The organism is Pseudomonas sp. DP-17, from assembly GCF_022380625.1.
In the GTDB taxonomy this organism is placed as follows: Bacteria; Pseudomonadota; Gammaproteobacteria; order Pseudomonadales; family Pseudomonadaceae; genus Pseudomonas; species Pseudomonas nitroreducens_A.
In genome coordinates this window covers 229,010-283,223 of record NZ_JAKSXG010000013.1, presented here as the reverse complement: position 1 = coordinate 283,223, position 54,214 = coordinate 229,010, and the positions used below count along the sequence as shown (strand labels likewise).

Sequence of the window (54,214 nt, the reverse complement as noted above, 5' to 3'; positions counted from 1 at the left end):
AAATTCGTTCTCGCCTTGCCTGGCTCTAGCTCGCTCCCTCCGTAGCGAATTTTGCAATTCAGGCCGGTCTTGGTCGGCCCCGATCCAGGGGCCGGCTCTGACAAAGAGCCACACCCGCGGCCGGGTTTCCCTCAGGGAAGCCCGGCCGCTGTGCATTGCGCATCGGGCACCCCTCGCGCCTGGCGTGCGCTCCGGATGGAACGGGAGAAAGACAATGCGTTGGGGACCGTATTTCGCTGTGTGTGCTGCCGTCATCAGCATCGGTCTGGCCCTGGGCCTGACCATGCCGCTGGTTTCGCTACGCCTGGAAGGCTGGGGTTACGGCAACTTCGCCATCGGTGTCATGGCGTCCACGCCGGCCGTGGGCGTGCTGCTGGGTGCGATGATTGCCGGGCGCCTCGCCTCGCGGGTCGGCACGCCGCTGCTGATGCGCCTGTGCCTGCTTTCCGGGGCCTTCTCGGTCGGCCTGCTGGCGCTGCTGCAGAGCTACCCGGTCTGGCTGTTCCTGCGCCTGCTGATCGGCGTGCAACTGACCGTGGTGTTCATCCTCGGTGAAAGCTGGATCAACCAGTTGGCTGTCGAGAAATGGCGCGGTCGCCTGGTCGCCCTGTATGGCACCGGCTACGCACTGAGCCAGCTATCCGGCCCGGTGCTGCTGACCTTCATCGGCACCGCCGACAACCGTGGCTTCTGGTTCAGCGTCTGCCTGCTGGTGGGCGGCTCCCTGCTGCTGCTCGGCCGTACCGGCGCCCCCAAGGTCGACCCGAACAGCGCCAACGGGCGCGGGCTTTTCACCTTCTGCGGCCAACTCCCAGCCATCGCCTGGGCGGTGGTGCTGTTCGCCGGCTTCGAGGCGATGATCCTCACCTTGCTGCCGGTCTACGGCATCCAGCAGGGCTTCACCCAGGCGGTGGCGCTGGCGATGGTGAGCACCGTGGTGGTCGGCGATGCGCTGCTGCAACTGCCCATCGGCTGGCTGGCCGACCGCATCTCGCGGCAGATGCTGTTCAAGGGCTGCGGCATCGTCCTGTGCGCGAGCAGCCTGGCCATGCCGCTGTTGCTGCAGCACATCGCCATCTGGCCGGTGCTGGTGCTGTTTGGCGCGAGCGCGGGCGGGCTGTTCACCCTGTCGCTGATCCTCATCGGCGAGCGTTACCGGGATGACGCGCTGGTCCGTGCCAACGCGCACATCGCCCAGCTCTGGGGCATCGGTTGCCTGATCGGGCCGCTGGCGACCGGCGCGGCCAGCCAGTGGATCAGCGGCCATGCGCTGCCGCTGGTGATGGCGCTGGGGGCGGCGGGCTTTGTGATTCTGGTGAGCCTGCGCGGGCTGCCGCCGGTAATGCGCTCGACCGACGCCGCGCTGCAGCAGGAGCGCTCCTAGAGCATCTTCTCCAGGCCGATGGCGCCGGCGATCCACGCGTTGAGCCGGCGCCAGGCGTTGCCCGGCTCCCGCTTGAGCGTCACCAGCTTGCCGCCGCGCTCCTCGATCCAGACCAGTTTCGGCGGGTCGCTGTTCGGCGCGATCTTCACCTGGTAGCTGACCCTCGGCGACATACTCGCCAGCGCCAGGCGGCGCACCTGCTCGGCGAGTTCCGGGCTGTCGACGATGATGCCGACCTCGGTGTTCCACAGCACCGAGCGCGGGTCGAAGTTCAGCGAGCCGACGAACACCTGCTGCTGGTCGAACACCGCCGCCTTGCTGTGCAGGCTGGCGCTGCTCGAACCGCGCACCATCCATGGCGCCCCGGACAGGCGCTGGTCCGGATCGGCGCGCAGCTCGTAGAGCTTCACCCCGTGGTCCAGCAGTTCCAGCCGATAGGGCGCATAGCCGGCGTGCACGGCGGGCACATCGGTCGCCTCCAGCGAGTTGGTCAACAGGCGCACGCTGACGCCGCTGTCGGCGCGCTGGGTCAGGTACTCGACGCCGGCGCTGGTCGGCACGAAATAGGCCGAGACCAGGATCAATTCCTTCGAAACTCCGTCGAACAGCGGTTGCAACTGGGTGCTCAGCAGTTGCTCGGAACCCCGCTCGCCCTTGTCCAGAACCTTCAGCGGGGTGTCCCACACTGCCTTGCCTGGCGCCCAGACCAGATTGTCCAGCCAGTTCTGCAGGTGCGGGCGGTCGCTACTGCGGTTCAGTCGGGCGATGTAGCTGGAGCTCTCCACTCGCTCCTTCGCCAGGTAGTGGTCCAGTCTGCGGCGCATGTGGTTGAGCTCGTCAGGGGCCGGCTCGCTCCACAGGTAGTCCTCGATCGGCCGGCTGATGCGGCTGTTCCAGTACTGGTCGAAGCTCTGCCCCAGCGCTTGCGCTACCGGCCCGACGCCCATCAGGTCGAGGTCGCTGAAGTTCATCTCGGCCTTGGCGTCGAAGTATTCGTCGCCCAGGTTGCGGCCGCCGACTATGGCGACGCTGTTGTCCGCCAGCAGCAGCTTGTTGTGCATCCGCCGGTGCTGCTCGGAGAGGTTGAACAGCCGCCCGAGGTTGCGCGTGATGCCGGTGCTGCGGCCCAGGTGCAGGGGGTTGAACAGACGTACCTGGATGTTCGGGTGGGCGGCGAGAGCGCCCAGTTCGTAGTCCCAGCCATCGCTGCTGGTGTCGTCGATCAGGATGCGCACGCGCACGCCGCGGTCCGCTGCGTGCAGCAACTCGCGGATCAGGGCGCGGGTGGTGAGGCCGTCGTGGACGATGTAGTACTGAATGTCCAGGCTGCGCTGGGCCTTGCGGATCAGCTCGGCGCGGGCGAGGAAGGCGTCGACGCTGGAGGCCAGCAGGTGGAAACCGGACTGCCCGGGATGGGCGGCCGCCTGTTTGCTGATCTGGTTGTCCAGCCGGGTGCCCTGCACCGGCAGCACGTGTGAAGGCTCTGGCGGCGGCGCGCTGGCGCAGCCAGCCAGGGTGAGCAGGATCAGCAGGAACAGGCGTGGAAGCAAAAAGAAGTCTCCGACAAGCCCGCCGATGGCGGGCTGCGGAAGATTCTAGCCGCTGGATCGCGCAGGCGGTCAGCCGCCGAGTGTTTCCTTGAAGCGGTACCAGGCCATCCCCAAGGCCAGCAGTGGCGAGCGCAGCAGCTTGCCGCCGGGGAAGGTGACGTGCGGCACCCGGGCGAACAGCTCGAAGCCGCTGCCCTGCTGGCCGGCGATAGCCTCGGCGAGCAGCCTGCCGGCCAGGTGCGTTGCGTTCACCCCATGGCCGGCATAGGCCTGGGCGAAGTACACGTTGGGCTGGTCGGGCAGGCGACCGATCTGTGGCAGGCGGTTGGCGCCGATGCCGATCATGCCGCCCCACTGGTAGTCGATGCGCACGTTCGCCAGGTGCGGGAACACCTTGAGCATCTTCGGCCGCATGTACGCGGCGATATCCGCCGGGTCGCGTCCGGAGTAGTGGCAGGCGCCGCCGAACAGCAGGCGGTTGTCGGCGGAGAGCCGGTAGTAGTCCAGTGCCACACGCTGGTCGCATACGGCCATGTTCTGCGGCAGCAGGGCGTGGGCCTGTTCGGCTGACAGCGGTTCGGTGGCGATCACGTAGCTACCGGCGGGCAGTACCTTGCCATCGAGATAGGGATTCAGCCGGTTCTGGTAGGCGTTGCAGGCGATCACCAGGGTCTTGGCGCGCACGCTGCCCCGGGCGGTGCGCACGCGCACTTCGCTGCCGTAATCGATGCTGATGACGGCAGAGTTCTCGAACAGCCTGACGCCCAGGCTCTGCGCTGCGGCGGCCTCGCCCAGGGCGAGGTTGAGTGGGTGCAGGTGGCCCGAACCCATGTCAACCATGCCACCGACGTACAGGTCGGAGCCGACGATGGAGCGCATGTCCTCTTTCGGAACCATGCGCAGCTCGTGGCGGTAGCCGAGGCTTTTCAGCTCGTCGAAGTCTTCCTGGAAGCCTTCGACGTCCGACGGCTTGTTGGCCAGGTCGCAGTAGCCCCAGGTCAGGTCGCAATCGATGGCGTACTGCTCGACGCGGCGGCGGACGATCTCCACCGCCTCCAGGCCCATCAGCTTCATGGCGTGCACACCGTCGGCGCCCACCACCGGCTCGAACTGCTCCAGGCCATGGCCGACACCGCGGATCAGTTGCCCGCCGTTGCGCCCGCTGGCACCCCAGCCGATCTGGTGGGCTTCCAGCAGGATCACCGAGAGCCCGCGCTCGGCCAGTTCGATGGCCGTGTTCAGCCCGGAGAAACCGCCACCGATGACGCACACGTCGGCCTTTTCCTCGCCGGCCAGGGGCGGTACTTCGAGGCGGCGGTTGACGCTCGCGGCGTAGTAGGACGGGGCGTGGCGGTCGGTGTGCACCGGCTGGCGAACGCGGGCGTTCATGTGCGATATCCTGATTATTGTGTTGTTAAAATTTTACGCAGGATAAACGCCGACTTCCCGTGCAGCCAATAGCCACACGGGAAAAAACGCCGGAAGTCGTAAACAGATCTCTTGAGATTGCCGCGAACGGCGGGGAATCAGCCCGCTTTTCAGTCAGGTATGGGCAGCGTGAGGCTTTCCTTCACCTCTTCCATCACGATATAGCTCTTGGATTCGCGCACGTGGGGCAGTTTGAGCAGGATGTCGCCCAGCAGCTTGCGGTAGGAGGCCATCTCGGAGATGCGCGCCTTCACCAGGTAATCGAAGTGGCCCGACACCAGGTGGCATTCCAGCACATGGGGCAGCTTGAGCACCGAGCGGCGGAAGTCCTCGAAGGTATCGCCGGACTTGTAGTCCAGGCTGATCTCGACGAACACCAGCAGGCTGGCCTTGAGGTACTGCGGGTTCAGCCGGGCGTTGTAGCCCATGATGATTCCCTCGCGCTCCAGCCGGCGCACGCGCTCGGTGCACGGCGTGGTGGAGAGGCCGACGCGCTCGCCCAGTTCGGTGAAGGAGATGCGGCCTTCCTCCTGCAGGATGCGCAGGATGTTGCGGTCGATCTTGTCCAGTTCGCGGCGGCTTTGATGCTGGGTTCTCATGGGAAGGACTCTGAAGTCGAGCGATGAGCTTTGGGGGAATGTCGGCAATATAGTCGGTTGTGCAGGGAATATCACTGGCATCCCTTGAACTTCCCGCGCCGGACGGCCAGCCTGTAAGCCGAGGCTGCGTTCCTGTCGGGCGAAGCCGGCCGTTTTCCACCGAGGTTTTTGCATGTCGCTGCCCCGTCCGCGCACCGTTCTCCTGCTGCTGTTGCTGCTCCTGGCAATGGCGGTCGGCGCGGCGTGGCTGGCGATGCCGCGCCTGCTCGCCAATGCCGGGATCAGTGTCGAGCGGTGGCAGGGGCTGGGCGTTTCCCGCCAGGGCCTGACCCTGCAGCGGCTGGCCCTGCAGCACCAGACGCCGGAAGGCGCACGCCTGGCGGTCCAGCTGCAGGACCTGCGCGTCGGCTGGCCCGAACATGAAGACGGCCGCTGGCGCTTCAAGGAGCTGGCCGCCGGCAGCATCGACGTGCGCCAGTGGCCGGGGCAGGACGCGCCGGAGGAAGACGCCGCACCACCGGACATCGCCCAGCTCAACCGTTGGCTGACGCTGCTGCCCGGACGGCTGGCGCTGGAGCATGTCGTCGTCGAATTGCCCTGCGCTCGCGAACAACGCTGCACCCTCAACGGCAGTGCCCACTGGCAGCAGATCCAGGGCGGCGCCGCGGCGCTGGGCGGCGAACTGCGCCAGGGTGGCCAGCAGCTGGCGTTCAACGGCCTGCTGCAGCCCGGCGAGGGCCAGTGGCGCCTGCAACTGGACAGCTACCTGGACAACGAACAGCTGCTTTCCCTGGATTCCAGCTGGGCGCCCGCCAGCCGCCAGCTCAATGGCAGCCTCGCCACTCCCGCCGTTCCGCCGGTTCAGGCGGTGCGCAACTGGCTGGGCATGTGGCTGCCGACGCCGAACCTGCCGTTGCCGATCCCCGAGGCCGGGCGCCTGCGCCTGAGCTGGGACACGCAACTGGCCGGCGACGCCGCCTGGCCGGACTGGCCGGGCCTGCGCGATGGCCGTGGCAGCGTCGATCTTTCTCTGCAACTGCCGCAACCCTGGCCGCTGCCGGGCGCGGGCAGCCTGCAGGGCGATCTGCGGCTGATTGCCAGTGCGACCGATAAAGGCTGGCGCCCCTCGGTGGTCAGCGGTGACCTGCGACTTTCCGATCTGTACGGCGATTGGTTGCAGGCACTGCCGGTCGGCCTGCGCCCGGCGCGACTGACGTTGCATCTGGAGCCCGGGATAGAAGAAGAGGCTGGCAGCGTGCGCGCCGACCTGCGCGCCGTGGGGGCCGCCGACCTGCGCTTGCGCTCCCGTGTGGCCCTGCGGGAGGCGACCCCGCTGGCGTTGCAACTGAATGACTCGCGGCTGGAGGGCAAGATTCCGCATCTGGAACTGGCCGGCCTGCGCGGTGATAACGGCCGCGTCGACCTGAGCTTCGACGCTCGGTTGGATCAGCAATCGGCGAGTTTCAACCTGGCCGATGGTGGGCAACTGCAGGTCGGCACGCTGATCGGCCCGCAGTCGCTCAAGGCCAGCAAGCTCGTCGCTACTCTGGGTAAAGGTACGCTGAGCGTGGGATACGCCAGCGATACGCCTGCCACCCTGCAACTGGACGCCCCGCTGAAGCTGGCCGTGGGCGAGCTGCGCCAGCCCCACGTCAAGCCGCTGTCCTGGAGCGCCATGGGTACGCTCGCCGCGAGCCTCGACGCCCAGCAGTTCAAGGGCCGTCTGTTGAACAGCGGCGGGCTGAATGCCGAGGTCGACCTGAATAGCTCGGCGAAGCAGGGTGTCGTGCTGCTCGCGCGGCAGGCGGAGTTTTTCCTGCGCACCGGCAACCCGGTGGAAAAGTCCCTTGCCGACTGGCCGGGCCTGCTCAGCCTGAACAACGGCAAGGCCAGCTTCGACCTGAACTGGCGCCTGCCGCCGGGCGCGGCGCCGCAGAGCCTCGAGCTGAACCTGCGCGGCAGCGGACTGGAGGGCGTCTATGACCGCAGTGAGGTCCATGGCCTCGACCTGCAGGCGAAGTTCGCCCTCAAAGGGGCGCAGATGGAGCTGCAGTTGCCGCAGGTAAAAATCGCCTCGCTCAACCCCGGCGTGACCCTCGGCCCGCTGTCCCTGCAGGGCAGTTACAAGGCTTCGCTGAACGCGCCATTGGCTGGGCGGATCGATTGGCAGCAGGCGGAGCTGGGGATGTTCAAAGGCCGTGCCTGGCTGCCGGCGGGAGCCGTGGACCTTTCCGCCCTGGGCCAGGGTCTGATCCTGAAGCTGGATGGGCTGGCGCTGGAGGCGATCCTGGCGGCGTATCCGGCGGAAGGGTTGTCCGGCAGCGGGATCATCGATGGCAACCTTCCGCTGGGCCTGCACGAGGGCAAGCTGGTCATTCGCAGTGGCGAAGTGGCTGCGCGCGAGCCGGGCGTGCTGCAGTTCCGCTCGGAGAAGATTCGCTCGCTGGGGCAGAGCAATCCGGCCATGCAACTGGTGGCCACCGCCATCGACGATTTCCGCTACGACAAGCTCAGCAGCCGCGTGGATTATGATGAATCCGGCAAGCTGCTCCTTGCCATGAGCCTGAGCGGGAGCAATCCCGCGCTGGAGCAGGGCCGGCCGATCAACCTCAACGTCAATCTGGAGGAGAACGTGCCCAAGCTGCTCACCAGCCTGCAACTGAGCGACCGGGTCAGCGACACCATCCGCAAGCGCGTGCAGGACCGCCTGCGCAACGACCCGGCCGCCGCGCCATGACCGCAAGGAGAACCCCGATGCGCCTCCGCGCCTTACTTCCTTTCCTGCTCCTGGCGGGCCTCGCCCAGGGCTGCACGCCCACCGTGCAGCTGGCAGCGCCCAAGGAGCCGATCAACATCAACCTCAACGTGAAGATCGAGCACGAGATCTATATCAAGGTCGACAAGGCGCTCGACGGCATCATCAACGAGAACAGCGGCCTGTTCTGAGAAGGAGCCTTTTCATGAGATTGCACCGCAAACTGGGCGTCGCATTGCTCGCCCTCAGCCTGAGCCTGCCGGTCATGGCGATGAGCCTGGAGCAGGCCATGTCCGCCCTGGGTGGCGCCAAGTCCCAGGGCCTGGTGGGCGAGCAGGCCGACGGCTACCTGGGCGTCGTGAAGAACGGCGGTGACGCCGCCGAAGTTGCCGCGCAGATCAATGCCGCGCGCCGCGCCGAATACCAGAAGGTCGCCAGCCAGAGTGGCGCCACCCTCAAGGACGTGGAAGCCCTGGCCGGCAAGAAGGCCATCGAGCGCACGCCATCGGGGCAGTACGTACAGGTCAACGGCCAGTGGGTGCGCAAGTAAGCACGCCAAGGGGATTTCCCTGCTCGCCGCCGCTGCCGGCGGCGAGTCCGGGGTGCTGCGGCGGAAGCAGGTAATTCCCGTCGGGAAATGCTCCGGCGCGAGAAGTTCTGGGTAATCCCGTTCTGTTCGCTATTTCCTCTGGTTCTGGTGAAATTTTCGCCAGATCCTCGACCATCCGGTCTCGGGTGAAAATGCGCTGATTCTGGTGGATGTCCCTCCGTGAAAGCGACTTTCGCCAGGAATTTTCGTCAAAACACAGATCGCAATCAGTGAATATCGCTGAGCCTGACTTCCTATACTGCGCGCATCTACGTTCAGAATAAGAAACGTCCGCGCCCTGGCGCGACGTAGGAGGCAAAGATGCGCGTTCTGGTGCTTGGCAGCGGTGTGATCGGTACCGCCAGTGCTTACTATCTCGCCCGTGCCGGCTTCGAAGTGGTCGTCGTCGACCGCCAGCCCGGCCCGGCCCTGGAAACCAGCTTCGCCAACGCCGGGCAGGTCTCCCCTGGCTACGCCTCGCCCTGGGCCGCCCCGGGCATCCCGCTCAAGGCCATGAAATGGCTGATGCAGACCCACGCGCCCCTGGCCATCAAGCTGACCGGCGATCCCAGCCAGTACAGCTGGATGTGGCAGATGCTGCGCAACTGCAACGCCAAGAGCTATGCGGTGAACAAAGAGCGCATGGTGCGCCTGTCCGAGTACAGCCGTGACTGCCTCGACGAATTGCGCGCCGAGACCGGCATCACCTACGAAGGCCGCTCCCTGGGCACCACGCAGCTGTTCCGCACCCAGGCCCAGCTGGACTCCGCCGCCAAGGACATCGCCGTCCTGGAAAGCACCGGCGTTCCCTATGAAGTGCTGGACCGCGCCGGCATCGCCCGTGTCGAGCCGGCCCTGGCCAAGGTCGCCGACAAGCTGGTCGGCGCCCTGCGCCTGCCGAACGACCAGACCGGCGACTGCCAGATGTTCACCACCAAGCTGGCCGAAATGGCCAAGGCTCTGGGCGTGGAATTCCGCTTCGGCCAGGACATCCAGCGCCTGGACTTCGCCGGCGACCGCATCAACGGTGTCTGGGTCGATGGCCAGCTGGTCACCGCCGACCGCTACGTACTGGCGCTGGGCAGCTACTCGCCGCAGATGCTCAAGCCGCTGGGCATCGACGCCCCGGTCTACCCGCTCAAGGGCTACTCGCTGACCGTGCCGATCACCAACCCGGACATGGCGCCGACCTCGACCATCCTCGACGAGACCTACAAGGTCGCGATCACCCGCTTCGACCAGCGCATCCGCGTCGGCGGCATGGCGGAAATCGCCGGCTTCGACCTGTCGCTGAACCCGCGTCGCCGCGCCACCCTGGAAATGATCACCACCGACCTCTACCCGGAAGGCGGCGACGTCAGCCAGGCGGAGTTCTGGACCGGCCTGCGCCCGGCCACCCCGGACGGCACCCCGATCGTCGGCGCCACTCGCTATCGCAACCTGTTCCTCAACACCGGCCACGGTACCCTGGGCTGGACCATGGCTTGCGGCTCGGGCCGCTACCTGGCCGACCTGATGGCCAAGAAACGCCCGCAGATCAGCACCGAAGGCCTGGACATCTCCCGCTACGGTTCCACTTCGGAGGCACAGAATGGCCATCCAGCGCCTGCACACTAATCAGCGCATGAGCCAGGTCGTCATCCACAACGGCACGGCGCACCTCGCCGGCCAGGTGGCGGACGACCTCACCGCCAATGTCGAGCAACAGACCCGTGAAGTCCTTGCCAGCGTCGAGCGTCTGCTCGACGAGGCTGGCACCGACAAGTCGCGGATCCTCTCGGCAACCATCTACCTCAAGGACGTCGCCGCCGACTTCGCCGGCATGAACGGCGTCTGGGACCAGTGGGTCCCGCAGGGCTGCGCCCCGGCCCGCGCCACCGTCCAGGCGGCGCTGTGCTACCCGGAGATCCTCGTCGAGGTCTCCATCGTCGCCGCACTGCCCTGATCGTTTTGCGTGGCCCGGCCGGAGCGCCGGGTTTTTTTCGTCTGTCGTTTCTGTTCCATCACCATAAGAGAGCCTCGCCATGCGTCCCGCCCGTGCCCTGATCGACCTCGCCGCCCTGCGCCACAACTATCGCCTGGCCCGTGAAGTCACCGGCGCCCGAGCGCTGGCGGTGGTCAAGGCTGATGCCTACGGCCATGGTGCGGTGGTCTGCGCTCGTGCACTGGAAGGTGAGGCCGACGGTTTCGCCGTGGCCTGCATCGAGGAAGCGCTGGAACTGCGCGAAGCCGGTATCCGCGCACCGATCCTGCTGCTCGAAGGTTTCTTCGAAGCCAGCGAGCTGGAGCTGATCGACGCCCATGACTTCTGGTGTGTGGTGCATTCGGCCTGGCAGCTGGAGGCCATCGAGCAAGCGCGCCCGAGCAAGCCGCTGACCGTCTGGCTGAAGATGGACTCGGGCATGCACCGCGTTGGCTTCTTCCCGCAGGACTACGCTGCCGCGCTGGCGCGTCTGAAGGCGCTGCCGCACGTAGCCAAGGTCGTGCTGATGAGCCACTTCTCCCGCGCCGACGAGCTGGATTGTCCGCGCACCGAAGAGCAGGTCGCTGCCTTCCAGGCCGTGCGCGAAGCCGAGGGCCAGGGGCATGAGATCAGCCTGCGCAACTCCCCCGGCATCCTCGGCTGGTCCGACGTGCCCAGCGACTGGGTGCGCCCCGGCATCATGCTCTACGGCGCCACCCCCTTCGAACAGGCGCACCCGCTGGCCGATCAGCTGCGTCCGGTGATGACCCTGGAGTCCCAGGTCATCAGCCTCCGCGAACTGCCGGCCGGCGAGCCGGTGGGCTATGGCGCGCGCTTCATCGCCGACCGCCCGGTGCGCGTCGGCGTGGTCGCCATGGGTTACGCCGACGGCTATCCGCGCCACGCGCCGGATGGCACGCCGGTGTTCGTCGACGGCAAGCCCAGCCGCATCATCGGGCGCGTTTCCATGGACATGCTCACGGTGGACCTGACCGACCTGCCGGCTGCCGGCCTGGGCAGCCGCGTCGAGCTCTGGGGCCCGAACGTGCCGGCCAGCGACCTCGCCGCCCGCTGCGGCAGCATCCCCTACCAGCTGTTCTGCAACCTCAAGCGCGTCCCGCGGGTCTATAGCGGCGAATGACGGATACCGCCCGTAAAGTTTGCGCAGGATCGACGGGCGATCTGTTGTAAATACTGAACGGTGTTGCCATGATACGTGGCACTTGGAACCCGCTCGGCTCAAGCCGTTGCGGGTTCTGCCTTTCAGAGCCTGCCTGATCACAAGAATAAGGAGGACCCCACCCTTGGACGTCGGTGCTCGTCTGCAAGCCATCCGTAAAGTCAAAGGTTTGTCCCAGCGCGAACTCGCCAAGCGGGCGGGTGTGACCAACAGCACAATCTCGATGATCGAGAAAAACAGCGTCAGCCCCTCCATCAGCTCGCTGAAGAAAGTGCTGGGTGGTATTCCGATGTCCCTCGTGGAGTTCTTCTCCCTGGACCTGGAACAGAGCAGCAACACTCCGGTGGTCTACAAGGCAGACGAACTCAGCGACCTGTCCAGCGGCTCGATCATCATGAAGCTGATCGGCAAGGATTACCCCAGCCGTGCCATCACCCTGCTCGACGAGACCTACCCGCCGGGCTCCGATACCGGTGACGACATGTACGCCCACGAAGGGGAAGAAACCGGCGTGCTGGTCGAGGGTCGCCTGGAGCTGACCGTTGGCGACGAGACCTACGTCCTCGAGTGTGGCGACAGCTATTATTTCGACAGCACCAAGCCGCACCGCTTCCGCAATCCGTTCGAAGCCCCGGCGCGGCTGATCAGCGCGACCACACCGGCAAATTTTTGAACAGCCGGTAGGACCGGCCAGATCAGCTGCGACCTAATGCCGCAAACGCCGGCCAGGTGGCGCAATTGTTTCGAGCTTCCCGGCTTTGCCGTTATACTTGCGCCCGCTCGCGCGGCCCGAGACTGTGACTGCACCGCGACCGGGCGTGATAAGCCACGATGAGGGTGAAAGGGTGAACCTGATTAGAAAAATCCTGGCAGCCCAAGCTGCCGTACTGGCCCTGTGGGCAGTGAGCGTTCAGGCCGCGACCAATGATGACGCCATTGCCAAGCGTCTCGAACCTGTCGGCAAAGTCTGCGTCCAGGGCAAGGAATGCGAAGGCGTTGGCGCCGTTGCTTCCGCTGGCGGTGGCGGTGCCCCGCGTTCGGGCGAAGAGATTGTCGGCAAGGTCTGCACCAACTGCCACGGCAGCGGCCTGCTGGGCGCGCCGAAAGTCGGCGACAAGGCTGACTGGGGCAAGCGTGCGAAAGAGCAGGGCGGTATCGACGGCCTGCTGGCCAAGGCCATCTCGGGTATCAACGCCATGCCGCCCAAGGGCACCTGCGCTGATTGCTCCGATGACGAGCTGAAAGCTGCGATTCACCACATGTCCGGCCTGTAACAGCCGAGCTGTGCGCAAAAAGCCGCCCAAGGGCGGCTTTTTCATGCCTGCGATTTGTCACCGGGTGAGTCGCGGGAGCAACTTTTGCGTAAAGCCGGTCCAAACTCCTGTCGTCGAACTGACCCAGGAGGGAAGCCCGGTGCAATCCTGCTCGATCGAAACCGCCGTCGAACACCTGCTTGAACGCCTGGATGGGCACATCCGCCTCGGCCTGCCGCTCGGGCTGGGCAAGCCCAACCAGCTGGCCAATGCCTTGTACCGGCACATCCGCGAGAACCCGCGTCGGCAGCTGACCCTCTACACCGCACTGTCGCTGGGGCGTCCGCAGGCCGGCGGCGAGCTGCAGCGACGCTTCCTCGAGCCTTTCGTCGAGCGCATCTACGGCGACTATCCCGAGCTGGACTACCTGCACGACCTGCGCAGCGGCAGCCTGCCGGAGAACATCCGCGTCGAGGAGTTCTACCTGCAACCCGGCAGCCTGCTCGACAGCGACCCGGCGCAGCAGAACTACATCAGCTGCAACTACAGCCACGTGGCGCGCGACATCAATGCCAAGGGCGTCAATGCCGTCGCCCAGCTGGTGGCCCGTGATCCGGCCCGGCCGGGCAAGCTCAGCCTGGCCTGCAACCCGGACATCACCCTCGACCTGCTGCCGATGCTGCAGCGCCGCCGCGCAGCGGGGGAAACCATCGTTACCATTGGCGTCGTCCACGACCGCTTGCCCTACATGCCTGGCGATGCCGAGGTGGACGAGGACGTCTTCGACCTGCTCGTGGACGCGCCGGGCGACAACAGCACGCTGTTCTCCACGCCAAACCTGCCGGTGGGTCTTCAGGACCATTGCATCGGTCTGCATGCCAGCGCCCTGGTACGTGACGGCGGGACCCTGCAGGTCGGCATCGGCTCCATGGGCGACGCCCTGACCTCTGCTCTGCTCACCCGCCAGCGCGACAACGACGGCTACCGCGCGCTGCTCGACAGCCTTGATTCCACGGATCGCCACGCCCAGCTGATCGAGCGCGATGGGGGGCTCGCGGCCTTCGAGCAGGGCCTCTACGGCTGCAGCGAAATGTTCGTTCCTGGCCTGCTGGCGCTGGCCGAGGCGGGGGTCTTGAGCCGGCGGGTCGCGGCGCGGCCCGGCGCGTCGCCCACCGAGCCGGGCGTCTGGCTGCATGGTGGCTTTTTCCTCGGCCCAGAGGCCTTCTACCGGCGCCTGCGCGAGATGTCGCGCGAGGAACTGGCCGGCATCGGCATGACGGGCATCGGCTTCGTCAACAACCTCTACCGCGACGAAGAGCTCAAGCGCGAACAGCGCCGCGACGCACGCTTCATCAACAGCGCCTTCACCGTCACTCTGCTGGGCGCGGGCGTGGCCGACCAGTTGGAAGATGGCCGGGTGCTCAGCGGCGTCGGCGGGCAGTACAACTTCGTTGCCCAGGCCCACGAGCTGGAAGGCGGGCGCTCGATCCTGATGTTGCGCAGCTGGCGCGAGTCCGAGGGCGAGCTGAGCTCCAACATCGTCTGGAGCTACGGTCACACCACCATCCCCCGGCACCTGCGCGACATGGTGGTGACCGAATACGGTGTCGCCGACCTGCGCGGCAAGAACGACGCCGAGGTGATCGCCGCGATGCTGGCCATCGCCGACTCGCGCTTCCAGGACGAACTGATCACCCAGGCCCGGCAGGCTGGCAAGCTGCCAAAGACTTTCGAACTGGACCAGCGTTACCGCAACAACACCCCGGAGCGCCTGCACGAGGCGACTCGCGGGCTGCGTCAGCTGCTGCCGGAATTCCCTCTGGGTTGCGACTTTACCGATGAGGAGTGCGACCTGCTGCGGGCGCTGGGCTGGCTGAAGAGCAAGCTGCGCCTGAGCGAGATTCTCGAACTGGGCAGGGCGACCCTGGATGCGCCGGCACCGGCGGCTTTCCCCGCACACCTGGAACGCATGGGATTGGCAGAGCCGGACGGGCTGCGTGAAGAGCTTTACCAGCGGCTGGTGCTGGCCGGCCTCAAGGCCAGCGCCGAGAGGAGCCTATAGGGCGCAAAACGCGCCAGCCTTATCCGCCGTGTAACAGCGGGCAGGTTATGCGCCCTACATAAAGCCAGCGACACAGGCATGAAAAAAGGCGGGCCCTGTCGGCGCCCGCCTTTTTCGTGGAGCGGTGGATCAGTCTTCGAGGAACTCGACCTGACCGCCCGCCAGTGATTTCACGCGAGCCAGGGATTCCACGCGGTAGCCTTCGCTCTCCAGCAGGGCGCGGCCTTCCTGGAAGGACTTCTCGATGACGATGCCCAGGCCGGCGACGCTGGCGCCTGCCTGCTGGATCAGGTCGATCAGCGCCTTGGCCGCATGGCCGTTGGCGAGGAAGTCGTCCACCACCAGCACGTGGTCAGCGGCGGTAAGGTGCTTGGCGGAGATGGCGATGGTGCTTTCGGTCTGCTTGGTGAAGGAGAAGACCTTGGAGATCAGCAGGTCGTTCTTCAGCGTCAGCGACTGGAACTTGCGGGCGAAGATCACCGGGATGCCCAGCTCGAGGCCGGCCATGACCGCCGGGGCAATGCCCGAGGCCTCGATGGTGACGATCTTGGTGATGCCCTGGTTCTTGAAGCGTTCGGCGAACTCGTGGCCGATCAACTTCATCAGCGCCGGGTCGATCTGGTGGTTGAGGAAGGCGTCTACCTTGAGGACCTGTTCGGAAAGAACGATGCCTTCGCTGCGAATTTTGTCTTTGAGAGTGTTCACGGGGGGTGCTTCCGAAAGCGGCTGTCGCTGATGAAGCGCGTAATTCTACAACGCCGGTGGCCATCTGCGCGACGTTCCGACCAATGCAATTGCTGATCGAATGGACAGTTTTTCGATGGGCGGGAAGGCATGCATCGACCTAGGAGCGGATTCCTCCGCGATCCGGCCGGCAGGCCGGTGGCCGCCGGGTGACAATCGCGGACGGAATCCGCTCCTACGCGCCAGCCAACCATGGGCGTAGGACGAATCACCCGGAACGGGTTATCCGCCGCAATAAAAACTCTGGCTCAGCGCTTGAGCAACGCCCGAATATCCGCCAGCGCCGAGTTGCCCTTGGCCACCTTGACTTCCTGCGGGGCGTCTTCCAGGCCTTCCCAGACCAGGTCCTCGGGGGGCAGCTCGTCGAGGAAGCGGCTGGGCGAGCAGTCGATGATCTCGCCGTACTGCTTGCGCTTGGCGGCGAAGGTCATGGCCAGGTTCTTCTTCGCCCGGGTGATGCCCACATAGGCCAGGCGCCGCTCCTCCTCGATGGTGTCGGCCTCGATGCTGGAGCGGTGCGGGAGGATTTCTTCCTCCACACCGAGAATGAACACGTAGGGGAATTCCAGGCCCTTTGAAGCGTGCAGGGTCATCATCTGCACGCCGTCGGCGCCTTCCTCCTCTTCCTGCTGGCGCTCGAGCATGTCGCGCAGGACCAGCTTGGCGATGGCCTGCTCGATGGTCATGTCGCCTTCTTCGTCGCGCTCCAGGGTGTTCTTCAGCGCATCGATGAGGAACCAGACGTTGCCCATGCGGAAGTCGGCGATCTTGTCGCTGGACGCGTTCTGCCGCAGCCAGTTCTCGTAGTCGATGTCCATCACCATGCTGCGCAGCGCGCCGATCGGGTCGCTGCCGGCGCACTGCTCGCGGACCTTGTCGATGAAGCGCTTGAAGCGCTGCAGGCGCTCGATGTAGCGGGCGTCCAGGTGCTCGGACAGGCCCAGCTCGCCGGAAGCGTTGAACATCGAACAGCCACGCTCGGTGGCGTAGTTGCCGAGCTTCTCCAGCGTGGTGGAGCCGATTTCCCGGCGCGGCACGTTGATCACGCGGAGGAAGGCGTTGTCATCGTCCGGGTTTACCAGCAGGCGGAAGTAGGACATCAGGTCCTTCACTTCCTGGCGTCCGAAGAAGCTGGTGCCGCCTGACAGGTGATAGGGAATCTGGTGGTGCTGAAGTTTCAGCTCGATCAGCTTCGCCTGATAGTTGCCTCGGTAGAGGATGGCGAATTCGCTGTAGGGCCGCTGGGTCTTCAGGTGGATGGTGAGGATTTCCATCGCCACCCGCTCGGCCTCGGCCTCTTCGTTCCGGCAACGGATCACCCGGATCGGATCGCCTTCACCCATCTCGCTCCACAGCTGCTTCTCGAACACGTGGGGGTTGTTGGCGATGAGGATGTTGGCGCATTTGAGGATGCGGCTGGTGGAGCGGTAGTTCTGCTCCAGCATCACCACCTTCAGGGAGGGGAAGTCCTCCTTGAGCTGCATCAGGTTTTCCGGGCGTGCGCCGCGCCAGGCGTAGATCGACTGGTCGTCGTCGCCCACCACGGTGAAGTGTGCGCGTTGCTGCACCAGCATCTTCACCAGCAGGTACTGGCTGGCGTTGGTGTCCTGGTATTCGTCCACCAGCATGTAGCGCACGCGGTTGCGCCACTTGTCGAGGATCTCCGGGTGCTCCTGGAACAGCTTTACCGGCTGCAGGATGAGGTCGTCGAAATCCACCGCGTTGTATGCCTTGAGCGTGCGCTGGTAATGCAGGTAGACCATCGCGGCGGTCTGTTCCTTGGGATTGCGCGCCTTTTCCAGCGCCTCCTCCGGAAGGATCAGGTCGTTCTTCCAGCCGCCGATCAGGCCCTTGATCTCGTCCAGACCGTCGTCGCCGGAATATTCCTTCTGCATGATGTCGGTCATCAGCGCCTTCACATCGCTCTCGTCGAAGATCGAGAAGCCGGGCTTGTAGCCCAGGGCCGCGTGTTCCTTGCGGATGATGTTCAGGCCCAGGTTGTGGAAGGTGGAGACGGTCAGGCCCTTGCCCTCGCCTGGGCGCAGCAGGGTGCTGACGCGCTCCTTCATCTCGCGGGCGGCCTTGTTGGTGAAGGTCACGGCGACGATGTACTGGGCGCGGATACCGCACTGCTGCACCAGGTAGGCGATCTTGCGGGTGATCACGCTGGTCTTGCCGGAGCCGGCGCCGGCCAGCACCAGGAGCGGGCCGCCGACGTAGTTCACGGCCTCTTGCTGCCGGGGATTGAGTCGGGACATGAAGGGCGGGGGTCTGTAGTGGAGCGGGCGCGTATTCTAGCAGGCCGTGCCGGGCGTCGGGGTGCCGCTCGGAATAGCGGCGATCTGTGACAGGATCGTGCTTATGTGTTTTGGATAAATCTGTACATGTATTAGGCTTGTGACAGCAATACTTGAAGAAAACTCTTAAGAGTTTCTCTGAAGTCTCGTCTACATCCGTGGGATGTCCGGATGGCGTCGCTTCAAAACCGGGAGAAGCGGGCGCAGGGATGGTGCCTGGAGTTTCTCCCCTTTCTCGAGATACATGGGGGTCGCTTGGCAGCGTCGGTCGAACCAGCGCGCCTGCTCCTGCTGGCGGAAGCGCCGCAGTGGGCCCAGCTACTGCGCGGGCATCTGGCCGCGTTGGGACAGGGCTATTCGCTGATCACGGCCCCGTCCTGGCAGGCCGCCAGCAGCCTGTTCGACGAAGATCAGGTCGGCCTGGTGCTCGCCACGCCCGGCAAATTGCCGTCCTCCCATCAATGCCACCTGCCGCTGGTCCTGCTGCTGGAGCGCGAGCCCGCGCAGGAGCCGGTCGGCGTCGCCGACTACCTGGTGGCCGAATCCCTCAGCGTCGAAGTCCTGCGCCGCACCCTGCGCTACGTGCGTGAACGCACCTCGCTGCAGAACACCTTGCAGAGTCTGGCCGAACAGGACCCGCTGACCGGCATCGCCAACCGCCAGGGCTTCCAGACCCTGCTCGCCGCCCGCTTGAGCGAGAGCGAAGGGCGCGGCCTGGCGCTGGGCCATCTGGACCTGGACAACTTCCGCCATGTCAACGACGCCCTCGGCCACCAGGCCGGCGACCGCTTGATCCTGCAGGTGGTGGCGCGCCTGAAGGCACACCTGGACAACGGCGACGACATTGCCCGCCTGGGCAGCGACGAGTTCGCCCTGCTGCTGGACACCCGCCGCGACCCGGCGCGGGTGGAGAAGATCGCCGAACTGATCGTCGAGTCCCTGGGCGAACCTTACTGGGTCGAAGGCGAAAGCCTGCTGCTGGGCTGCAGCCTGGGCATGGCCCAGGCCCGCGCCGGCGAAGCCGCCGACCCCCTGCTGTGGCACGCGCACATCGCCATGCAGCAGGCCAAGTCGCGCCAGGGCTGCACCTTCCACGTCTTCGACGAACGCATCAACCGTGGCGCCCGCAGCCTCGCCGACCTGGAAAGCGAACTGCGTCGGGCGCTGCGCCGCGACGAGCTGGAGCTGCACTACCAGCCTCGCCTGGACCTGCACAGCGGGCAGATCGTCGGCCTCGAAGCCCTGGTGCGCTGGCGCCATCCCGAGCGCGGCCTGCTGACGCCGGGCGACTTCGTGCCGCTGGCCGAGGAAAGCGGGCTGATCGTGCCGCTGGGCTACTGGGTCATCTCCCGCGCCCTGCGCGACATGCAGTGGCTGCGCGGGCGCGGCCTGCCGCCGTTGCACATGGCGGTGAACCTGTCGTTCCGCCAGTTCCAGGACAGCCAGCTGCTGCCGACCCTCGAACGTCTGATCCGCGAGCGCGGCGTCGACGCCCAGTGGCTGGAATTCGAACTCACCGAAACCGCCGTGATGCGCCGCAGCGACCAGGTCCAGCAGACCATGCAGGCCCTCGGGCGCCTGGGCGTGCGCTTTTCGCTGGACGATTTCGGCACCGGTTTTTCGTCCTTCGTGCACCTGAGCAGCCTGCCCATCACCCTGCTGAAGATCGACAAGAGCTTCGTCGGCAGCATGCACGAGCGCCCGGAAAACCTGCAGCTGGTGAAGGCCATGATCAACCTGGCGCACAACCTGAACCTGGAAGTGGTCGCCGAGGGCGTCGAAACCATTGCCCAGCAGGACGAGCTGCGCCAGTTCGGTTGCGACCAGGTGCAGGGCTACTGGATCAGCCGCCCGCTGCCGCTCGCGGAGCTGGCGCGCTTCCTGGTGTTCGGCGCCAACCGCGCGCTGCGCCTGCAGGACTCGATCAGCTAGCGACCAGCGCCCCAGCAGGGGTGCGCGGACGCAACAGACGCGAGGTTTTCGCTTCGAAGGCCAATGTCAGTCCGATGGCCGCGCAAGCCAGGCCCGATGCCAATCCCCACCACACGCCACTCGGCCCCCAGCCCAGCGGGAAGGTCAGCAGCAGCGCCATCGGCACGCCCACCAGCCAGTAGCCGGCCAGCCCGACGAGGAAGGTGGTGCGCGCATCCTTGAGGCCGCGGATCGCGCCCATGGCGATGCACTGGGTGCCGTCGAACAGCTCGAACCACGCGGCGATGGCCAACAGGCTGACGGCCAGTTGCACCACTTCGTGGTTGGCCGGGTCGTTGTGGTCGATGAACAGGCCTATCACCAGCTCCGGCGCGAGCCAGAACAGCGCGGCGAAGGCGAACATGCAACTGGCGCCGAAGCCGATGCCCAGCCTCCCGGCGCGGCGCGCCTCGACCAGCCGGCCGGCGCCGTAGTGCTGGCCGATGCGGAAGGTCACCGCGTAGGAAATCCCCATGGGCACCATGAAGGCCACGTACACCGACTGGATGGCGATCTGGTGCGCCGCCAGCGCCGTGCTGCCGATCACGCCCATGCACAGGGTCGCCACGGTGAACATGCCCGACTCCACCGCATAGGTGCCGCCGATGGAAATGCCCAGGCGCAGGGATTCGCCGATCACCTTGAAGTCCGGCTTCGACAGGCCGGCCAACAGCGGATACCGCGCATACGCCCGGTGCCAGCGCAGGTACAGCGCGAAGATCACCGGCAGCGCATTCATTACCACCGCGGTGACCATGCCGATTCCCGCCAGCCCCAGGCGCGGCAGGCCGAACAGCCCCTCGATGAAGGCATAGTTGAGCGCGAAGTTGGCCAGCGCGCCAATCAGGCTGATGGCCATGACCGGGCCGGGCCGCTCGATGGCGCTGGTGAAGCCGCGCAGCACCATGAAGGTCATGTAGCCGGGCAGGGCGAAGACGATGCTGTGCAGAAAACTCATGGTGCCGGCGACCGTCTCCGGCGCCTGACCGAAGGTGGTCAGGATCGGCCCGAGGTTCCACAGCAGCAGGCCCGCGAGCAGCGCCAGCGCGCCGCCGATCCACAGGCCGGCTTGCGTCGCTTCCACCACGCCGCGCGCGTCCTTCGCACCATGCCGGATCGCCACCAGGTTGCCGGTGGCCGCCACCACGCCGACGCAGAAGGTCGACACCAGCGCATAGGTCGACGCGCCCAGCCCGCCGGCGGCCAGCGCCTCGCGGCCGAGTTTGCCCATCATCACGGTGTCAGTGAACACCATGGCCACGTAGGCCAGTTGCGCGGCGATCAGCGGACCGGCGAGGCGAAGGATGGCGGCAAGTTCGTCGCGATACGGGCGTTTCATGAGTCAGGCTCAGCTAGCGGCAGTCGCCGCATGGATGGGGAGCTGCCCATTCTCCGGCCGCCATGGATGCGGGCACAAAAGGAAAAATGCGATGCCATCCATGAGTCATACTCATGCATAGAGTCCCCCGGAGCCCATCATGAACCGCCAGCTGCCGCCTCTTTATGCCCTGCGTGCCTTCGAGGCGGCTGCCCGGCATGCATCCTTCACTCGCGCCGCCGAGGAGCTGGCGATCACGCAGAGCGCGGTGAGCCGGCACATCAAGACTCTGGAAGAACACTTCGCCTGCCGGCTGTTCCAGCGTCGGGGCCGCCAGTTGGAGCTGACCGAAACGGCGCGGATGCTCCTGCCCGGCCTGCGCGATGGCTTCGATGCGCTGGAGCGCGCCTGTGCCAGCCTGCGCGCCGAGGAGGGCGTGCTGCGCCTGAAAGCGCCCTCGACCCTGACCATGCGTTGGCTGCTGGCGCGGCTGAGCAAGTTCCGCATGCAGCACAGCGATATCGAGGTGCAACTGACCAGCGCCTGGATGGATGTGGACCGCGTGGACTTCGTCCATGAGCCCTTCGATTGCGCGGTGCTGCTCAGCTCCGGTCACTTCCCGCCGGACTGGGAAGCCACCCTGCTGTTTCCCGAATGGCTGATTCCCGTTGGTGCGCCGAAGCTGCTGGCGGATGGTCCCTGGGATGCCGAGCGGTTGGCAGGCGCCGAGCTGCTGCATCCCACACCCGACCGCCGTGACTGGCGGCGCTGGCTGCAACGCATGGGCCTGGGGGAACAGGTCTCGCTCAAGGGCGGGCAGGTGTTCGACACGCTGGAGCTGGGCATAGTCGCGGCGACCCGTGGCTACGGGGTCTCCATCGGCGACCTGGTGATGGTCGCCGAGGATGCCAACCAGGGCCGCCTGGCCTTGCCCTGGCCCAGCGCGGTGGCCAGCGGCGAAAGTTACTACCTGGTCTGGCCCCGTGCGCGCCGGTATCAGGCGCGGTTGCGGCGGTTGCGGGATTTCCTTCAGGCGGAGATGCAGGCTATGGAGTTGCCGGAGGTTGAATGGATCGAGTAGAGAGGCGAGGTTATATGCAGTCAAATTCCAATAGCACGCGTCGATTAACGGTAAGGTGGCGGAGCCGCCTCGCCGTTAATCAATATCACTAGGGGCTATTCGGACTCAGCAATAGCGGCTATTCAGTAAGATACCGTGATGGCGGCGGTTACATCGACTGCCCCGCCGGTAACTGGAACCGTTTTAGCGAGGTAGCGGAAAGAGTAATAAAGGTTTTCGCTATCAGGACCGCCAGTCAGCGTCTGCCCGGCGTCGGAGTTCAAATTAATGGGAGAGCCTTGGCTATCCAGAACCTGAACTTGGACGTTACTTCCGTCGGTTACGTCGTTGATTAAGGCTCCAGTCGCTGAATCGACTGCACTACCGTGTTTTTCCCAGCGAACGACTGTGCCCGCGGGGCATCCACTCATATAGAAAGTAGTGCTATTTTCCCCGGCGGTGCTTCCGGCTGCTGTCAACGCGTTGGCGCTGACTGTCGGAAGAGGGAAGCCGAACTCCGTGTTTCCGTCAAATCTTGCTCCGCTGATTGTGCATGTCTCGCCGGTGATGCTTCCGTAAAGGCGGATCTTTGTATAACCGCGATTTTCCTTCGGTGCGTCTTCTGCGTAGGCCGTTGCGGCCAGGGAAGTCAGTATGATGGCGATGAGTGTTCTATTCATTTGTTTCGTCCAAATATAGGATAAGGTGACTTAGATGGATGCCAGTCATTTTATATAAATGACACTGAGCTAATTTGATAATCAGGTCGGCTTGGTGAGGTTAGCTAGTGCAAGAGATAGTGGTAAGCAGCTAAGCTTGCCGCACCCTGAGAGAATGGTCCGTATTCATTGTGAATAAATTCATCGAAATGCACAGATAATTGAATTTTCCGATGGTTTATTTCCACTATTGTTATTCGCCATTCGAGGGGGCGGCACAATTTGCCATTGCGAAGTGTTTCAAGGCAGGTGTCGTGGGAGGTGACTTCTGCGCCGCTGACAGGCATGTATTGGCGTGGACAGGCTGGTAGGGGTCGGCATCAGTCGTCTGGCTGACATACAGCTTTGCTAGCGTTTGAATCTGGACTAGTCCAGGGCGGACGGCTGCTGTGCCATCCGTCACCTACCAGAACGCCATTTCGAGGAACCTTATGAAGCCCATGCGCACCTTGCTCGCCGGCCTGATCCTGGCCGGGCTCGCCAGCACCACCTTCGCCGCGACTGAACTCAAGCATTGGCCCGCACCGGCCGCCAAGCAGCTCGACGCCCTGATTGCCGCCAACGCCAACAAGGGGGCCTTCGCCGTCTTCGACATGGACAACACCAGCTATCGCTACGACCTCGAGGAATCGCTGCTGCCCTTCCTCGAGATGAAAGGCGTGCTGACCCGCGAGAAGCTCGACCCCTCGCTCAAGCTCATCCCCTTCAAGGACGTCAACGGCCACAAGGAAAGCCTCAACAGTTACTACTACCGCCTCTGCGAGCTCGACGACCTGGTCTGCTACCCGTGGGTCGCCCAGGTGTTCTCCGGCTTCACCCTCAAGGAGCTCAAGGGCTACGTCGACGAGCTGATGGCCTACGGCAAGCCAGTGCCCAGCACCTACTACGAAGGCGACACGGTCAAGACCATCGAGATCAATCCGCCCAAGGTCTTCACCGGCCAGACCGAGCTGTACAACAAGCTGATGGAGAACGGCATCGAGGTCTATGTGATGACCGCCGCCCATGAGGAACTGGTGCGCATGGTCGCCAGCGATCCCAAGTACGGCTACAACGTGAAGCCCGAGAACGTCATTGGCGTCACCACGCTGCTCAAGGACCGCCAGAGCGGTGCCCTGACCACCGCCCGCAAGCAGATCGCCGAAGGCAAGTACGATCCCAAGGCCAACGAGGGCCTGGAAATCACTCCCTACCTCTGGACTCCGGCAACCTGGATGGCTGGCAAACAGGCGGCGATCCTCACCTACATCGACCAGTGGAAAAAGCCCATCCTGGTCGGCGGCGACACTCCCAGCAGCGACGGCTACATGCTGTTCAACGGCACTGCCGAGAACGGCGTGCACCTGTGGATCAACCGCAAGGCCAAGTACATGGACCAGCTCAACGGCATGATCAAGAAGAACGCCGAAGCCCAGGCCAAGCTCGGCCAGCCGGTTACCGCGGACAAGAATTGGGTGATCGTCACCCCCGAAGATATCCAGTAATTCACAAGCTCTCGGCTCGCCGTTCTGGCCGCGTTGCGGCTATCACGGAAACAGAAACGCCCGACAGTTGAAGCCGGGCGTTTTATCGGGCAGCGCAGGGGTATCCGGCGAGACATGCCGGGTCCCTATTGCGACATCAGACCAGGGCCGTTTCCTGATGCAGCGGAATGATGAGGTCCAGGGCGCCCGTGTAATGCAGCGGCTGATACTCGCTGGCGCTAGCCTGGCTCTCAACGTTCAGGGTGCGGTCGGAAGCCAGTTCGACGAACTGTTGACCAATCTGCAGCAGGTCAGACACCTTCAGCGTGGCGACCTTCTGCGCGTTGTGTACGAGCATGCCGATGTCATTCTGAGCTGCGGTGCCGGTATTGTCGGCAGCGAAGAGCGATAGCCCGGCAAGGCTGAACTTGCTCTGTGCGCCCTGACCCTGTGCTTCCACGCCGGTCTTGCTGGCAAAGGAGAGACTATCCGCGCTGAATAAAGCATCGAACAGAGCGGCACCGCTCCTGGTGCCGTTCTGGGTGGCCAGACCCAGGTCGGTCTCGCCGGTTGCGCCGCCCTTGTTCGCATCGAGACTCGAGCTGGTCACTACATCAACGGCCTTGTCCAGGCCGTCGATCACCTTGACGCCCACGTCGTTCTTGATGGCCGCGCCGTCCTTGTCTGCATCGAGAGTCGAAATGCTCACGACATCAACGGCCTTGTCCAGGCCGTCGATCACCTTGACGCCCACGTCGTTCTTGATGGCCGCGCCGTCCTTGTCTGCATCGAGAGTCGAAATGCTCACGACATCAACGGACTTGTCCGGACCGTCGATCACCTTGACGCCCACTTCGTTCTTGATGGCCGCGCCGTCCTTGTCTGCATCGAGAGTCGAAATGCTCACGACATCAACGGCCTTGTCCAGGCCGTCGCTCACCTTGACGCCCACGTCGTTCTTGATGGCTGCGCCGTCCTTGTTTGCATCGAGAGTCGAAATGCTCACGACATCAACGGACTTGTTCGGGCCATCGAGCACCTTGACGCCCACGTCGCTCTTGATTGTCGCGCCGTCCTTGCTTGCGGCGAAAATCGAATGGGTCGCCACATCAACGACCTTGCCCAGGCTGTCCTGTGCCTTCACCGCCACGGCTACCTGCGCGGAGCCGGTGGTTTTGTCCAGCGTGCTGCCAATGGCAACTTCAGTTGTCTGGGTGGCTATGTTCAGAGAGAAGTTCAGCTTGGCCGAGCCGATGACCGGCGTTTTATTTCCAAAGCCGAATATATTCAACAGTGCCATTTTGGAGCCCCTTTCAGATGGGTCTTAAAATGCCGCTTTGCCAGGGATTGGTGGTGCGGCAGGTCTTTAATGGAGTGGATTCTTTAGGAATCATAATGAGTGACCTCCGTCTTTGGGGGCTGCTATCAGGGAATAGAAATTTCCTAACCGAATCGCATCAATTTCGATTGCATGCTGGTCTTCAGTTCGGACAGGACGCCTGCGTACCGGGTTGCAGGCGATATTCGCATCGCATCTTTTTAGGTGTATTGAAGTTATTCGGACGAAACTTCTGAGCCGTCAAATAGGTGGTTCAACTCTACTCGTCGTGTTTTCAAGCATGTTCCGGCGGCGGCTTCTTGAGCGTACAAGGAGCTACAGAATGGACGGCAAACTTCCCGACCGACGACGGCCTGATGTCCGCCGCCGGCGGCGCGCCCTGCTGATCGAGTGGCAGGCGTGGTTCGTTGCCCGTGATCTGGGCAGGCTGCTCAGTCGGCAGGTTCCCGTCAGATCATCGGTCAGTTCGACAGCGACCAGCGCCGCCACGAACACCTGGTCGGCATGCAGGACGCGGAGCGGCTGATCAGCGAAAGCGTCCCGCATACGCTGTTGATCGGCTGCTACCACTGGAAACCGCAACCTGTGGCAGTGATTGATTCACGGCGTAATGCCGGTGCTGCGCGAGTCACTTAACCATGACCTGAGTCTGCTGCTGCGGTGCGTGGAGCGACGGCTGGGCAGTCGCTGTCGGTGCTGGTCTGGCAAGGCAAAGCTGAGGGGGCGCCTGATGGAAGACAGCCCCCACACTCGACCCTGGGCAGTGGCGCCACCTGGACGTAGGGCGTACAACCGTTCGCGGCTGTCCGCCGATACACGTAACTCCATGGCCGTGACTTGTCCAAATCCGGAGTGCCCCCTAGATCAAGGTCAATCGGCATATAACGCAGAGAGTCATAGGCCCTGCGGGAGTGATTGGGTCAATTCTTGAGCTGGCCCAGCCCATACTCCAGGCTGGCGGCGGAGAGTTCGCCCATCTGGCTGTGCTTCAGGCGCCCCTGGGCGTCGTAGAACAGCGTGGTGGGCATGCCGTAGGAACCGGTGAGCTGGCCCAGGCGGTTGCCGCTGTCGAGCAGCACCGCCGCCTCGCTCAGGCCCTGGTCGCGCAGGAAGCGCTGCACGGCCTCGGCGTTCTCGCCCTGGTTGACCAGCAGGAAGCGCACATCGCTGCGCTCTTTCTGCGCCGCTTCCAGCACCGGCATCTCGCGCCGGCACGGCGGGCACCAGGTGGCCCAGAGGTTCACCACCATGGGCCGGCCATCCAGCGCGCGCAGGTCTACGGCGGCGCCGCGCAGGTCCATCACCGTGAGTTCGGGCAGCTGCTGGCTGCGGTCCAGCGCCGAGGTCACGGCCTTGCCGCCGCCCCACAGGCATACGCCGACCACGGCCGCGACGGCCAGCGGGCGGCGCAGTTCCGCCCTGCGCCAGGCCAGCAGCGCGCCGATCAATGCCGCGGCGATCACGCCTGGCAGCGCGAGAAAGCCGCCATCGCGGATATCCACGATGCTCAACGGCGTCACCGCATACTGCTCGAAGTAGCGTGCGACGAAGGCCAGCCGTGCCACCAGCAGGCCGCCGAACAACATGGCGAACAGCGCGCCTTCGGGATTGGCGCCGCGCTTGCGCCCGGCCAGCCAGCCGGCCAGCAGGGCGCCGAAGAATCCGAGGTAGAGCAGCACGTGGGGCAGGGGAAGGGCCAGCGGGCCGAGGGTGAGACTGGTCAAAGCGGAGGCCTGGCAAAAAGGAAACCAAGGTACAGCAGGGCGCTGCCACGCGGCAGCGCCGGGCTGTGGATAAATGTTTCGCCTCAGGCCGGCAGCGGCTCCTCGGCGTGCTCGTGCAACTCGGCAGTCAGCCGCGTGGCACAGGCGCCGACCTTGCGTACGGCTGCCTCGATCACCGGCAGGTCGCGGTTGGAGTAGTTCAGCCGGATGCAATTGGGATACTTGCCCGAGGCGGAAAAGATGTTGCCCGCTGCCACTTGCACATTGTCCCGCCGCAATTCCTGGTTCAGGCGCACGCTGTCGAACTGCGGGTGCAGCTCGACCCAGAGCATGAAACCGCCGCGCGGCCGGCTGACGAGGCTGCCAGCAGGGAAGGACTGGCCGACCCACTCGGTCATCAGGTCGCGGTGGCGCTGGTACTGTGCGCGCATGCGGCGGATATGCGGCTCGTAGTGGCCGCCGCCGACGAACTCGGCCAGGGCCATCTGCGGCTGCGGCGCGCAGGTGCCGCTGGCGATGTACTTGAAGTGAAGGATGCGGTCCAGGTACCGCCCCGGTACCACCCAGCCGGTGCGCAGGCCGGGCGCCACGGTCTTGGAGAAGGAGCTGGCCAGCAGCACGCGGTCGTCGGTGTCGAAGGACTTGATGCTGCGCGGGCGCGGGTAGGCGTAGGCCAGTTCGCCATACACATCGTCTTCGAGGATCGGCACGTCGTAGCGCGCCGCCAGGGTCAGCAGCGCGCGCTTGCGCGCGTCGGGCATGATGTAGCCCAGCGGGTTGTTGCAGTTGGGGGTGAGCAGGATCAGCTTCACCGGCCACTGTTCCATGGCCAGCTCCAGTGCTTCCAGGCTGATGCCATTGGTGGGGTCGGTGGGGATTTCCAGTGCTTTGAGGCCATACGCCTTGAGCGCCTGCATGGCGCCGTGGAAGCTCGGCGAGTCGATGGCGATGATGTCCCCCGGCTCGCAGATGGCGCGCAGGGTGATCGCCAAGGCTTCCTGGCAGCCGGTGGTGATGACGATCTCGCTGGGCGGCACCTGGCAGCCGGAGTCCAGCATCAGCCGGGCGATCTGCTCGCGCAGCGGCAGCGAGCCCTGGATGCCTTCGTAGCCGAGGCTCTGTAGATCGGTGCGCCGCGCCGCGTGAACCATCGCCCGCTGTAGTGGCTTGAGCGACGGGCTGGCAATGTCCGGCGTGCCACGCCCGAGCTGGACGAAATCGCCGCCCGGCGCGCGACGTACCTGCTCCAGCACCTGGTCCCACTGCGACACGTCCACCGGCCGCTGCGCCGGTCGGGTCATCGCCGGCATCGGCGGCAGCTCGCGGCGTTCGGGCACGAAGTAGCCGGATTTGGGGCGCGGCTCAACCAGTCCGGAGTCCTCCAGCACGCGGTAGGCCTGTTGCACGGTGCTGATGCTGACGCCGTGCTCCTCGCTCAGGGCGCGCACCGAGGGCAGGCGGTCGCCGGGGCGGTAGAGGCCCTGCTCGATGCGTTCGCCCAGGGTGGTGGCCAGCTGCGCATAGCGTTTCATGACAGATCTCCCGTGCCGGGGTGCTTTGGCTGGATACAGTACAGATCGAGAAAAAATATGCCATTCAGAAGGTTTTCGCCGCTTTCTGTATGGAAAAAATCTCGCATTGTTGAATCTGTAATGATTTTCCTCGATTCGCCACTCTAGTTCCACGTCCGGAGCAACCGACTGGAGGAGTGACGACATGAGCGGCCTGAGCGATGTGCGGCTGACCCTTTACCAACAGGAATTGCTGGAAATCCCCGGCGCCCGAATGGCCTCGTGCGGCCCGCAGGAGAGTCGCTGGCAACAGTTCTGGCGCCGCGTGCGCACCCGCAAGCAACTGCTGGAACTGTCCGACGTGCAACTGCGCGACATCGGCATCAGCCGCGAGCAGGCGAAGCTGGAAGCGATGCGACCGTTCTGGCGCTGCTGATCAGCAACGGTTACTTCAGGGGAGTTCCCATGAGCGAGACGCGCACTGCAGCGTTTGAACGGGTCGCCGCTGAACTTGGCTACGACTTCAGCGGTGAAATGAAGATTGGCGGCAACTACGTGCCTTTCCTCATCGAAGGCAACCAGGTGCACCTCAGTGGGCAGATTCCACGGGTGGGTGATGAGGTCGTCGTCACCGGCCGCGCGGGCAGCGAGGTGTCGCTGACCGACGCCCGGCGGGCTGCCGAGCTCTGCGTGATGCGGGCGCTGGCGCTGCTGCGTCAGGCGCTGGGCGATCTTGACCGTGTGCGCAAGGTGCTCCAGCTCAATGTCTTCGTGCAGTCGGCGGAGCACTTCACGCAGCAGAGCGAGGTGGCCGACGGCGCTTCGGCGGTGCTGTATGAGGTGCTGGGTGCGGCAGGCGTGCACACACGCACTTCGGTTGGCGTCTACCAGTTGCCGAAGAATGCCACGGTCGAGCTGAATCTCCTCGCCGTCGCAGAGGACCTGCCGAACTAGTGCCCCGCGCGGTACTGCAGCGCTTCGGCCAGATGCGGACGGCCGATGCCGTCCGCCTGCTGCAGGTCGGCGAGGGTGCGCGCCACCTTGAGAATCCGGTGCAGCGCGCGAAGTGACAGGTTCAGGCGCTCGCCGGCCTTTTCCAGCCATGCCTGGTCTTCCGAGCTTAATGCACAATATTGGTGCATCTTTTTCAGGGTGAGGTAGGCGTTCGCGCAACCTTGCCGGGCGAGTTGACGCTGGCGCGCGGCGGCGACCTGCGCGGCCAGCTCAGCGCTGCTGGTGCTCGGGCCGCTGGGGGCGAGGCTGGTGCTCTCGCGGCTGACGGTCAGGTGCAGGTCGATGCGGTCCAGCAGCGGCCCGGAGAGCTTGGCCCGGTAGCGCTGGACCTGCTCCGGCGAGCAACGGCAACGACCACTGGGGTCGCCAAGATAGCCGCAGGGGCAGGGGTTCATCGCCGCCACCAGCTGGAAGCGCGCCGGGAAGCGGACGCGGCCATTGGCGCGGGCGATGACGATTTCGCCGCCTTCGAGGGGCTCGCGCAGCACCTCCAATACCTTCCTGTCGAACTCCGGCAGTTCATCGAGGAACAGCACGCCCTCATGTGCCAGGGTGATTTCCCCTGGCTGCGGGCGGCTGCCACCTCCGACCAGTGCCGGCGCGGACGCAGTGTGGTGTGGCTGGCGGAAAGGGCGCTGCGGCCAGTGGGTCAGCGGCCCGCGCCCGGCGACTGAGTGGATGGCCGCGACCTGTAGCGCCTCGTCTTCGTCCAGCGGCGGCATCAGGCCGGGCAGGCGGCTGGCGAGCAGTGTCTTGCCAGTTCCGGGAGGGCCGCTGAACAACAGGTTGTGCGCGCCGGCGGCGGCGACCAGCAGGGCGCGCTTGGCGGCCGCCTGGCCCTGGACTTCCGACAGGTCGGGGTAGGGCGGCGTCACCCGCATCAAGCCATTCGCCTCGTAGGGACGCAGGCGCTCCTGGCCGCTGAAGTGCGCGGCCAGCTCCAGCAGGTGGCCGACGGCGTAGACGGTCAGGCCACTGGCGAGGCTGGCTTCCTCGGCGTTTTCCTTCGGTACCACCAGCGCGCGCCCGGCGGCGCGAGCGGCCAGGGCGGCTGGCAACACACCGGGTACCGGCCGCAGCGTTCCGGAGAGCGCCAGTTCGCCCAGGCATTCCAGCTCCTCGAGCCCGGCAGCATCGGCCAGTTGGCCGCTGGCAGCGAGGATGCCCAGGGCGATGGCCAGATCGAAGCGCCCGCCGTCCTTCGGCAGGTCCGCCGGGGCGAGGTTGAGCGTGATGCGTCGGTTGGGAAAGTCGAAGCCGGCATTGAGCAGGGCACTGCGGACGCGGTCCTTGCTTTCCTTCACCGCGCCTTCGGGCAGGCCGACCAGGGTCAGTGACGGCAGGCCGTTGGCGAGGTGCGCCTCGACGGTGACGCCGGGCGCTTCCACGCCGACCTGGGCGCGGCTATGGACGATGGCGAGGGACATGGATCACTCCTGGATCCCGTGCCGCCCACAGGGAAGGTTACTGAGGGTCGGCGGGCGGCGACAGTTTGCATTCCAGTTCCGCGACCTTGGCTTCCAGTGCCTCGAGGCGGACGCGGGTCCGAGCGAGTACCACCATCTGGCTGTCGAACTCGTCGCGGCTGACCAGGTCGAGCTTGCTGAAGGCGCTCTGCATCAGAACCTTGAACTGGGCTTCCAGCTCGGCCTTCGGCAGGGGCGATTCGCCACCGAACAGGCGTCCGGCTTGTTGGCTGATGGCATCGAGGAAGGCTTTGGGTGGCAGCATGGTTCGTGGGTTCCGACTATGAATCAGGGCCGGAGTCTAGCATGAGGTGCCTCCTCACCGGGATGACGCTCCGTGGTCTGGGCCGCTTGCTCGGCAGGACCGACCACCTTGGCGAACATCGGCGCCAGCAGGGCGCTGCCGTCCCGATTCAGGTGATTGTCGTCGGTGTACAGCGCCTTTCCGTCCCTGCTGCCGTAGCACTGCCGCTCGTCGCACAGGTAGGGCAGTGGGTCGAGAATGCCGACACCGCATTGTTCGTGGGCACGGTCCTGGACCTGCCAGATGAAGGCATGGCGCTTGCGATAGGCCTCGCGCGTCAAGGTCACGTCGCTATGGTCACCGCGAAGCATCCTCCGGGCCAGGATAGTCGGCACCGTTACCAGTAACTCCGGCACCGGGCGCATCAGGTAGACGGGGCGAGTCCTGGCCAGGTTGCAGACGCTTTCTACATATGCATCGGAGAACTCCTGGAGCGATTCAGGCGTGGCTGTCTTATGGGGTTCTGTCTTGTAGGACAGTGGATGGACCTCTTCGGAGTTGTCCGCGTGGTTATAGCCGAGTGGGTAGACGGACGCCCGATTGATGATGACCAGCGGTAACTTGGCATCCAGACCTGCGAGTGTGCCGGGGAGCTGCGCCTGCAGCTTCACGCAGCCATCGTCCTTATCCGTTGCGGGGTGTTCACGGTTCTGCAGGCCGGTCACTGTCAGGCAGGCAGGTCCCGCGAGGATGAACACACCTTGTTCCCGGGACGGAAGTGCCTTTACCGCGCCACTGACTGCCGCCGTTGCGTGGCTGTCGCCAATCAGCAGCAAACGGATGTCTGGACCGCCGTAGACGCAGGCGGCTGCCGCGCCCAGGCATTCCTTCTTGCGGGGCGTCTCCATCTGCGCTTTCTCCAGCATGGTCAGGATGTCCCTGGGCATGCGCTGGGGCACACCTTCGCTTCTGACCACCAGATTGGCAGCGGTGCCGACCAGCACGACCAGCGCGAGAAGGCTGACCACTGCCCAGCGACGCTTCCAGCGCTGCAGTCTGCGGCGGGCGGGTTGTTCGACGAAGCGGTAGGACAGTTCGCCGAGCGCAAGGGAGAGTGCAACGGCTGCGCCGGTCCAGGCCGTGCGGCCCTGCTCGCCAAAGTGGTGCAGCAACGCCACCAGCGGCCAGTGCCACAGGTAGATTGAGTAGGATCGCTCACCCAGCCAGCGGATTACCGTGTTGGTGCTCCAGTAGGCGTCGTTTCGCCGGGCCTGCAGCACCAGGACGGTGCCCAGGGTCGGTAGCAAGGTGAGATAGCCAGGCCAGATCATGCTGCTGTCGAGCAGGAAGGCTGCACCGACGATCAGTAGCAGGCCGCCAGCCTCCAACGCTCGGCGCGCCATTTCCGGCAAGGTGGTCGAGGAGCCCATCAGGTAGCAGAGGCCCCCCAGGAGTAGTTCCCAGGCGCGACTCTGCAACAGATAGAACGCCTCGTTCGACTTAGTGCGAGCCATCAGCAGGCAGGTGACGAAGGAGGCGGCGAACAGCAGTCCGTGAGCGGCGAGCAGGACGCGGCGGTTCGGTTTCAGTTTCCAGACGGCCGTCAGTAGCAATGGCAGCAGAAGGTAGAACTGCCATTCCACCGACAGCGACCAGGTGTGCAGCAGCCATTTGCTGTGGACCGAGGCATCGAAATAGCCGGATTCCTTCAGGTAGGTCTTGTTCGAGAGGAAGAACAGCGATTGCCGGGCGTGGCGCCCGAGCTTCTCGTAGTCCTCGGGTATGAGCAGTATCCAGCCGGCTACCAGCACGCCCGCGCAGACCACAATCAGCGCGGGCCAGATTCGCCGCGCCCGTGCCCAATAGAAAGAGAGTATGGAGAAGCGGCCCTGCTGCAGGCCTTCGACGATGATGCTCGACATCAGGAAGCCGGACAGCACGAAGAAGACATCGACCCCCGAAAAGCCGCCCTGCAGTCCGCCTATTCCGAAGTGAAAGAGCACCACGGCGGACACCGCCAGGGCGCGCAGGCCATTGATGTCGTTTCGGAACAGGGGCGGTGCTGTGGGGGATTCGGGCTGTTTCATTGCGCAATCGGAAGCTGAGTTTCCTGAAAGCGCGAGAACATAAAGAGATGAGCAAGGCGCCACAACGCGTGGTCGTGCTAGTTAGCCCTATCCGATGCTGATTCGGAAAAGCCCGACGGGATGGAAGGGTGATTGTGGTCGTTTCGAGCAGGGTTGCACGCTTTTTGAGCAGTGTGCCCGCCCGGCGTGCGCGCTTTCGGTGCGCGGAAGCGGCGCTGGCGATTCGCCAGAAACCCCGATTTTGCGCCAAGTGCCTGATGTCATGGGCATTATCACGAACTGGCAAGCTTCATGCTTTGGGGCACATATGGCGTGCACCGATGCAGTTCCGGTGCGGCAGGAGAGGCGGTGGATCGCTTCGATCAAGGCAGTCGGAGTGCTGAGGTAGGGCGGCCGGCGCATTACAAAAGCCAGACACTGCGCTTAGACTTGTCTCCGGGTTCGTTCTTCCTGGGGCGGGTCCACCAAAACACGGGAGAGAGTTACATGAAGCTAGTCACAGCCATCATCAAGCCGTTCAAGCTGGACGACGTTCGTGAGTCGCTGTCCGAGATCGGCGTGCAGGGCATCACTGTGACCGAAGTCAAAGGCTTCGGCCGGCAGAAGGGTCACACCGAGCTGTACCGTGGCGCGGAATACGTTGTCGATTTCCTGCCGAAGGTGAAGATCGACGTCGCCATTGCCGATGACCAGCTGGATCGTGTTATCGAAGCCATCACCAAGGCCGCCAACACCGGGAAGATCGGTGACGGCAAGATCTTTGTCGTAAATCTGGAACAGGCCATTCGTATCCGTACCGGCGAAACCGGCACCGACGCGATCTAAGCCAAGCCCACACCGAACCCCACGCCCCAGGAGAAACAACAATGACTCTGCGCAAATACGCAGGGCTAGGCGCCCTATTGCCCCTCGCAATGCCCGGTCTGGCCTTGGCCGACGAGGCTGCAGCCCCCGTCCTGAACAGCGGCGACACCGCCTGGATGCTGATTTCCAGCGCCCTGGTGCTGCTGATGACCATCCCCGGCCTTGCCCTGTTCTACGGCGGCATGGTGCGCGCCAAGAACGTCCTGTCGATCATGATGCAGTGCTTCGCGATCACCGCGCTGATCAGCATCCTCTGGGTCGTTTACGGCTACAGCCTGGCCTTCGATACCGTCGGCATGGAAAAGGGTGTGGTCAACTTCGCTTCCTTCGTCGGCGGCCTGGACAAGGCCTTCCTCAGCGGCCTGACCACCAGCGGCCTGACTTCCGCCGCCGCGCTGTTCCCTGAGAGCGTCTTTGTGATGTTCCAGATGACCTTCGCGATCATCACCCCGGCCCTGATCGTCGGTGCCTTCGCCGAGCGCATGAAGTTCTCGGCCATGCTGATCTTCACCGCACTCTGGTTCACCCTGGTCTACGCACCGATCGCCCACATGGTCTGGAGCGGTGACGGCGGCCTGCTGTGGGACTGGGGCGTGCTGGACTTCGCTGGCGGCACCGTGGTGCACATCAACGCCGGTATCGCTGGCCTGGTGGCGTGCATCGTGCTGGGCAAGCGCAAAGGCTACCCGACCGCTGCCATGGCTCCGCACAACCTGGGCTACACCCTGATCGGCGCTGCATTGCTGTGGGTAGGCTGGTTCGGCTTCAACGCCGGTTCCGCTGCTGCCGCCAACGGCACTGCCGGCATGGCCATGCTGGTCACCCAGATCGCCACCGCCGCTGCTGCCCTGGGCTGGATGTTCGCCGAGTGGATCACCCACGGTAAGCCGAGTGCCCTGGGCATCGCTTCGGGTGTGGTTGCCGGTCTGGTGGCCATCACCCCGGCTGCCGGTACCTGCGGCCCGATGGGGGCCATCGTGATCGGCCTGGCTGCCGGCGTGATCTGCTTCTTCGCCGCCACCAGCCTCAAGCGCGCCGTCGGCTACGACGACTCCCTGGATGCCTTCGGTGTGCACGCTGTCGGCGGTATCGTCGGCGCCCTGCTCACCGGTGTGTTCGCCGCACCGGCCCTGGGCGGCTTCGGCACCGTGACCGACATCGGCGCCCAACTGTTCACCCAGTTCAAGGGCGTGGCCTTCACCATCGTCTACACCGGTATCGTCAGCTTCGTGATTCTCAAGGTCCTGGACCTGGTCATGGGTCTGCGCGTCACCGAGGAAGAGGAAACCGTGGGTCTGGACCTCTCCCTGCACAACGAACGCGGCTACAACCTGTAAGGGTTCGCGCAAGTTCGACGAAGGGCGCCCTCGGGCGCCCTTTGTTTTTTCGTTCATCACGCTAGAATGCGCGCGCATCACCGTAGCTGACGGAGGAGGCCCGCCATGTGGCAGCAGAAATCCATCACCCTGCGCCCTCGTCCGCGGGGCTTTCACCTGGTCACCGACGAGATACTGGCCGCGCTGCCGGAGCTGTCGAAATGTCGGGTGGGCCTGCTGCACCTGCTGTTGCAGCACACCTCCGCCTCGCTGACGGTGAATGAAAATGCCGACCCCTCGGTGCGCCGCGATTTCGAGCGATTCTTCAATCGCCTGGTGCCCCAGGGCGAGAGCGGCTATGAACATGATTACGAAGGTCCGGACGACCTTCCGGCGCATTTCAAGGCGAGCCTGCTGGGCTGTCAGCTGACGCTGCCGATACAGGAAGGAGGCTTGGCAATGGGCACCTGGCAAGGTATCTATCTGGGCGAGCACCGCGACCACGGCGGGCCGCGAAAGATCATGGCGACCTGGCAAGGCGAGCTTGTATGAATTTTTTCCGGCTGCGTTCGTCAAAGCGCGCAGCTGGGCTATAACTAACGTGCTTTGCAGCACCACAGAGGTTGAATAATGAGCGACGAAGAACTGGAACAGGACGAACTGGACGGCGCTGACGAGGATGACGGCGAGGAGCTCGCCGCAGCTGACGACAGCGAAGTCGACGCCGACAGCGGCGACGGGGATGAAGCCCCTGCTTCCAAGGGCGGTGGCAAGAAAGCCAAGGCCGCTGCGGAAGAAGAGGAACTGCCCTCGGTCGAGGCCAAGCAGAAGGATCGTGACGCGCTGGCCCGTGCGATGGAGGAGTTCCTCAATCGCGGCGGCAAGGTGCAGGAGATCGAGCCGAACGTCGTGGCCGACCCGCCCAAGAAGCCGGATAGCAAATACGGCAGCCGCCCTATCTGATATCTGACGCGACAGCAAAAAGCCCCGCCGCTCCCAACGGAGCGGCGGGGCTTTTTCATGTCCGCTGGTTGCGGCCCTGCAACGATCAGGAGCCTTGCAGTTTGGCCAGGACGCCCGGCAGCTCGGAAAGATTGTGGATGATCGCGCTGGGCGCCTCTTCGCCGTCCCATTCCTTGCGCGCCGGGTTGAACCAGATCGCCTGCATGCCGGCGCGGCGCGCGCCGGCAATGTCATCGCTGGGGTGGTCGCCGATATGCACGCCTTCCTCGGGTCGCACGCCGCCGCGCTTGAGCGCTTCCTGGAACGGGTGCGGATCGGGTTTGCCGACGCCGAGCTCTTCTGCGCACAGGGCGAACTGGAAGTAGTCGGCCAGCCCCAGGCGGCGCACGTCGGCGTTGCCGTTGGTGAGCACGCCGAGGATGAAGCGGTTGGCCAGTTGCTCCAGTGTCGGGTGCACCTCGGGGAACAGCGCCACCTGGTGCCGCGCATGGAGGAAGGTCTGGAACCCGGCCTCGGCCAGTTCACTGGCCTCGGCCTGTGGATAACCCGCGTCGAGCAGGGCGTGGAACAGGATGCGTCGGCGCAGTTCGCTGAGGCGATGCTTGAGCATCGGGTCCTGCTCCATCAGTCGCGAACGGATCGCCCACAGGTGTTCGATGGGCACCGGGCCCAGCTGCTTGGCATTCACCGCCAGCCAGTCGCGCAGGGTGGCCTCCGCGCTGTTCATCACCGGGGCGACGTCCCACAGCGTGTCATCGAGGTCGAAGGTGACCAGACGGATACTCATTCTTCTGCTCCGGGTTTACGGCGTGCCCGCGGGTGCGCCTGGTCATAGACCGTGGCGAGGTGCTGGAAATCCAGGTGGGTGTAGATCTGCGTGGTGGCGATGTCGGCGTGGCCGAGCAGTTCCTGTACCGCGCGCAGGTCCTGGGACGACTCCAGCATATGGCTGGCGAAGGAGTGCCGCAGCATGTGCGGATGCAGGTGCTGGCCCAGCTCGCGCACGCCGGCTTCGCGCACGCGCAGCTGGATGGCTCGGGGTGTCAGGCGCTTGCCGCTGCGGCCGATGAACACGGCGTTGTCCTGGGGCGAGGCGAGGGCGCGCAGCGGCAGCCAGTTCTCGATGGCCTGCCGTGCGGCGCGGCCGACCGGCAACTCGCGCACCTTGTTGCCCTTGCCATGCACGCGCACCAGCCCATCCTTGAGATCCAGCCATTCCAGATCGAGGCCGACCAGTTCGGACAGGCGCAGGCCCGAGGAATAAAACAGCTCAAGCAGCGCCTGGTCGCGGCGGGCGATGAAGTCGTCCTCGACGCCGCCGTCGAGCAGTTGCGCTGTGCGGTCGGTATCCAATGTGCGTGGCAGCTTGCGTGCGCCTTTGGGCGCGGCCAGGCCGTCGGCGGGGTTGTGGCGGCAGCGCCCTTCACGGATCAGGTATTGGTACAGCCCTCTGGTGGCTGACAACAGGCGCGCCAGGCTGCGGCTGGCGAGACCCTGCTGGTGCAGGCGGGCGACGAACATCCGCAGGTCGCGCACCTGCAGCGCGGGCCATTCGTTCAGCGAGGACTTTTCGCAGAGCGCGGCGAGCCGCAACAGGTCGCGGCGATAACCATCGAGGGTATGGACGGACACCTGGCGCTCGCTGTGCAGGTGTTCCAGGTAGGCATCCAGATCGGCTTTGAGCGACAAGCGATCAGCTCCCAGCGGTGAAGGCCCGGCGGGATCAGCGTACCGAGCGCAGTGGCGTGGAGAAGCGCGGCAGGGTCCGCGCGAGGACTTCGGCGACGTAGCCCAGGAACAGGGTGCCCAGCGAGCTCTTGTAGTGTTGCGGGTCGGGGCTGCCGATCGCCAGCACGCCGTGCAGGCCCTGGAAGGTCAGCGGCACCACGGCGGCGGAACCGACCTGCTCGCGTTCGCTTTCGCAGAACAGGAAGGCCAGCTCGTGGGGGCGCAGCACGCCGCAGACGGTCTTGCCGCCCGACAGCAGGCCGCCAATCGCCTGGTGCGCCTCGGCGCTGCTCACCGAGCGGCCGACCGGCAGGTTGTTGTCGCTGAACAGGATCAGGCTGACGTAGGGCACGAGGAACTCGTGGCGCAGGCTGTCTTCCACCGTGCTGACGATCTCCTCCAGGCTGGTGGCGTCGAGCAGGTCGAGCACCAGGCGGCGGGTCTTGTCGAACAGGCGGTCGTTGTCGCGGGCAACATCCATCAGCTGCGAGAGCCGATGGCGCATCTCGATGTTGCGCTCGCGCAGCAGGCGGACCTGGCGTTCCACCAGCGACACGGCATCGCCCGGCTGGTGCGGAATGCGCATCTCCGGGATCAGCTCGTCATGGTCGACGAAGAATTCAGGGTGCCGGCGAAGATAGTCGGCGACCTGTTCGGCTTCGAGCGTAACGGTGGGGTCCTGCGGAGTATCGGTCATAAGCGTCCCGGTTATAGACGTACCTGGCCTTCGAACACCCGCACGGCGGGCCCGGTCATCATAACGGGCTGACCCGGTCCTGCCCACTCGATGGACAACCGTCCGCCGGGAAGGTCGATCTGTACGGGCGATTGCAGCCAGCCCTGGCGGATGCCGGCGACCGCGGCGGCGCAGGCGCCCGTGCCGCAGGCCAGCGTCTCGCCGGCGCCGCGTTCCCAGACGCGCAGGCGCGCCTGGTGCGGATTGACGATCTGCAGGAAGCCGATGTTGGCCTTCTGCGGGAAGCTCTCGTGGATCTCGAGTTTCGGCCCCAGGGTGCGCACCGGGGCGCTGTCCACGTCATCCACGCGCAGCACGCCGTGTGGGTTGCCCATGGAGATCGCTGCCAGTTCGTACTGCTGGCCGTCCACTTCGATGGGGTAGCTCAGCGCTTCGGCGCTGGCCTGGAACGGCACCTGCTCGGGCAGCAGGCGCGGCGGACCCATGTCGACGGTGACCTGGCCATCGTTGGTGATGGTCAGCTCGATCATGCCGCCCTTGGTCTCCACGCGGATGGTCTTCTTCGCGGTCAGGCGCTTGTCCACCACGAAGCGGGCGAAGCAGCGCGCACCGTTGCCGCACTGTTCGACCTCGGTGCCGTCGCAGTTGAAGATGCGGTAGCGGAAGTCGGCGTCCGGGGTGCTCGGCGGCTCGACGATCAGCAGTTGATCGAAACCGACCCCGAAATTGCGGTCGCCCCATTGTTTCACGTGGCGCGGTTGCACATGGGCGTGCTGGCTGACCAGGTCCAGGACCATGAAGTCATTGCCCAGCCCATGCATCTTGGTAAAGCGCAGAAGCATCGTCGTCTCGGCCTCAGTCCGGCAGCAGGCTTTCGCCGGCGAACAGCTCTGGTCGTGTTGCGTGGCGACGCAGCGAATGCGCCGCCGAGCTGTTTGCCAGCACCTCGGCGGCGCGGCCCCGGGTGTTGTCGTTGGAATTCATGACGAAACCATAGGCGCCGACCGAACGGACGGCCAGCAGGTCACCTTCTTGCCGTACGGAATTGCGGAGCCGGGCCTGGAGGCTGCCGGCTTGCCGAATCGGCTTGTCGACGCGCTCGGCGAACGCCGGCGACGACACGTCTGCCGCGAACGGTTGCCCGTCGCGGACGGCGAAGGCGTCCATGGGAAACGCCCTCAGAGACCGTAGCGGTCCTTGCTGTGTTCGTTCTTGGCCTTTTCGTCGTCCGGCAGGTACAGCGGGCCTTTCTGACCGCAGCCAGCGATGGCGGCGGTCAGCAGGGCGATCGCGACGAAGGGAAGCAGCAGTCGCTTCATGGCGGAATCCTTGTAGTAAAGCGTCAATTGCACCGGAGTATACCGACCCCCCGCCGGCTTGCCTATTCGAGCGGACTCCCGCCCGGCGGGGCTTGCGGCTCGCGCCGAAGGGGCCGGTGGCCCTATGATGGCGGGCAAAAATGGAATGCCTGATGGACTATCGCGATCCCCTGCCCAGCTCGGTGTCGGTGGCCTACCTGCAGGGCCTCGTGGAGCACCTGCAGCGCCAGGGCGTGAAGCCGGCACAGCTGCTGGCGACGGTGCACCTGGAGCCGTCGATCCTCGCCCAGCGCGACCAGCGCATCGCCGCCAGCGCCTATCTGGAGCTGGTTGGCGCCGGCGTGCTCCTGAGCGGCGACGACAACCTCGGCCTGCATCTTGGCGAAGCGGTGCGCCCCGGCTACTACGGTGTGCTCGGCTACCTGATCATGAGCTGCGCGACCCTTTCCGACGCCCTGCACCGCCAGGCGCGCTACGCCTCGCTGGTGGGCAACCTGGGCCGTGTCGAGCTGGCCGACGAGCCGCCACGCGGGGGGGGCGAGCCGCTGGTCAGGCACAGCTGGGAGCCGCTGCTGCCGCAACAGCAGCGGCAGATGAGCGAGGAAACCCTGGCCGGCTGGGTCAGCTTCGGCCACTGGGTCAGCGGCGTGGACGAGGCCCCGTTCGAGGTGCGTTTCAGGCACAGCGCCCCGGCGGATGTCAGCGAGCATGAGCGCATTTTCCGCTGCCCGGTGCTCTTCGATCAGCCGGACAATGCCCTGATTTTCCCCAAGCGCCTGTTGGCGCTGCCACTCGGCCAGGCCGATGCCCAGGTGCGGCGCACCCTGGATGCCTACGCGGAACGCCTGCTGGTGGAGATCAACAAGGGCGACAGCGTGCTCGACCGCGCGCGCCTGGAGCTGGCGCGCCAGTTGCCGGAGCAGGGCGCAGACCTGGAGCGTCTGTCACAGACGTTGGCGCTGAGCCCGCGCACCCTGCAGCGGCGCCTGCGCGACAGCGGCCTGTCGTTCAGCCGTTTGGTGGACGAAACCCGCCAGCAACTGGTGCTGCACTACCTGCGCGACCCGGCACTGGACAGCGCCGACCTCGCCTACCTGCTGGGCTTCAGCGAAGCCGGCTCGCTCGCCCGCGCATTCCGGCGCTGGACGGGGCAGAGTCTGGGCCAATACCGGCGTAAACTGATGCCTTTGACTGATCCCGAGGACGATGCATGAGCACTTTGAGCGAGGCCCGCTTCCATGACTTGGTGGATGCCGTACAGGTAACGGTGGAGGACGCCTTCGACGACAGCGACCTGGACGTGGACCTGGAGAATTCCAGCGGCGTGCTGACCGTGCGCTTCGAGAATGGCACCCAGCTGATCCTCAGCCGCCAGCCGGCGCTGCGCCAGCTGTGGGTGGCGGCGCGCTCCGGCGGCTTCCACTTCGACTACGACGAATCCGGCTCGCTGTGGATCAGCGACAGCACCCGCGAGCCGCTGGGCGCGCTGCTCAACCGCGCCACGCTGGAGCAGGCAGGCGAGGATGTCGACTTCCCCGGCATCTGAGCCGCAGGCGAGCGTCGCCTCGCCCTGCTGCCGGCGCTGTTGCCTGGACGACGCGGATATCTGTGTCGGCTGCGGGCGCGCCCTGGGCGAAATCCTGGAGTGGAACGAGGCTGATGGCGAGCGACGCCTGGCGATCCTGGCGGACTGCGAAAAGCGCCGAAACAACCGGCGGCCGAAGTGGTGACTGGTCGGTGTTGCTTATTTTCTGTGCTGTGTTAGTGTCCGGGAAAACCCCGCCTTGGGCGGGGTTTTTCTTTTTTTGGATTTCGTTGCGCGTTCGCCTGGCGAACGTCTTTACTGCCAGAACACCCAGGGCCCCGAACGCGTGAGCGTCCGGGGCTCTCCTGTAAGGAGACTGCCAACCATCATGACCACGACACCCATCACCGTTACTCGACTCGACCTGCAACGTCTGGAGCGCCTGCTCGACAGCCTGGATGAGTACGGTCCCGCGGCCGAGGCGCTGGAGGCCGAGCTGGCCCGCGCCACGGTGGTCGGCCACGACGAGATTCCGCCGGGCGTGGTCACGATGAACTCCACCGTGCGTTGCCGCGAAGAGGGGAGCGGCAAGGAGTACCACCTGACCCTGGTCTACCCGGCTGACGTGAAGGGCGAGGGCAAGGTCTCGATCCTCGCCCCGGTGGGCACCGCGCTGCTGGGCCTGACCACCGGCCAGAGCATCGATTGGCCGGCACCCAGCGGCAAGACGCTGAAGCTGACCCTGCTGGAAGTGGAATACCAGCCCGAAGCGGCCGGCGATTTCGATCGCTGAGTTCTCGCCTGACGAGAGCGTCCCTCCCCGGGCGCCCGCCGCAGCCGCTCAGGCCTCGGCCAGCGCCCGGTTCAGAGCCTGCTCCAGGCTCTGCTTGTAGCGCAGGAAATGCACCGTCTGCAGCTCCCCGCCTTCGCGCATGGCCGACAGGTCCAGGTCGGTGATGTAGCAGGGATAGCGCTCCTGCCCGCGCCGGCGGTCGAGAATATGCCGGGCCACGGCCTGGAACAGCTCGCTGCCGAATTCCAGCTCCGAGAACTCGCGGTGGTTGCAGAACAGCGTGGTGCGCGCGCGCTGGCCTTCGCCCGGCTCGACGATGGCCTGAACGTTGTAGAACGGCATGGCTTCCAGCGGCTGCGGCGTATTGCGTCGCTCGATGCGCTGTGCGCGCTGGTGACCTTCGGTCACCACCTCGTAGAAGAGAATGTCGGCGCCCACCGGTCCCTGGGCTTCCAGTAGCGGTATCACGGCGTTGCGGCGGTACTGTACCGATTGCAGGAAGCGTTGCAGCGGCAGCAGCAGGCCCTCCTCCGTGTCGTATTCCTGGCGGCGCCGCCAGAGGGCGTTGCGCTCATCGAGGATGGTGATTTCCGCGCTGCCTTCATCCAGGCGGTAGAACACCTGCACAGTGTTGGCCCGGCCCAGCGGCAGGATCATGGCGAGGTCGTCGCCCTCCAGCGCGTGCCGGTCCAGTTGCAGGAAGCCGCTGTCGTCCTGGGTGTCGCCCAGGTGCTCGACCAGCGCCGGCAAGCCTTCGATCACCCGGTGACTGACGCTGCCGGGCACCAGGTGCAGCAGGTGGAAATGCTGGCGCACCTGCAGCAGATAGCGCCCGCCCTTGCCGCTGGCAAGCTGGCCGTGGGCATCGCGGAACAGGTCTTCCACGCGCTGGGCGATGGCCGTGGCACGGTTGCGGCAGAAGCAGCGCACCAGCAGGCGCGGTGGCGGAGCGTCGGTAGGCAGCGTATTGAGGAAATCGCGCAGGCAGTCGAGCAAAGCGTGGGGGCCGGCGTAGCGGCTGACCAGCAGCTCGTTCCAGCTGTTGAGGGTGATCTGGTCGAGGGTCAGCACCAGGTTGTCGCGCACGCCGGAATAGCCGAGCGAGTCGGTGCGCTCGGTGGTCATGTGTACGTTCATCTGGCTGTGCTGGCGCAGCGGATCGAGGCCGACGTTCACCAGCAGCAACACTTGCGAAGGCACGGCGCTGCGCAGCAAGGCGCTTTCCGACACTTCATTGAGTGGCAGCGGCACGGCCTGCTGCAGGCAGCCCAGCAGGTTCTGCAGTTCGAACTCGGTCAGGTCGCTGCTGCCCGGTTGCAGGGACAGCCGCGTGGTGGCGTCGATCACGCCGTTGCGGTGGCTCCAGGCGAGCAGCTCCATGAGGTCGCGGGCGCGGCGCAGCGGGGCGAAGTCGGCTATTTCCGCAAGCGACAGGTTGCCGCTGAACAGGGCCCAGTAAGGCGACTTGCCGGCCTCGCCGGCGGGCAGCTGGGCAAGGGTGAGGATGTCCTCGGCCATGTCCGGGGCGATGCCCGGATTGATGAATTCGACCTTGCCGGCCTTGCGTTCGAAGGCAGCATACAGGCGCCGGCCGAGGATGCCCATGTCCCGCGGGTTGATGCCGCTTGCCGCCTGCTGCAGGCGGGCGAACTGCGACAGGAAGCGGTAGCTGTGGGTCAGTTCGTTGACCAGCGCACGACGCTCCAGCAGTACCTGGCGGACCTTCCACTGGCTGCGGCTGTCGAGTTGGGCGAAGGCGCGGCTGTCCCATTTCCAGGGCGCCGAGACGCGCTCCATCACCTTGCGCTGCCAGCTCTTGTGGCCCTGGCGCGGCGGCCGGCTGAGCTTCTTGCCGACCTTCAGGTAGAGGCAGCGGCGGATCAGTTCCAGGCGTTCGCTTTCACCGCGCGCCTGAAGGTACTCCTCCAGGCGGCGGTAGAGCATCACGTAGGGGTCGAGCTCCTCCACGTCCAGGCGCCCGGCGTAGATCGCCTGCTTGTAGCGCAGGCTCAGGCAGGAGACCTGCGGGTGCTCGCTGGCGTAGACCTCGGTGAGCAGCAGCTTGAGTACCGACTTGTAGGGCGACTCGATGCCCTTGAACAGCTGCCACATGCCGGCGCCGATGAACTCGCCCGGCGGGATGTGCGCCAGATGGCCAAGGTCGAGGACGTCTTCGGCACGAATGAAGCGTTTGTTCAGCAGGGTCTGGCAGTACTCGGCGTAACGGTTTTCTTCATAGACCGGCACCAGCCACCACAGTGGCGTGCGGCCGCCGAGCCAGATGGCGGTGCGGTAGAACTCGTCCAGCAGCAGGTAGTGCTGGCTGGTGCCGCAGTCGTCGGAAGTCAGCCGCGCCTCCCGGGCGCCCTGGGTATAGTGCTGCGGGTCGACGAGGAAGCAGTGCACCTCGGCACCCTGGGTGGCGGCCCACTGTTCGAGCAGCTCGCACTTGCGGCGCAGCTCCGCCAGTTCGCGTTCGCTGAGCTCGGATGCATGGCAGACCCACAGGTCCAGGTCGCTCTGCTCGGCCTGGGCGACGGTGCCCAGGCTGCCCATCAGGAACAGCCCGTGGATCGGCAACGGCGGATTGCCGCGACGGGTCTTGTAGCTGAAGGAGCGGGTCAGGCGCTGGGCTTCGGCGAGGATTTCATCGTCGGGGACGAAATTCGACAGCCCGGCGGGCGTACCGGCCGAGACATAGCCGGGCAGCAGCGGGTGGTTCACGTCCAGCAATAGCGGCAACAGCTTGAGAACAAGCTGCTGCCGCGTGGAAAGCGCTTCGCTGGCCCGTTGCAGGCGCGCGGCATTGACCTTGAGGAAACGCTGACGCAATTGCGCCAGCACCTTTCGGTCGATGCCGTCGTCGATGTCCGGGCGAATTTCGTGGGTGAGCGTCATGGCGTACTGCTGCCTGGCCAGCGGCGCCGCATCAGGAAATGCGGCGCTCGGAAGTGTGCCAGTTTATCGCCCGCTCGCGGGGGAACTTGAGGTCAGCCGCGCAGGATGCCGAGCAGGACCTGGGCGTGCTCGGCGGCGTCGAGACCCAGGCTTGTGAGATAGCCGCCGTCCTGCTGGTCGATCAGGCCCTTGGCATGGAGCCGGCCTGCGGCCGCCACGGCCTCGGCGGAGGCGTCATGGTGGACTTTCAATCCCGCCTGGCTGTTCTCCAGGTCATACAGCGCCAGCAGGTCCAGTTCCTCAACCATTTCTTTCGTGAAAGCCATTCGCCTAACTCCCGATGGTCAATGAGGCTTCAGTGTAGTCTCAAGTCCGACCGGTTCGGCAAGCGCTGTTATGCCGCTGTCTCATTCGGCAACAGTGCCGTCGGGCAGGGTCGGCAGTGCGCGCAGGGCCTGTTCGTACCATTCGCCGTTGAACGGGCGGTCTTCGGCCAGCATCGCCTCGATCTCGTGGGCGAGCACCAGGGCCATCAGGTGCAGGGCGTCCTCGCGCTCGTAGCCGACCAGGGTCAGCTTGTTGAATACCGCGCGGGCAGCCTTCGGGTTCTCGCTGTCGACCTGATTCTCGATGGCCTGGATCAGCGTGTCTTCGGCGAAGGACTCTTCGCCATCGTCTTGGTCAGTCATCACATTGCTCTCTCGCGGACTTGTGGAGCCGCCCGAAGTTGGCCAACCTGCGGGTCAACTTCAGGTGCGTAAAAGGATTGTCGGGCGACATGATCACCTATTACACCCTCGTCGGCGACCGCCTGGTGCGCCACAACGGCAACGAGTGCCACGGCATGCCCAAGGACACGCTGTGGATCGACCTGTTCCAGCCCACCGCGGAAGAAGAACAGCTGCTCGAGTCGATCATCGAAGTGGATGTGCCGACCCGCGAGGAGATGGCCGAGATCGAGGACTCTTCGCGCTTCTACGAGAGCAAGGGCGCGTTGTACATGACCACCACCGTGGTGGGCGGCATCCGCGAGCACAAGCCGAGCACTTCGGAAGTCACCTGCGTGTTGACGCCGCACTGGCTGGTGACGGTGCGCTACACCGACCTGCTGGCCTTCCGCACCTTCGAGACGCGGACCCAGCGCGGCGGCTGCGAGGGGCGCAGCGACCAGTTGTTCGTCACCCTGATGGACAGCGTGGTGGACCGCATCGCCGACGTGCTGGAGAACGTGCAGAAGCAGCTCAACACCCTGGGCAATGACATCTTCCAGGAGGGGCCGGCCACCGAGAAGGCCGACCTGCAGGAGGTGGTCAAACAACTGGGGCGCAAGAACTCGCTGCTGTCCAAGCTCAATGAGAGCCTGCTCAGCATCAGCCGGCCGCTGGGCTATTTCCGCCAGGGCAACAACAGCTGGATCAGCGACGAAGTCAAGCTGGGCATGAAGTCGGTGGAGCGCGACGTGCACTCGCTCAGCGAATACCAGACCAAGATGGCCGGGGAGATCACCTTCCTGCTGGACGCCACCCTGGGCCTGATCAACATCGAGCAGAACAGCATCATCAAGGTGTTTTCCATCGCTGCCGTGCTGTTCCTGCCGCCCACCCTGGTGGGCACGGTGTACGGCATGAACTTCGCGCACATGCCCGAGTTGCAATGGCTGGCCGGCTATCCCATGGCGCTGGTGGCGATGGTGATCTCGGCGATCATTCCCTACTACTGGTTCAAGTACAAAGGCTGGCTCTAGACGGGGGTTGATGCGGGTCAAGAAAGGCCCGCCGCGCGGGTTGCACAGTGGAAGGCCGTCCCCACGTCTCACAGGAGGAGACCATGCCGCAATCCGAAGCCAACAAGCCAGCCATCGCTGCGCTGCCCGAAGCGCCTTCCGAGGGCGGCGCGCAGATCCAGGCGCAGAGCCAGGGCCCGGTCGCACTGACTGTTGCCATGGCCCCGCGCGGCAGCAACGAGGATTCCAGCTCCGCCCAGTTGCCCGCCAGCTATCCCTACCGCAAGCGTCTGCAGCGCAGGGAGTACGAGAAGGCCAAGGCCGAGCTGCAGATCGAGTTGCTGAAAGTGCAGAACTGGGTGAAGGAGACCGGCCAGCGCATCGTCCTGCTGTTCGAGGGCCGCGATGCCGCCGGCAAGGGCGGCACCATCAAGCGCTTCACCGAGCACCTCAACCCGCGCGGCGCCCGCGTGGTGGCGCTGGAGAAACCCAGCGACGCCGAGCGCGGCCAGTGGTACTTCCAGCGCTACATCCAGCACCTGCCCACGGCCGGTGAGATCGTCTTCTTCGACCGCTCCTGGTACAACCGCGCCGGGGTGGAGCGGGTGATGGGCTTCTGCTCGCCGCGCCAGTACCTGGAGTTCATGCAGCAGACGCCGGAGCTGGAGCGCATGCTGGTGCGCAACGGCATCCACCTGTTCAAGTTCTGGTTCTCGGTGAGCCGCGAGGAGCAGTTGCGCCGCTTCGTCTCGCGCCGCGACGACCCGCTCAAGCACTGGAAGCTGTCGCCCATCGACATCCAGTCGCTGGACCGTTGGGACGACTACACCCAGGCCAAGGAAGCGATGTTCTTCCACACCGACACCGCCGACGCGCCCTGGGTGGTGGTCAAGTCCGACGACAAGAAGCGCGCGCGGCTCAACTGTCTGCGGCACTTCCTGCACAGCCTGGATTACCCGGACAAGAACCCGAAGATCGCCCGCGCTCCGGATGCGTTGCTGACGGGCCGCGCCGCATTGATGGACCGCGATGAGCTGGAACGCCCGGCCCAGGCAGTGGTGCCGGTGCAGGCGCCGGAACCTGAACCGGAGTCCATCCCGGCCTGAGGCGTTATTGCTGGCTGATCAGCATGAGCTGGCCGGAGACGGCACGGGCGTTGCGATCGACGATGATCGGCGCCCAGGGCCGGCCCGAAGCACTGACACCGCTGTTGCTCTTGCTGTTCATGTCCAGCAGCGCCTTGCTCAGGTATTCCCAGCGGGTGCGCAGCTTCTTGGTGGCGTCGCTGTCGGGCAACTGGTCGATGCGCTGGGTGAGCAACGGCACCAGCACGCTTTCGTCCTGGCCGAGGTATTCCTGCGGCTGTTCGCGGGCCAGTTCCAGGCCGCTGATGTAGGCGCGGCCCAGGTACTGGGTGGCCAGGTATTCGACGCGCACCGGCAATTCCCACAGCGGAATCTGGCTGGCATCGGCGGTGGCCGGAACGAAGCGCTCGATCTGGTTGAGCAGCTCGCGCAGTGACCGGCTCAGGTCCTGGTTGTAGCGCCAGGGCAGGTCTTCTTCCTTGGGGCCGTAGGAAACGCCATTGCGAATCTGCGTAACGAACTCGGTATGGGCCTTGCGCAGTGCGTCATCGGCCTTGGCGTAGGCCTTGACGGCACTGTCCAGCGTGGCCAAGTCCTTCTCCAGCTGGGCGGCGTGGGTTTCCTGGAAGCCTTCGCCGCGCAGCAGCAACAGGCTGTTGATCGAGCGGCAGGTGTAGACCTGCAGGGTCTGCAACTGCAGTTCCTCGCTGGGGAGGTTGGCCTGGGCGGCGAGGGCGAAGAGTCCGAAACAGCACAGCATGAACCCACGAACGACATCGAACATGGCGGAGGCGTCCTTATTGTTATTGTGTGCCGCGCGATTCGCCGGGAGTGTGTCTTTTTGGCGCCAGAAACGCAGCTATCCCTAGGCTAGCCGCGAAAGCGGGCGCTGCAACCGACCGAAAGAGTGATTTGCGCAGGCGATGCCTGCTGGGGGAGGAGGTGCCGGCGGAGGTCGGGAGGGGGGGAGTGCTCTGGGGAGAGAGCCGGACCTCCGCCGGGCTTGAGGGGCCTGCTGGCGTCAGAAGCGCCAGTACGCGGAGAGGGTGGTCTGGTCGAGGTCGATGTCGCCGACGTCCAGGTATTCCTGTTCCAGGCGCAGGCCCAGGCCGCCCAGCACGTCCACTTCGCCACCGAAGCCGTAGAGCGGGTCCACGTCATCGGACTTGCCCGCGACGTCATCGTCGGCATGCCAGGCGTGTACGCCGGCGATGCCGTACAGGCGGATACGCTGGCCGATGGGGAAGCCCAGGTGGACGTTGGCCTGTACGGACTGGCCGTCGAAGTGCCTGCGGTCGTCGCTCATCTCACCGAAATCGACCACTGCGCCTTCGAAGGACAGGTAGTTATTCAGGCGGTAGCCGGCGTAGAGCTTGTAGCTGTCGTCCTGGTCGTCGAAGGAGCGGTCGTCGATCTCGAGGCGAGTGACGCCGCCGCCGACGTAGAGGCCGCGGTCGTCGGCCATCACCAGTGCCGGAGCGGTCAGCGCGAGAGCGCAGAGGAGTTTCGAAAGGCGCATAGGATTCCCTTGCGGCCGGTGGGATGCACCGGCCGCCTTGCTGTCTTGCGGAGGATTTGGATGCCGCCCTGGCGCGGGCTTTTCTGCGCCAGCGCGGCGGCGGGTGCATTAGAGCGGGGCGGTAGCGTGCGCGACCATCGAAGCTTGTCGAGAGTCGCCTGGCTTTTTTTCTAGACGCAGCGGGTGCGGGTCAAACGTGGGCGGCCAGGCGCAGGCGTTCGCGGTCGAGAATCTCGATGCCGCCATAGCTCAGCCGCACGATGCCCTGGGCCTCCAGCTCCTTGAGGATCTGGTTGGTGGTCTGCCGCGACAGCGACAGCATGGCCGCGAGCTGTTCCTGGGGCAGGTGCAGCTCGCGCTTGGCGGTGGCCGACTCGCCGTAGCCCTCGGCGATCATCAGCAGGCGCCGGGCCAGTCGCGGCGCGGCCGGCAGCAGTGACAACTCCTCCAGGACGGCGAAGGTGATGCGCAGCTTGTGGCTCATCAGCAGGGCGAAGTCGCGCCAGTATTCCGGGTGCTGTGCCAGCAGCGCCTGCAGCGGCGCGAGGGGAACCTGGAGAAGGACGGTGGCACCCTCGGCGTAGGCGTCGTGGGTGCGCGGCTGACCGTCGAACAGGCAGATCTCGCCGAACCAGTTGGGCGCCTCCACCAGCGCCAGCAATGCTTCCTTGCCACTTTCCCCGACCACGCTGACGCGCATCGCGCCTTCCACCACGCAATACAGGCCACACGGCGCGTCGCCGCGGGCGAACAGGCGCTGGCCGGCAGGCAGGCGGCGCACCACGGCGGCGTCGCGCAAGGCCTGGCGCAGACCGTCCGGAAGGGTCTGGAACCAGCGGCCTTCTTGCAGGCAGGCGAGGTAGGGCTTGGCGTCGGTCATGGGCAATGTCGGCTAGCTGACAGAGTGGCAGGGCACAGATCGCCATCATGCCAGTACCTTGCGGGAGAACAACAATGAAAACTCTGGTCGATCACCTTGCCCAATATGCCGCCTACCACCGTGACCGGCGGAACATCGTCAGCCATTTCATCGGCATCCCGATGATCGTGCTGGCCATCGCCACCCTGCTGTCGCGCCCCGGCTTCGAGCTGGCCGGCGTGCTGGTTTCGCCCGCCCTGCTGCTGGCACTGGCTTCGGTGGTGTTCTACCTGCGCCTGGACCTGCGCTTCGGCCTGCTGATGACCGCGTTGCTGGCGCTGTCGCTGTGGATAGGCGCGGCGCTGGCTGCCGGCACGACTGCCTATTGGCTCACCTGGGGCGTTGGCCTGTTCGTGGTGGGCTGGATCATCCAGTTCGTCGGCCACTGGTACGAAGGGCGCAAACCGGCGTTCGTCGATGACCTCACCGGGCTGATCGTCGGCCCGCTGTTCGTCGCTGCCGAGGCTGCCTTCCTGCTCGGCCTGCGCGATGAAGTGCGCCACGCCGTGGAAGAGCGCGCCGGCCCCACCTGCATCCGCGAGAAGAAGGCGACCGCCTGACTCGTTTCAATCTGACCCGCTGAGCTGTCGGAGAATACGCGCGCTGTCGGGGTCGGCCGGGAAGAAGGTTTCCAGGGCCAGCTCCGACAGCGTCACGTCCACCGGTGTGCCGAACACCGTGATGGTGCCGATCAGGCTGCACACGCCCAACTCCGTCTGCAGCTGCACCGGGATCAACACCATGTCGCCGTTGGCCGCCTCGTCGTAGGGCGGTGCCGGGTACGTCGCCACCTCGTCGCGCAACGCCGCCAGCGCGGGATCGCCGCTGGCCTCGAAGTCGCGCTGCAAGCGCTCCACCACGTGTGCCTTCCATGGCCCCAGGTTGAGGATGCGCGGTGCCAGTCCCCTGGGATGCAGGCTCATGCGCAATACATTGATCGGCGGCTGCAGCAACTCCGGATCGACACCGATCAGGAAGATTTCCACCGTACGGTTGGACGCCAGCAGGTTCCAGTGCCGGTCCACCACCATGGCCGGGTTCGGTTCGTGGGCCTTGAGCAACTGGTTGATGGCCTGCCGGGCCACGGTCAATGCCGGGTCGTCCAGGCCCTTCTCCGAATACACCGGGGCGTAGCCGGCGGCACTGAGCAGGCGGTTGCGTTCGCGCAGGGGAATGTCCAGCTGTTCGGCCAGATGCAACAGCATCTCGCGGCTGGGCAGGGCGCGGCCGGTTTCGACGAAGCTCAGGTGGCGCGTGGAAATCTCCGCGTCGCAGGCGAGGTCGAGCTGGCTGAGCCGCCGGCGCTGGCGCCATTGACGGAGCAGGGCGCCGACCGGCTGGGCTGGGTTGTTCTGGGCTGGACTGTTCATGGGTTCGAACGATAGACCTGCATAGGCGGTACGGCCATTACCTGGCAGGTAATCGACGCACCTACGTCGTCGGCGGATTCTTCAGCCACACGCCGCCAACCGGTGGCGCCCCCTGAAGGAGCTTCGCCATGACTCTGCTGCAATCCTCCCCGCTGCTTCGCCTGACCCTGAAAGTCGATGCCATCGCCGGTGGCGCCATGGGCCTGCTGATGGCGCTGGCCGCGCAACCGCTGGGCGAACTGTTCGGTTTGCCCTTCGTCCTGCTGCTGGTGGCCGGCATCGTGCTGTTACCGCTGGCGCTGGTGCTCTACTGGATGAGCCAGCAACCGGCGCTGTCGCGCATTGGAGTCTGGGCGGTGATTGCGCTGAATGCGCTGTGGGTGGTGGAAAGCGTAGCCCTGCTGGTGACCGGCTACGTACAGCCGACCGCCCTGGGTTACGCCTTCGTCATCGGTCAGGCGCTGGTGGTCCTGCTGCTCGCTGAACTGGAGTTTTTTGGCCTGCGGCGGTCGGCGGTTCTGGCGCTGTAAGCGCTTTACGCCGGGGATTGTCGACGACGCTTTGCAGGATGGGGGAGCGCAGCGATACCCATGCGGTTGGTGCATGGAATCGATGGGTATCGCTGCGCTCCACGCCATCCTACGTTGGTGCTCGTCGGCGACTCTGCGAGAGGGGACGCTCGGCTCCTGCGCGCGAGCCGACCTACACCAACGCCTCGCGGACGAAATCGAGACGATCCTGGCCAAAGAACATCTCGTTGCCGACGAAGAAGGTCGGTGCGCCGAACATCCCACGCTTGATTGCCGCCTCGGTGTTGGCCTTCAGCGCGTCCTTCACGTCCTGCTCGGCGGTCAGTGCCAGCAGCGCCTGCGGGTCGAAGCCCGCCTCGGCCAGTAGCGGGCCGAGCACCGCCGGATCGCCCAGGTTCAGCGCGTCCACCCACATGCCTTTGAATACGCAGGCCAGCAGCGCCTCGAAGCGCTCCGGCTGGCGCAGCTGGATGCCAGTGGCGGCGCGCATCAGGGTGAGGGTGTTGATCGGGAAGTGCGGGTTCATCTTCATCCGCACGCCGTAGCGGCGGGCGAAGCGGGTCATGTCGATCAGCGTGTAGCGCCCCTTGGCCGGCACGGCGATGGGCGAGGCGTTGCCGGTGGCCTGGAATACGCCGCCCAGCAGCACCGGACGGTAGACCAGCTCGGCGCCGGTCTCGGCGCAGATTTTCGGCAACTGGGTGTATGCCAGGTAGGACGTCGGGCTGCCGAAGTCGAAGTAGAACTCGACGGATTTGCTCATGAGTGGCTCTCTTCTTGTTGGCGTTTTAGGCGAATCACCAGCGCTCGATCCACGGGCGCAGGTCCAGCTCGAAGGTCCAGGCATCGCGTGGCTGGGAGTGCAGGTACCAGTAGCTGTCGGCGATGTGCTCGGGGTCGAGGATGCCGTCCTGGTCCTTCTGCGCGTATTTCTGCGGGAAGTTCTCACGGATGAACTCGGTGTCGATGGCGCCATCCACCACCACATGGGCGACGTGCAGGCCCATCGGCCCCAGCTCGCGGGCCATGCTCTGCGCCAGCGCACGGATACCGTGCTTGGCTCCGGCGAAGGCAGCGAAGCCCGAGGCGCCGCGCAGGCCGGCAGTGGCACCGGTGAACAGGAGAGTGCCGCGCTGGCGCTTGACCATGCGCTTGGCCACCTCGCGGCCGGTGAGGAACCCGGAGAAACAGGCCATCTCCCAGATCTTGAAGTACTTGCGCGCGGTCTCTTCGAGGATGCTGCAG

Annotated in this window: 54 protein-coding genes and 1 pseudogene (1 of these 55 only partly in view); 27 read left to right on the top strand and 28 right to left on the bottom strand. The window is 65.2% G+C overall.

What is annotated here, in order from left to right; translation table 11 throughout:
• Nucleotides 1–214 precede the first annotated feature (214 nt).
• Nucleotides 215–1,384 carry an MFS transporter gene (locus MJ122_RS21565; protein ID WP_239745983.1) on the top strand — a complete coding sequence of 390 codons (1,170 nt, stop codon included), beginning with the start codon at nt 215–217 and terminating at the stop codon, nt 1,382–1,384.
• On the opposite strand, the gene MJ122_RS21560 is transcribed toward MJ122_RS21565, so the two are convergent.
• From MJ122_RS21560 to dadR, 3 genes are all read right to left on the bottom strand, one after another.
• Entirely contained in the window at nt 1,381–2,934 is a 1,554-nt protein-coding gene (locus tag MJ122_RS21560) for a phospholipase D family protein (RefSeq protein ID WP_239745982.1), read from the bottom strand. The genes MJ122_RS21565 and MJ122_RS21560 overlap by 4 nt on opposite strands.
• A 69-nt stretch (nt 2,935–3,003) precedes the next feature.
• Nucleotides 3,004–4,323: an FAD-binding oxidoreductase gene (locus MJ122_RS21555; protein ID WP_239745981.1), complete on the bottom strand. Its 1,320-nt coding sequence runs from the start codon at nt 4,321–4,323 to the stop codon at nt 3,004–3,006.
• A 149-nt stretch (nt 4,324–4,472) separates the two neighbouring features.
• Nucleotides 4,473–4,961, bottom strand: coding sequence for a transcriptional regulator DadR (gene dadR, locus MJ122_RS21550; protein ID WP_015479539.1), 489 nt, complete (start codon nt 4,959–4,961; stop codon nt 4,473–4,475).
• Between the two features lie 172 nt (nt 4,962–5,133).
• On the opposite strand from dadR, the gene MJ122_RS21545 reads away from it, so the two are divergent.
• From MJ122_RS21545 to MJ122_RS21505, 9 genes are all read left to right on the top strand, one after another.
• Complete coding sequence (locus MJ122_RS21545) at nt 5,134–7,698, top strand: YdbH domain-containing protein (protein ID WP_239745980.1); 2,565 nt, start codon at nt 5,134–5,136, stop codon at nt 7,696–7,698.
• Nucleotides 7,699–7,715: 17 nt separating this feature from the next.
• Entirely contained in the window at nt 7,716–7,907 is a 192-nt protein-coding gene (locus MJ122_RS21540; protein ID WP_015479537.1) for a YnbE family lipoprotein, read from the top strand.
• 14 nt (nt 7,908–7,921) lie between these two features.
• A complete protein-coding gene (locus MJ122_RS21535; RefSeq protein ID WP_239745979.1) occupies nt 7,922–8,266 on the top strand; it encodes a DUF1318 domain-containing protein in 345 nt (114 codons plus the stop codon).
• A 360-nt stretch (nt 8,267–8,626) separates the two neighbouring features.
• Nucleotides 8,627–9,922 (top strand): D-amino acid dehydrogenase, encoded by a 1,296-nt coding sequence (gene dadA / locus MJ122_RS21530; protein ID WP_239745978.1) that lies wholly within the window; start codon nt 8,627–8,629, stop codon nt 9,920–9,922.
• Nucleotides 9,897–10,250, top strand: coding sequence for a RidA family protein (locus tag MJ122_RS21525; RefSeq protein ID WP_239745977.1), 354 nt, complete (start codon nt 9,897–9,899; stop codon nt 10,248–10,250). The genes dadA and MJ122_RS21525 overlap by 26 nt, the downstream gene beginning before the upstream one ends.
• A 79-nt stretch (nt 10,251–10,329) precedes the next feature.
• Nucleotides 10,330–11,409, top strand: a complete 1,080-nt coding sequence (alr, locus tag MJ122_RS21520; RefSeq protein ID WP_239745976.1) for an alanine racemase — start codon at nt 10,330–10,332, stop codon at nt 11,407–11,409.
• A 163-nt stretch (nt 11,410–11,572) separates the two neighbouring features.
• A complete protein-coding gene (locus MJ122_RS21515) occupies nt 11,573–12,121 on the top strand; it encodes a cupin domain-containing protein (protein WP_017520732.1) in 549 nt (182 codons plus the stop codon).
• Nucleotides 12,122–12,293: 172 nt separating this feature from the next.
• Entirely contained in the window at nt 12,294–12,722 is a 429-nt protein-coding gene (locus MJ122_RS21510; RefSeq protein WP_017520733.1) for a cytochrome c5 family protein, read from the top strand.
• Between the two features lie 199 nt (nt 12,723–12,921).
• A complete protein-coding gene (locus MJ122_RS21505; protein ID WP_239746037.1) occupies nt 12,922–14,763 on the top strand; it encodes an acetyl-CoA hydrolase/transferase C-terminal domain-containing protein in 1,842 nt (613 codons plus the stop codon).
• Nucleotides 14,764–14,892: 129 nt separating this feature from the next.
• Here MJ122_RS21505 and MJ122_RS21500 read toward each other — a convergent pair whose 3' ends face one another.
• Nucleotides 14,893–15,468 (bottom strand): xanthine phosphoribosyltransferase, encoded by a 576-nt coding sequence (locus tag MJ122_RS21500; RefSeq protein WP_017520735.1) that lies wholly within the window; start codon nt 15,466–15,468, stop codon nt 14,893–14,895.
• Nucleotides 15,469–15,755: 287 nt separating this feature from the next.
• The gene (gene rep, locus MJ122_RS21495; RefSeq protein ID WP_026079235.1) at nt 15,756–17,765 is read right to left on the bottom strand and encodes a DNA helicase Rep; all 2,010 of its coding nucleotides are present in this window, start codon (nt 17,763–17,765) and stop codon (nt 15,756–15,758) included.
• A 294-nt stretch (nt 17,766–18,059) separates the two neighbouring features.
• Between rep and MJ122_RS21490 the strand changes: the two genes are divergently transcribed.
• Nucleotides 18,060–19,736, top strand: a complete 1,677-nt coding sequence (locus MJ122_RS21490; protein ID WP_239745975.1) for a bifunctional diguanylate cyclase/phosphodiesterase — start codon at nt 18,060–18,062, stop codon at nt 19,734–19,736.
• On the opposite strand, the gene MJ122_RS21485 is transcribed toward MJ122_RS21490, so the two are convergent.
• A complete protein-coding gene (locus tag MJ122_RS21485) occupies nt 19,729–21,114 on the bottom strand; it encodes a NorM family multidrug efflux MATE transporter (protein WP_239745974.1) in 1,386 nt (461 codons plus the stop codon). The genes MJ122_RS21490 and MJ122_RS21485 overlap by 8 nt on opposite strands.
• A 139-nt stretch (nt 21,115–21,253) precedes the next feature.
• Between MJ122_RS21485 and MJ122_RS21480 the strand changes: the two genes are divergently transcribed.
• Nucleotides 21,254–22,174 (top strand): LysR substrate-binding domain-containing protein, encoded by a 921-nt coding sequence (locus MJ122_RS21480; protein ID WP_239745973.1) that lies wholly within the window; start codon nt 21,254–21,256, stop codon nt 22,172–22,174.
• A gap of 122 nt (nt 22,175–22,296) precedes the next feature.
• Here MJ122_RS21480 and MJ122_RS21475 read toward each other — a convergent pair whose 3' ends face one another.
• Entirely contained in the window at nt 22,297–22,833 is a 537-nt protein-coding gene (locus tag MJ122_RS21475; RefSeq protein WP_239745972.1) for a fimbrial protein, read from the bottom strand.
• 470 nt (nt 22,834–23,303) lie between these two features.
• On the opposite strand from MJ122_RS21475, the gene MJ122_RS21470 reads away from it, so the two are divergent.
• A complete protein-coding gene (locus MJ122_RS21470) occupies nt 23,304–24,356 on the top strand; it encodes a haloacid dehalogenase-like hydrolase (protein ID WP_239745971.1) in 1,053 nt (350 codons plus the stop codon).
• A 136-nt stretch (nt 24,357–24,492) separates the two neighbouring features.
• Here the strand turns inward: MJ122_RS21470 and MJ122_RS21465 are convergent, their stop codons facing one another.
• The 3 genes from MJ122_RS21465 to MJ122_RS21455 form a co-directional block, all read right to left on the bottom strand.
• Nucleotides 24,493–25,635, bottom strand: coding sequence for a hypothetical protein (locus MJ122_RS21465; RefSeq protein ID WP_239745970.1), 1,143 nt, complete (start codon nt 25,633–25,635; stop codon nt 24,493–24,495).
• Nucleotides 25,636–26,594: 959 nt separating this feature from the next.
• Nucleotides 26,595–27,398 (bottom strand): TlpA disulfide reductase family protein, encoded by an 804-nt coding sequence (locus MJ122_RS21460; protein ID WP_239745969.1) that lies wholly within the window; start codon nt 27,396–27,398, stop codon nt 26,595–26,597.
• A gap of 83 nt (nt 27,399–27,481) precedes the next feature.
• On the bottom strand, nt 27,482–28,930 hold the full coding sequence (locus MJ122_RS21455; RefSeq protein WP_239745968.1) for a PLP-dependent aminotransferase family protein: 1,449 nt from the start codon (nt 28,928–28,930) through the stop codon (nt 27,482–27,484).
• Nucleotides 28,931–29,114: 184 nt separating this feature from the next.
• Between MJ122_RS21455 and MJ122_RS21450 the strand changes: the two genes are divergently transcribed.
• Nucleotides 29,115–29,345, top strand: a complete 231-nt coding sequence (locus tag MJ122_RS21450) for a DUF1127 domain-containing protein (RefSeq protein WP_239745967.1) — start codon at nt 29,115–29,117, stop codon at nt 29,343–29,345.
• A 29-nt stretch (nt 29,346–29,374) separates the two neighbouring features.
• The gene (locus MJ122_RS21445) at nt 29,375–29,863 is read left to right on the top strand and encodes a RidA family protein (RefSeq protein WP_239745966.1); all 489 of its coding nucleotides are present in this window, start codon (nt 29,375–29,377) and stop codon (nt 29,861–29,863) included.
• On the opposite strand, the gene MJ122_RS21440 is transcribed toward MJ122_RS21445, so the two are convergent.
• From MJ122_RS21440 to MJ122_RS21430, 3 genes are read right to left on the bottom strand one after another with little or no spacing between them, the layout of a single operon-like run.
• On the bottom strand, nt 29,860–31,350 hold the full coding sequence (locus MJ122_RS21440) for a YifB family Mg chelatase-like AAA ATPase (RefSeq protein WP_239745965.1): 1,491 nt from the start codon (nt 31,348–31,350) through the stop codon (nt 29,860–29,862). The genes MJ122_RS21445 and MJ122_RS21440 overlap by 4 nt on opposite strands.
• A 37-nt stretch (nt 31,351–31,387) precedes the next feature.
• Complete coding sequence (locus MJ122_RS21435) at nt 31,388–31,654, bottom strand: accessory factor UbiK family protein (protein ID WP_088419929.1); 267 nt, start codon at nt 31,652–31,654, stop codon at nt 31,388–31,390.
• 23 nt (nt 31,655–31,677) lie between these two features.
• Nucleotides 31,678–33,720: an acyltransferase family protein gene (locus MJ122_RS21430; RefSeq protein ID WP_239745964.1), complete on the bottom strand. Its 2,043-nt coding sequence runs from the start codon at nt 33,718–33,720 to the stop codon at nt 31,678–31,680.
• 486 nt (nt 33,721–34,206) lie between these two features.
• Between MJ122_RS21430 and glnK the strand changes: the two genes are divergently transcribed.
• From glnK to sutA, 4 genes are all read left to right on the top strand, one after another.
• A complete protein-coding gene (glnK, locus tag MJ122_RS21425; RefSeq protein WP_003457590.1) occupies nt 34,207–34,545 on the top strand; it encodes a P-II family nitrogen regulator in 339 nt (112 codons plus the stop codon).
• 41 nt (nt 34,546–34,586) lie between these two features.
• Nucleotides 34,587–35,921 carry an ammonium transporter gene (locus MJ122_RS21420; RefSeq protein WP_026079237.1) on the top strand — a complete coding sequence of 445 codons (1,335 nt, stop codon included), beginning with the start codon at nt 34,587–34,589 and terminating at the stop codon, nt 35,919–35,921.
• Between the two features lie 105 nt (nt 35,922–36,026).
• On the top strand, nt 36,027–36,452 hold the full coding sequence (locus MJ122_RS21415; RefSeq protein WP_088419933.1) for a secondary thiamine-phosphate synthase enzyme YjbQ: 426 nt from the start codon (nt 36,027–36,029) through the stop codon (nt 36,450–36,452).
• 78 nt (nt 36,453–36,530) lie between these two features.
• Nucleotides 36,531–36,863: a transcriptional regulator SutA gene (gene sutA / locus MJ122_RS21410; RefSeq protein WP_017520751.1), complete on the top strand. Its 333-nt coding sequence runs from the start codon at nt 36,531–36,533 to the stop codon at nt 36,861–36,863.
• A gap of 85 nt (nt 36,864–36,948) precedes the next feature.
• Here sutA and MJ122_RS21405 read toward each other — a convergent pair whose 3' ends face one another.
• The 6 genes and pseudogenes from MJ122_RS21405 to MJ122_RS21380 all read right to left on the bottom strand — a co-directional run bounded on the left by MJ122_RS21405 (nt 36,949) and on the right by MJ122_RS21380 (nt 40,607).
• Nucleotides 36,949–37,650 carry an HAD family hydrolase gene (locus MJ122_RS21405; protein WP_239745963.1) on the bottom strand — a complete coding sequence of 234 codons (702 nt, stop codon included), beginning with the start codon at nt 37,648–37,650 and terminating at the stop codon, nt 36,949–36,951.
• Nucleotides 37,647–38,552 (bottom strand): tyrosine recombinase XerC, encoded by a 906-nt coding sequence (gene xerC, locus MJ122_RS21400; RefSeq protein ID WP_239745962.1) that lies wholly within the window; start codon nt 38,550–38,552, stop codon nt 37,647–37,649. Before xerC ends, MJ122_RS21405 begins: the two co-directional genes overlap by 4 nt.
• Before the next feature lie 34 nt (nt 38,553–38,586).
• On the bottom strand, nt 38,587–39,288 hold the full coding sequence (locus MJ122_RS21395; RefSeq protein WP_045215418.1) for a DUF484 family protein: 702 nt from the start codon (nt 39,286–39,288) through the stop codon (nt 38,587–38,589).
• A gap of 11 nt (nt 39,289–39,299) precedes the next feature.
• Nucleotides 39,300–40,130: a diaminopimelate epimerase gene (gene dapF, locus MJ122_RS21390; RefSeq protein ID WP_239745961.1), complete on the bottom strand. Its 831-nt coding sequence runs from the start codon at nt 40,128–40,130 to the stop codon at nt 39,300–39,302.
• A gap of 13 nt (nt 40,131–40,143) precedes the next feature.
• Nucleotides 40,144–40,455, bottom strand: a pseudogene (locus MJ122_RS21385) (diaminopimelate decarboxylase); the annotation flags it as partial.
• An 11-nt stretch (nt 40,456–40,466) separates the two neighbouring features.
• The gene (locus MJ122_RS21380) at nt 40,467–40,607 is read right to left on the bottom strand and encodes a lipoprotein (RefSeq protein WP_017520757.1); all 141 of its coding nucleotides are present in this window, start codon (nt 40,605–40,607) and stop codon (nt 40,467–40,469) included.
• 152 nt (nt 40,608–40,759) lie between these two features.
• On the opposite strand from MJ122_RS21380, the gene MJ122_RS21375 reads away from it, so the two are divergent.
• The 4 genes from MJ122_RS21375 (at nt 40,760) to rnk (ending at nt 42,925) form a co-directional block, all read left to right on the top strand.
• Entirely contained in the window at nt 40,760–41,821 is a 1,062-nt protein-coding gene (locus tag MJ122_RS21375) for an AraC family transcriptional regulator (RefSeq protein WP_239745960.1), read from the top strand.
• Nucleotides 41,818–42,153, top strand: a complete 336-nt coding sequence (gene cyaY / locus MJ122_RS21370; RefSeq protein ID WP_015479506.1) for an iron donor protein CyaY — start codon at nt 41,818–41,820, stop codon at nt 42,151–42,153. Before MJ122_RS21375 ends, cyaY begins: the two co-directional genes overlap by 4 nt.
• Complete coding sequence (locus tag MJ122_RS21365; RefSeq protein ID WP_239745959.1) at nt 42,131–42,337, top strand: DUF1289 domain-containing protein; 207 nt, start codon at nt 42,131–42,133, stop codon at nt 42,335–42,337. The genes cyaY and MJ122_RS21365 overlap by 23 nt, the downstream gene beginning before the upstream one ends.
• A 183-nt stretch (nt 42,338–42,520) precedes the next feature.
• Nucleotides 42,521–42,925: a nucleoside diphosphate kinase regulator gene (gene rnk / locus MJ122_RS21360; RefSeq protein ID WP_239745958.1), complete on the top strand. Its 405-nt coding sequence runs from the start codon at nt 42,521–42,523 to the stop codon at nt 42,923–42,925.
• 48 nt (nt 42,926–42,973) lie between these two features.
• Here the strand turns inward: rnk and MJ122_RS21355 are convergent, their stop codons facing one another.
• The 3 genes from MJ122_RS21355 to MJ122_RS21345 form a co-directional block, all read right to left on the bottom strand.
• A complete protein-coding gene (locus MJ122_RS21355) occupies nt 42,974–45,823 on the bottom strand; it encodes a class I adenylate cyclase (RefSeq protein ID WP_239745957.1) in 2,850 nt (949 codons plus the stop codon).
• 92 nt (nt 45,824–45,915) lie between these two features.
• A complete protein-coding gene (locus tag MJ122_RS21350; protein ID WP_017520761.1) occupies nt 45,916–46,149 on the bottom strand; it encodes a TIGR02647 family protein in 234 nt (77 codons plus the stop codon).
• Between the two features lie 81 nt (nt 46,150–46,230).
• Complete coding sequence (locus tag MJ122_RS21345; protein WP_239745956.1) at nt 46,231–46,512, bottom strand: hypothetical protein; 282 nt, start codon at nt 46,510–46,512, stop codon at nt 46,231–46,233.
• An 89-nt stretch (nt 46,513–46,601) separates the two neighbouring features.
• Here MJ122_RS21345 and MJ122_RS21340 point away from each other — a divergent pair, with 89 nt between their 5' ends.
• Together MJ122_RS21340 and ppk2 are read left to right on the top strand one after the other, a co-directional pair.
• Nucleotides 46,602–47,567 carry a magnesium transporter CorA family protein gene (locus MJ122_RS21340; RefSeq protein ID WP_088419955.1) on the top strand — a complete coding sequence of 322 codons (966 nt, stop codon included), beginning with the start codon at nt 46,602–46,604 and terminating at the stop codon, nt 47,565–47,567.
• Nucleotides 47,568–47,764: 197 nt separating this feature from the next.
• On the top strand, nt 47,765–48,652 hold the full coding sequence (gene ppk2, locus MJ122_RS21335; RefSeq protein WP_239746036.1) for a polyphosphate kinase 2: 888 nt from the start codon (nt 47,765–47,767) through the stop codon (nt 48,650–48,652).
• A 4-nt stretch (nt 48,653–48,656) separates the two neighbouring features.
• Here the strand turns inward: ppk2 and MJ122_RS21330 are convergent, their stop codons facing one another.
• The 3 genes from MJ122_RS21330 to MJ122_RS21320 form a co-directional block, all read right to left on the bottom strand.
• A complete protein-coding gene (locus tag MJ122_RS21330) occupies nt 48,657–49,415 on the bottom strand; it encodes a hypothetical protein (protein WP_239745955.1) in 759 nt (252 codons plus the stop codon).
• Between the two features lie 237 nt (nt 49,416–49,652).
• Nucleotides 49,653–50,150 carry an outer membrane beta-barrel protein gene (locus MJ122_RS21325; protein ID WP_017520766.1) on the bottom strand — a complete coding sequence of 166 codons (498 nt, stop codon included), beginning with the start codon at nt 50,148–50,150 and terminating at the stop codon, nt 49,653–49,655.
• Between the two features lie 190 nt (nt 50,151–50,340).
• Complete coding sequence (locus tag MJ122_RS21320; protein WP_088419961.1) at nt 50,341–51,030, bottom strand: Crp/Fnr family transcriptional regulator; 690 nt, start codon at nt 51,028–51,030, stop codon at nt 50,341–50,343.
• A 74-nt stretch (nt 51,031–51,104) separates the two neighbouring features.
• Here MJ122_RS21320 and MJ122_RS21315 point away from each other — a divergent pair, with 74 nt between their 5' ends.
• The gene (locus MJ122_RS21315) at nt 51,105–51,629 is read left to right on the top strand and encodes an Mpo1-like protein (RefSeq protein WP_088419963.1); all 525 of its coding nucleotides are present in this window, start codon (nt 51,105–51,107) and stop codon (nt 51,627–51,629) included.
• 6 nt (nt 51,630–51,635) lie between these two features.
• Here the strand turns inward: MJ122_RS21315 and MJ122_RS21310 are convergent, their stop codons facing one another.
• A complete protein-coding gene (locus MJ122_RS21310; RefSeq protein WP_239745954.1) occupies nt 51,636–52,439 on the bottom strand; it encodes a helix-turn-helix domain-containing protein in 804 nt (267 codons plus the stop codon).
• Nucleotides 52,440–52,567: 128 nt separating this feature from the next.
• On the opposite strand from MJ122_RS21310, the gene MJ122_RS21305 reads away from it, so the two are divergent.
• Nucleotides 52,568–52,969, top strand: a complete 402-nt coding sequence (locus MJ122_RS21305) for a hypothetical protein (protein WP_088419967.1) — start codon at nt 52,568–52,570, stop codon at nt 52,967–52,969.
• Nucleotides 52,970–53,141: 172 nt separating this feature from the next.
• On the opposite strand, the gene MJ122_RS21300 is transcribed toward MJ122_RS21305, so the two are convergent.
• Both MJ122_RS21300 and MJ122_RS21295 read right to left on the bottom strand, forming a co-directional pair.
• Nucleotides 53,142–53,732 (bottom strand): 2-hydroxychromene-2-carboxylate isomerase, encoded by a 591-nt coding sequence (locus MJ122_RS21300; protein ID WP_239745953.1) that lies wholly within the window; start codon nt 53,730–53,732, stop codon nt 53,142–53,144.
• A gap of 34 nt (nt 53,733–53,766) precedes the next feature.
• On the bottom strand, nt 53,767–54,214 hold the 3' portion of the coding sequence (locus tag MJ122_RS21295; RefSeq protein WP_239745952.1) for an SDR family oxidoreductase. It continues 281 nt past the right edge of the window; the window shows 448 of its 729 coding nt (coding positions 282–729); its start codon lies off the right edge, out of view; its stop codon occupies nt 53,767–53,769.

What these genes read in the sequence shown, in the direction of transcription:
- MJ122_RS21420 (WP_026079237.1), top strand. Translation starts at nt 34,587, where the DNA reads ATGACTCTGCGCAAATACGCAGGGCTAGGCGCCCTATTGCCCCTCGCA.
- MJ122_RS21465 (WP_239745970.1), bottom strand. Translation starts at nt 25,635, where the DNA reads ATGGCACTGTTGAATATATTCGGCTTTGGAAATAAAACGCCGGTCATC.
- rep (WP_026079235.1), bottom strand. Translation starts at nt 17,765, where the DNA reads ATGTCCCGACTCAATCCCCGGCAGCAAGAGGCCGTGAACTACGTCGGC.
- ppk2 (WP_239746036.1), top strand. Translation starts at nt 47,765, where the DNA reads ATGGCCCCGCGCGGCAGCAACGAGGATTCCAGCTCCGCCCAGTTGCCC.
- cyaY (WP_015479506.1), top strand. Translation starts at nt 41,818, where the DNA reads ATGAGCACTTTGAGCGAGGCCCGCTTCCATGACTTGGTGGATGCCGTA.
- MJ122_RS21440 (WP_239745965.1), bottom strand. Translation starts at nt 31,350, where the DNA reads ATGTCCCTCGCCATCGTCCATAGCCGCGCCCAGGTCGGCGTGGAAGCG.
- MJ122_RS21340 (WP_088419955.1), top strand. Translation starts at nt 46,602, where the DNA reads ATGATCACCTATTACACCCTCGTCGGCGACCGCCTGGTGCGCCACAAC.
- MJ122_RS21485 (WP_239745974.1), bottom strand. Translation starts at nt 21,114, where the DNA reads ATGAAACGCCCGTATCGCGACGAACTTGCCGCCATCCTTCGCCTCGCC.
- MJ122_RS21435 (WP_088419929.1), bottom strand. Translation starts at nt 31,654, where the DNA reads ATGCTGCCACCCAAAGCCTTCCTCGATGCCATCAGCCAACAAGCCGGA.
- MJ122_RS21470 (WP_239745971.1), top strand. Translation starts at nt 23,304, where the DNA reads ATGAAGCCCATGCGCACCTTGCTCGCCGGCCTGATCCTGGCCGGGCTC.
- MJ122_RS21445 (WP_239745966.1), top strand. Translation starts at nt 29,375, where the DNA reads ATGAGCGAGACGCGCACTGCAGCGTTTGAACGGGTCGCCGCTGAACTT.
- dapF (WP_239745961.1), bottom strand. Translation starts at nt 40,130, where the DNA reads ATGCTTCTGCGCTTTACCAAGATGCATGGGCTGGGCAATGACTTCATG.
- glnK (WP_003457590.1), top strand. Translation starts at nt 34,207, where the DNA reads ATGAAGCTAGTCACAGCCATCATCAAGCCGTTCAAGCTGGACGACGTT.
- MJ122_RS21345 (WP_239745956.1), bottom strand. Translation starts at nt 46,512, where the DNA reads ATGACTGACCAAGACGATGGCGAAGAGTCCTTCGCCGAAGACACGCTG.
- MJ122_RS21305 (WP_088419967.1), top strand. Translation starts at nt 52,568, where the DNA reads ATGACTCTGCTGCAATCCTCCCCGCTGCTTCGCCTGACCCTGAAAGTC.
- MJ122_RS21325 (WP_017520766.1), bottom strand. Translation starts at nt 50,150, where the DNA reads ATGCGCCTTTCGAAACTCCTCTGCGCTCTCGCGCTGACCGCTCCGGCA.
- rnk (WP_239745958.1), top strand. Translation starts at nt 42,521, where the DNA reads ATGACCACGACACCCATCACCGTTACTCGACTCGACCTGCAACGTCTG.
- MJ122_RS21355 (WP_239745957.1), bottom strand. Translation starts at nt 45,823, where the DNA reads ATGACGCTCACCCACGAAATTCGCCCGGACATCGACGACGGCATCGAC.
- MJ122_RS21545 (WP_239745980.1), top strand. Translation starts at nt 5,134, where the DNA reads ATGTCGCTGCCCCGTCCGCGCACCGTTCTCCTGCTGCTGTTGCTGCTC.
- MJ122_RS21315 (WP_088419963.1), top strand. Translation starts at nt 51,105, where the DNA reads ATGAAAACTCTGGTCGATCACCTTGCCCAATATGCCGCCTACCACCGT.
- MJ122_RS21540 (WP_015479537.1), top strand. Translation starts at nt 7,716, where the DNA reads ATGCGCCTCCGCGCCTTACTTCCTTTCCTGCTCCTGGCGGGCCTCGCC.
- MJ122_RS21565 (WP_239745983.1), top strand. Translation starts at nt 215, where the DNA reads ATGCGTTGGGGACCGTATTTCGCTGTGTGTGCTGCCGTCATCAGCATC.
- MJ122_RS21450 (WP_239745967.1), top strand. Translation starts at nt 29,115, where the DNA reads ATGAGCGGCCTGAGCGATGTGCGGCTGACCCTTTACCAACAGGAATTG.
- MJ122_RS21365 (WP_239745959.1), top strand. Translation starts at nt 42,131, where the DNA reads ATGTCGACTTCCCCGGCATCTGAGCCGCAGGCGAGCGTCGCCTCGCCC.
- MJ122_RS21380 (WP_017520757.1), bottom strand. Translation starts at nt 40,607, where the DNA reads ATGAAGCGACTGCTGCTTCCCTTCGTCGCGATCGCCCTGCTGACCGCC.
- MJ122_RS21300 (WP_239745953.1), bottom strand. Translation starts at nt 53,732, where the DNA reads ATGAGCAAATCCGTCGAGTTCTACTTCGACTTCGGCAGCCCGACGTCC.
- dadA (WP_239745978.1), top strand. Translation starts at nt 8,627, where the DNA reads ATGCGCGTTCTGGTGCTTGGCAGCGGTGTGATCGGTACCGCCAGTGCT.
- MJ122_RS21475 (WP_239745972.1), bottom strand. Translation starts at nt 22,833, where the DNA reads ATGAATAGAACACTCATCGCCATCATACTGACTTCCCTGGCCGCAACG.
- MJ122_RS21405 (WP_239745963.1), bottom strand. Translation starts at nt 37,650, where the DNA reads ATGAGTATCCGTCTGGTCACCTTCGACCTCGATGACACGCTGTGGGAC.
- MJ122_RS21430 (WP_239745964.1), bottom strand. Translation starts at nt 33,720, where the DNA reads ATGAAACAGCCCGAATCCCCCACAGCACCGCCCCTGTTCCGAAACGAC.
- MJ122_RS21480 (WP_239745973.1), top strand. Translation starts at nt 21,254, where the DNA reads ATGAACCGCCAGCTGCCGCCTCTTTATGCCCTGCGTGCCTTCGAGGCG.
- MJ122_RS21555 (WP_239745981.1), bottom strand. Translation starts at nt 4,323, where the DNA reads ATGAACGCCCGCGTTCGCCAGCCGGTGCACACCGACCGCCACGCCCCG.
- MJ122_RS21415 (WP_088419933.1), top strand. Translation starts at nt 36,027, where the DNA reads ATGTGGCAGCAGAAATCCATCACCCTGCGCCCTCGTCCGCGGGGCTTT.
- MJ122_RS21350 (WP_017520761.1), bottom strand. Translation starts at nt 46,149, where the DNA reads ATGGCTTTCACGAAAGAAATGGTTGAGGAACTGGACCTGCTGGCGCTG.
- MJ122_RS21455 (WP_239745968.1), bottom strand. Translation starts at nt 28,930, where the DNA reads ATGAAACGCTATGCGCAGCTGGCCACCACCCTGGGCGAACGCATCGAG.
- MJ122_RS21535 (WP_239745979.1), top strand. Translation starts at nt 7,922, where the DNA reads ATGAGATTGCACCGCAAACTGGGCGTCGCATTGCTCGCCCTCAGCCTG.
- alr (WP_239745976.1), top strand. Translation starts at nt 10,330, where the DNA reads ATGCGTCCCGCCCGTGCCCTGATCGACCTCGCCGCCCTGCGCCACAAC.
- MJ122_RS21375 (WP_239745960.1), top strand. Translation starts at nt 40,760, where the DNA reads ATGGACTATCGCGATCCCCTGCCCAGCTCGGTGTCGGTGGCCTACCTG.
- MJ122_RS21330 (WP_239745955.1), bottom strand. Translation starts at nt 49,415, where the DNA reads ATGTTCGATGTCGTTCGTGGGTTCATGCTGTGCTGTTTCGGACTCTTC.
- sutA (WP_017520751.1), top strand. Translation starts at nt 36,531, where the DNA reads ATGAGCGACGAAGAACTGGAACAGGACGAACTGGACGGCGCTGACGAG.
- MJ122_RS21525 (WP_239745977.1), top strand. Translation starts at nt 9,897, where the DNA reads ATGGCCATCCAGCGCCTGCACACTAATCAGCGCATGAGCCAGGTCGTC.
- MJ122_RS21395 (WP_045215418.1), bottom strand. Translation starts at nt 39,288, where the DNA reads ATGACCGATACTCCGCAGGACCCCACCGTTACGCTCGAAGCCGAACAG.
- MJ122_RS21320 (WP_088419961.1), bottom strand. Translation starts at nt 51,030, where the DNA reads ATGACCGACGCCAAGCCCTACCTCGCCTGCCTGCAAGAAGGCCGCTGG.
- MJ122_RS21310 (WP_239745954.1), bottom strand. Translation starts at nt 52,439, where the DNA reads ATGAACAGTCCAGCCCAGAACAACCCAGCCCAGCCGGTCGGCGCCCTG.
- dadR (WP_015479539.1), bottom strand. Translation starts at nt 4,961, where the DNA reads ATGAGAACCCAGCATCAAAGCCGCCGCGAACTGGACAAGATCGACCGC.